General features: G+C 43.0%; 59 protein-coding genes, 7 pseudogenes, 1 riboswitch and 1 other annotated feature (2 of these 68 cut by a window edge). Of the genes and pseudogenes, 12 read left to right on the top strand and 54 right to left on the bottom strand.

Translation table 11 applies throughout. From position 1 onward, the window contains the following. The 29 genes and pseudogenes from trpD to FZ941_RS05685 form a co-directional block, all read right to left on the bottom strand. Positions 1 to 227 carry the 5' end (the start) of an anthranilate phosphoribosyltransferase gene (trpD, locus tag FZ941_RS05825; RefSeq protein ID WP_148887185.1) on the bottom strand. Its footprint begins 778 nt before the window's first position, so 227 of the gene's 1005 nt are visible here — the first part of the coding sequence; its start codon is at positions 225 to 227; its stop codon lies off the left edge, out of view. 10 nt (positions 228 to 237) lie between these two features. Beyond that, positions 238 to 801, bottom strand: a complete 564-nt coding sequence (locus FZ941_RS05820) for an aminodeoxychorismate/anthranilate synthase component II (RefSeq protein WP_148887184.1) — start codon at positions 799 to 801, stop codon at positions 238 to 240. Then, complete coding sequence (trpE, locus tag FZ941_RS05815; RefSeq protein ID WP_148887183.1) at positions 798 to 2156, bottom strand: anthranilate synthase component I; 1359 nt, start codon at positions 2154 to 2156, stop codon at positions 798 to 800. Before trpE ends, FZ941_RS05820 begins: the two co-directional genes overlap by 4 nt. 402 nt (positions 2157 to 2558) lie before the next feature. Continuing rightward, positions 2559 to 3740, bottom strand: coding sequence for a tryptophan synthase subunit beta (trpB, locus tag FZ941_RS05810; RefSeq protein ID WP_148887182.1), 1182 nt, complete (start codon positions 3738 to 3740; stop codon positions 2559 to 2561). A gap of 61 nt (positions 3741 to 3801) precedes the next feature. Beyond that, positions 3802 to 4039, bottom strand: a binding site (T-box leader). 112 nt (positions 4040 to 4151) lie between these two features. Beyond that, positions 4152 to 4667, bottom strand: coding sequence for a VanZ family protein (locus FZ941_RS05805; RefSeq protein ID WP_148887181.1), 516 nt, complete (start codon positions 4665 to 4667; stop codon positions 4152 to 4154). Continuing rightward, a complete protein-coding gene (rlmN, locus tag FZ941_RS05800) occupies positions 4654 to 5742 on the bottom strand; it encodes a 23S rRNA (adenine(2503)-C(2))-methyltransferase RlmN (protein ID WP_148887180.1) in 1089 nt (362 codons plus the stop codon). Before rlmN ends, FZ941_RS05805 begins: the two co-directional genes overlap by 14 nt. 9 nt (positions 5743 to 5751) lie before the next feature. Beyond that, entirely contained in the window at positions 5752 to 6315 is a 564-nt protein-coding gene (locus FZ941_RS05795) for a YutD family protein (protein ID WP_125382354.1), read from the bottom strand. Between the two features lie 162 nt (positions 6316 to 6477). Further along, positions 6478 to 7575, bottom strand: a complete 1098-nt coding sequence (locus FZ941_RS05790; RefSeq protein ID WP_398587557.1) for a SepM family pheromone-processing serine protease — start codon at positions 7573 to 7575, stop codon at positions 6478 to 6480. Continuing rightward, positions 7568 to 8053: a pantetheine-phosphate adenylyltransferase gene (gene coaD, locus FZ941_RS05785; protein ID WP_148887179.1), complete on the bottom strand. Its 486-nt coding sequence runs from the start codon at positions 8051 to 8053 to the stop codon at positions 7568 to 7570. Before coaD ends, FZ941_RS05790 begins: the two co-directional genes overlap by 8 nt. Next, positions 8043 to 8582, bottom strand: a complete 540-nt coding sequence (rsmD, locus tag FZ941_RS05780; protein ID WP_148887178.1) for a 16S rRNA (guanine(966)-N(2))-methyltransferase RsmD — start codon at positions 8580 to 8582, stop codon at positions 8043 to 8045. The genes coaD and rsmD overlap by 11 nt, the downstream gene beginning before the upstream one ends. A gap of 93 nt (positions 8583 to 8675) precedes the next feature. After that, positions 8676 to 9369 (bottom strand): annotated as a pseudogene (locus FZ941_RS05775) (IS30 family transposase). A 117-nt stretch (positions 9370 to 9486) separates the two neighbouring features. Further along, positions 9487 to 9744, bottom strand: a complete 258-nt coding sequence (yidD, locus tag FZ941_RS05770; RefSeq protein ID WP_148887223.1) for a membrane protein insertion efficiency factor YidD — start codon at positions 9742 to 9744, stop codon at positions 9487 to 9489. Continuing rightward, positions 9744 to 10475, bottom strand: a complete 732-nt coding sequence (locus FZ941_RS05765; protein ID WP_005592340.1) for a pseudouridine synthase — start codon at positions 10473 to 10475, stop codon at positions 9744 to 9746. Before FZ941_RS05765 ends, yidD begins: the two co-directional genes overlap by 1 nt. 133 nt (positions 10476 to 10608) lie before the next feature. Continuing rightward, complete coding sequence (gene scpB, locus FZ941_RS05760) at positions 10609 to 11154, bottom strand: SMC-Scp complex subunit ScpB (protein ID WP_148887177.1); 546 nt, start codon at positions 11152 to 11154, stop codon at positions 10609 to 10611. Continuing rightward, on the bottom strand, positions 11147 to 11857 hold the full coding sequence (locus FZ941_RS05755; RefSeq protein WP_148887176.1) for a segregation/condensation protein A: 711 nt from the start codon (positions 11855 to 11857) through the stop codon (positions 11147 to 11149). The genes scpB and FZ941_RS05755 overlap by 8 nt, the downstream gene beginning before the upstream one ends. 2 nt (positions 11858 to 11859) lie before the next feature. Further along, complete coding sequence (gene xerD / locus FZ941_RS05750) at positions 11860 to 12591, bottom strand: site-specific tyrosine recombinase XerD (RefSeq protein ID WP_148887175.1); 732 nt, start codon at positions 12589 to 12591, stop codon at positions 11860 to 11862. Beyond that, positions 12588 to 13049: a cyclic-di-AMP-binding protein CbpB gene (cbpB, locus tag FZ941_RS05745; protein WP_148887174.1), complete on the bottom strand. Its 462-nt coding sequence runs from the start codon at positions 13047 to 13049 to the stop codon at positions 12588 to 12590. The genes xerD and cbpB overlap by 4 nt, the downstream gene beginning before the upstream one ends. Beyond that, the gene (locus tag FZ941_RS05740) at positions 13046 to 13567 is read right to left on the bottom strand and encodes a metallophosphoesterase (RefSeq protein ID WP_148887173.1); all 522 of its coding nucleotides are present in this window, start codon (positions 13565 to 13567) and stop codon (positions 13046 to 13048) included. The genes cbpB and FZ941_RS05740 overlap by 4 nt, the downstream gene beginning before the upstream one ends. After that, on the bottom strand, positions 13543 to 14520 hold the full coding sequence (locus tag FZ941_RS05735; RefSeq protein WP_062006163.1) for a nucleoside-triphosphate diphosphatase: 978 nt from the start codon (positions 14518 to 14520) through the stop codon (positions 13543 to 13545). Before FZ941_RS05735 ends, FZ941_RS05740 begins: the two co-directional genes overlap by 25 nt. Next, the gene (racE, locus tag FZ941_RS05730; protein WP_125371384.1) at positions 14517 to 15311 is read right to left on the bottom strand and encodes a glutamate racemase; all 795 of its coding nucleotides are present in this window, start codon (positions 15309 to 15311) and stop codon (positions 14517 to 14519) included. The genes FZ941_RS05735 and racE overlap by 4 nt, the downstream gene beginning before the upstream one ends. 99 nt (positions 15312 to 15410) lie before the next feature. Further along, a complete protein-coding gene (locus FZ941_RS05725; protein ID WP_015605536.1) occupies positions 15411 to 15659 on the bottom strand; it encodes a YneF family protein in 249 nt (82 codons plus the stop codon). Between the two features lie 57 nt (positions 15660 to 15716). Beyond that, the gene (locus FZ941_RS05720) at positions 15717 to 16967 is read right to left on the bottom strand and encodes a diaminopimelate decarboxylase (protein WP_148887172.1); all 1251 of its coding nucleotides are present in this window, start codon (positions 16965 to 16967) and stop codon (positions 15717 to 15719) included. 161 nt (positions 16968 to 17128) lie between these two features. Further along, on the bottom strand, positions 17129 to 18199 hold the full coding sequence (locus FZ941_RS05715; protein ID WP_148887171.1) for a hypothetical protein: 1071 nt from the start codon (positions 18197 to 18199) through the stop codon (positions 17129 to 17131). A gap of 72 nt (positions 18200 to 18271) precedes the next feature. Next, the gene (locus FZ941_RS05710) at positions 18272 to 20923 is read right to left on the bottom strand and encodes a valine--tRNA ligase (protein WP_148887170.1); all 2652 of its coding nucleotides are present in this window, start codon (positions 20921 to 20923) and stop codon (positions 18272 to 18274) included. 173 nt (positions 20924 to 21096) lie between these two features. Then, complete coding sequence (locus tag FZ941_RS05705; RefSeq protein WP_148887169.1) at positions 21097 to 22224, bottom strand: hypothetical protein; 1128 nt, start codon at positions 22222 to 22224, stop codon at positions 21097 to 21099. Between the two features lie 67 nt (positions 22225 to 22291). Further along, positions 22292 to 22869 (bottom strand): annotated as a pseudogene (locus FZ941_RS05700) (GNAT family N-acetyltransferase). 267 nt (positions 22870 to 23136) lie between these two features. Continuing rightward, a complete protein-coding gene (locus tag FZ941_RS05695) occupies positions 23137 to 23391 on the bottom strand; it encodes a DUF1912 family protein (protein ID WP_148887168.1) in 255 nt (84 codons plus the stop codon). A gap of 26 nt (positions 23392 to 23417) precedes the next feature. Continuing rightward, positions 23418 to 24779 carry a DUF438 domain-containing protein gene (locus FZ941_RS05690; protein ID WP_148887167.1) on the bottom strand — a complete coding sequence of 454 codons (1362 nt, stop codon included), beginning with the start codon at positions 24777 to 24779 and terminating at the stop codon, positions 23418 to 23420. Between the two features lie 2 nt (positions 24780 to 24781). Then, positions 24782 to 25012 (bottom strand): DUF1858 domain-containing protein, encoded by a 231-nt coding sequence (locus tag FZ941_RS05685; protein ID WP_148887166.1) that lies wholly within the window; start codon positions 25010 to 25012, stop codon positions 24782 to 24784. Between the two features lie 292 nt (positions 25013 to 25304). Here FZ941_RS05685 and FZ941_RS05680 point away from each other — a divergent pair, with 292 nt between their 5' ends. Further along, positions 25305 to 26237, top strand: coding sequence for a nitronate monooxygenase (locus FZ941_RS05680; RefSeq protein ID WP_148887165.1), 933 nt, complete (start codon positions 25305 to 25307; stop codon positions 26235 to 26237). A 191-nt stretch (positions 26238 to 26428) separates the two neighbouring features. Here the strand turns inward: FZ941_RS05680 and FZ941_RS05675 are convergent, their stop codons facing one another. Next, positions 26429 to 26767, bottom strand: a complete 339-nt coding sequence (locus tag FZ941_RS05675; protein ID WP_262366276.1) for an ATP-binding cassette domain-containing protein — start codon at positions 26765 to 26767, stop codon at positions 26429 to 26431. 40 nt (positions 26768 to 26807) lie between these two features. Beyond that, complete coding sequence (locus tag FZ941_RS05670; protein WP_111694577.1) at positions 26808 to 26972, bottom strand: hypothetical protein; 165 nt, start codon at positions 26970 to 26972, stop codon at positions 26808 to 26810. A 147-nt stretch (positions 26973 to 27119) separates the two neighbouring features. Between FZ941_RS05670 and FZ941_RS05665 the strand changes: the two genes are divergently transcribed. Beyond that, positions 27120 to 27971: a helix-turn-helix domain-containing protein gene (locus FZ941_RS05665; protein ID WP_148887164.1), complete on the top strand. Its 852-nt coding sequence runs from the start codon at positions 27120 to 27122 to the stop codon at positions 27969 to 27971. A gap of 9 nt (positions 27972 to 27980) precedes the next feature. On the opposite strand, the pseudogene FZ941_RS10890 reads toward FZ941_RS05665, so the two are convergent. The 3 genes and pseudogenes from FZ941_RS10890 to rlmD all read right to left on the bottom strand — a co-directional run. After that, positions 27981 to 28271, bottom strand: a pseudogene (locus FZ941_RS10890) (replication initiator protein); the annotation flags it as partial. After that, positions 28267 to 28440 carry a hypothetical protein gene (locus FZ941_RS05660; protein WP_148887163.1) on the bottom strand — a complete coding sequence of 58 codons (174 nt, stop codon included), beginning with the start codon at positions 28438 to 28440 and terminating at the stop codon, positions 28267 to 28269. The gene FZ941_RS05660 and the pseudogene FZ941_RS10890, both read right to left, overlap by 5 nt. 119 nt (positions 28441 to 28559) lie before the next feature. Next, entirely contained in the window at positions 28560 to 29918 is a 1359-nt protein-coding gene (gene rlmD / locus FZ941_RS05655; protein WP_148887162.1) for a 23S rRNA (uracil(1939)-C(5))-methyltransferase RlmD, read from the bottom strand. A 55-nt stretch (positions 29919 to 29973) separates the two neighbouring features. Between rlmD and FZ941_RS05650 the strand changes: the two genes are divergently transcribed. From FZ941_RS05650 to FZ941_RS05635, 4 genes are all read left to right on the top strand, one after another. Continuing rightward, the gene (locus FZ941_RS05650) at positions 29974 to 30750 is read left to right on the top strand and encodes an aminoglycoside 3'-phosphotransferase (protein WP_148887161.1); all 777 of its coding nucleotides are present in this window, start codon (positions 29974 to 29976) and stop codon (positions 30748 to 30750) included. A gap of 26 nt (positions 30751 to 30776) precedes the next feature. Then, positions 30777 to 31553, top strand: coding sequence for a recombination regulator RecX (gene recX, locus FZ941_RS05645; RefSeq protein WP_148887160.1), 777 nt, complete (start codon positions 30777 to 30779; stop codon positions 31551 to 31553). 86 nt (positions 31554 to 31639) lie between these two features. After that, positions 31640 to 32173 (top strand): DUF402 domain-containing protein, encoded by a 534-nt coding sequence (locus FZ941_RS05640; protein WP_005590859.1) that lies wholly within the window; start codon positions 31640 to 31642, stop codon positions 32171 to 32173. Positions 32174 to 32359: 186 nt separating this feature from the next. Further along, a complete protein-coding gene (locus tag FZ941_RS05635; protein ID WP_015605549.1) occupies positions 32360 to 32677 on the top strand; it encodes a DUF960 domain-containing protein in 318 nt (105 codons plus the stop codon). Between the two features lie 56 nt (positions 32678 to 32733). On the opposite strand, the gene FZ941_RS05630 is transcribed toward FZ941_RS05635, so the two are convergent. Continuing rightward, a complete protein-coding gene (locus FZ941_RS05630; RefSeq protein ID WP_148887159.1) occupies positions 32734 to 33168 on the bottom strand; it encodes a GNAT family N-acetyltransferase in 435 nt (144 codons plus the stop codon). A gap of 62 nt (positions 33169 to 33230) precedes the next feature. On the opposite strand from FZ941_RS05630, the gene FZ941_RS05625 reads away from it, so the two are divergent. After that, entirely contained in the window at positions 33231 to 33656 is a 426-nt protein-coding gene (locus tag FZ941_RS05625; RefSeq protein WP_148887158.1) for a MarR family winged helix-turn-helix transcriptional regulator, read from the top strand. A 121-nt stretch (positions 33657 to 33777) separates the two neighbouring features. On the opposite strand, the gene FZ941_RS05620 is transcribed toward FZ941_RS05625, so the two are convergent. The 4 genes from FZ941_RS05620 to FZ941_RS05605 all read right to left on the bottom strand — a co-directional run bounded on the left by FZ941_RS05620 (position 33778) and on the right by FZ941_RS05605 (position 37571). Then, on the bottom strand, positions 33778 to 35319 hold the full coding sequence (locus FZ941_RS05620) for an ABC-F family ATP-binding cassette domain-containing protein (protein WP_125373563.1): 1542 nt from the start codon (positions 35317 to 35319) through the stop codon (positions 33778 to 33780). Positions 35320 to 35413: 94 nt separating this feature from the next. After that, a complete protein-coding gene (locus tag FZ941_RS05615; RefSeq protein WP_048763750.1) occupies positions 35414 to 36070 on the bottom strand; it encodes a CBS domain-containing protein in 657 nt (218 codons plus the stop codon). 273 nt (positions 36071 to 36343) lie between these two features. Next, positions 36344 to 37201 carry a bifunctional methylenetetrahydrofolate dehydrogenase/methenyltetrahydrofolate cyclohydrolase gene (locus FZ941_RS05610; protein WP_148887157.1) on the bottom strand — a complete coding sequence of 286 codons (858 nt, stop codon included), beginning with the start codon at positions 37199 to 37201 and terminating at the stop codon, positions 36344 to 36346. Between the two features lie 139 nt (positions 37202 to 37340). Beyond that, entirely contained in the window at positions 37341 to 37571 is a 231-nt protein-coding gene (locus tag FZ941_RS05605; RefSeq protein WP_005592360.1) for a DUF1797 family protein, read from the bottom strand. 241 nt (positions 37572 to 37812) lie between these two features. On the opposite strand from FZ941_RS05605, the gene FZ941_RS05600 reads away from it, so the two are divergent. Further along, positions 37813 to 40086: an ATP-dependent Clp protease ATP-binding subunit gene (locus tag FZ941_RS05600; protein WP_148887156.1), complete on the top strand. Its 2274-nt coding sequence runs from the start codon at positions 37813 to 37815 to the stop codon at positions 40084 to 40086. Positions 40087 to 40269: 183 nt separating this feature from the next. Here the strand turns inward: FZ941_RS05600 and FZ941_RS05595 are convergent, their stop codons facing one another. The 8 genes from FZ941_RS05595 to FZ941_RS05555 all read right to left on the bottom strand — a co-directional run bounded on the left by FZ941_RS05595 (position 40270) and on the right by FZ941_RS05555 (position 46900). Further along, positions 40270 to 42324: a sodium:proton antiporter gene (locus FZ941_RS05595; RefSeq protein ID WP_148887155.1), complete on the bottom strand. Its 2055-nt coding sequence runs from the start codon at positions 42322 to 42324 to the stop codon at positions 40270 to 40272. A gap of 12 nt (positions 42325 to 42336) precedes the next feature. After that, positions 42337 to 42591 (bottom strand): hypothetical protein, encoded by a 255-nt coding sequence (locus FZ941_RS05590; protein ID WP_061911291.1) that lies wholly within the window; start codon positions 42589 to 42591, stop codon positions 42337 to 42339. A 48-nt stretch (positions 42592 to 42639) separates the two neighbouring features. Then, positions 42640 to 43188, bottom strand: a complete 549-nt coding sequence (locus tag FZ941_RS05585; RefSeq protein ID WP_148887154.1) for a class I SAM-dependent methyltransferase — start codon at positions 43186 to 43188, stop codon at positions 42640 to 42642. Beyond that, positions 43182 to 44129 carry a TIGR01212 family radical SAM protein gene (locus tag FZ941_RS05580; protein ID WP_148887153.1) on the bottom strand — a complete coding sequence of 316 codons (948 nt, stop codon included), beginning with the start codon at positions 44127 to 44129 and terminating at the stop codon, positions 43182 to 43184. The genes FZ941_RS05585 and FZ941_RS05580 overlap by 7 nt, the downstream gene beginning before the upstream one ends. 59 nt (positions 44130 to 44188) lie before the next feature. After that, positions 44189 to 44497 carry an MGMT family protein gene (locus tag FZ941_RS05575; protein ID WP_148887152.1) on the bottom strand — a complete coding sequence of 103 codons (309 nt, stop codon included), beginning with the start codon at positions 44495 to 44497 and terminating at the stop codon, positions 44189 to 44191. A gap of 252 nt (positions 44498 to 44749) precedes the next feature. Further along, positions 44750 to 45400: a phosphatase PAP2 family protein gene (locus FZ941_RS05565; protein WP_148887151.1), complete on the bottom strand. Its 651-nt coding sequence runs from the start codon at positions 45398 to 45400 to the stop codon at positions 44750 to 44752. Continuing rightward, complete coding sequence (locus FZ941_RS05560; protein WP_148887150.1) at positions 45390 to 45947, bottom strand: ECF transporter S component; 558 nt, start codon at positions 45945 to 45947, stop codon at positions 45390 to 45392. Before FZ941_RS05560 ends, FZ941_RS05565 begins: the two co-directional genes overlap by 11 nt. Positions 45948 to 46091: 144 nt before the next feature. Continuing rightward, a riboswitch (FMN riboswitch) is annotated at positions 46092 to 46310 on the bottom strand. Positions 46311 to 46390: 80 nt separating this feature from the next. Beyond that, positions 46391 to 46900 carry a tRNA (cytidine(34)-2'-O)-methyltransferase gene (locus FZ941_RS05555; RefSeq protein ID WP_187418388.1) on the bottom strand — a complete coding sequence of 170 codons (510 nt, stop codon included), beginning with the start codon at positions 46898 to 46900 and terminating at the stop codon, positions 46391 to 46393. 305 nt (positions 46901 to 47205) lie between these two features. On the opposite strand from FZ941_RS05555, the gene trkA reads away from it, so the two are divergent. Further along, positions 47206 to 48555 (top strand): Trk system potassium transporter TrkA, encoded by a 1350-nt coding sequence (gene trkA / locus FZ941_RS05550; RefSeq protein WP_148887148.1) that lies wholly within the window; start codon positions 47206 to 47208, stop codon positions 48553 to 48555. Between the two features lie 4 nt (positions 48556 to 48559). Next, positions 48560 to 49999, top strand: a complete 1440-nt coding sequence (locus tag FZ941_RS05545; RefSeq protein WP_148887147.1) for a TrkH family potassium uptake protein — start codon at positions 48560 to 48562, stop codon at positions 49997 to 49999. Between the two features lie 48 nt (positions 50000 to 50047). Here the strand turns inward: FZ941_RS05545 and tnpA are convergent. Together tnpA and FZ941_RS05535 are read right to left on the bottom strand one after the other, a co-directional pair. Further along, positions 50048 to 50427: pseudogene (tnpA, locus tag FZ941_RS05540) on the bottom strand (IS200/IS605 family transposase). A 219-nt stretch (positions 50428 to 50646) separates the two neighbouring features. Next, a pseudogene (locus FZ941_RS05535) lies at positions 50647 to 50838 on the bottom strand (AI-2E family transporter); the annotation flags it as partial. 142 nt (positions 50839 to 50980) lie between these two features. Between FZ941_RS05535 and FZ941_RS05530 the strand changes: the two are divergent. Next, the gene (locus FZ941_RS05530; RefSeq protein WP_148887146.1) at positions 50981 to 51775 is read left to right on the top strand and encodes an ABC transporter ATP-binding protein; all 795 of its coding nucleotides are present in this window, start codon (positions 50981 to 50983) and stop codon (positions 51773 to 51775) included. 50 nt (positions 51776 to 51825) lie between these two features. Beyond that, positions 51826 to 52015: pseudogene (locus tag FZ941_RS05525) on the top strand (beta-carotene 15,15'-monooxygenase); the annotation flags it as partial. A gap of 301 nt (positions 52016 to 52316) precedes the next feature. Here FZ941_RS05525 and FZ941_RS05520 read toward each other — a convergent pair. The 5 genes and pseudogenes from FZ941_RS05520 to FZ941_RS05500 all read right to left on the bottom strand — a co-directional run. Continuing rightward, positions 52317 to 53093: an ABC transporter permease gene (locus FZ941_RS05520; RefSeq protein WP_148887145.1), complete on the bottom strand. Its 777-nt coding sequence runs from the start codon at positions 53091 to 53093 to the stop codon at positions 52317 to 52319. After that, positions 53080 to 54033 carry an ABC transporter ATP-binding protein gene (locus FZ941_RS05515; protein WP_148887144.1) on the bottom strand — a complete coding sequence of 318 codons (954 nt, stop codon included), beginning with the start codon at positions 54031 to 54033 and terminating at the stop codon, positions 53080 to 53082. The genes FZ941_RS05520 and FZ941_RS05515 overlap by 14 nt, the downstream gene beginning before the upstream one ends. After that, the gene (locus FZ941_RS05510) at positions 54033 to 54629 is read right to left on the bottom strand and encodes a TetR/AcrR family transcriptional regulator (RefSeq protein ID WP_148887143.1); all 597 of its coding nucleotides are present in this window, start codon (positions 54627 to 54629) and stop codon (positions 54033 to 54035) included. Before FZ941_RS05510 ends, FZ941_RS05515 begins: the two co-directional genes overlap by 1 nt. A gap of 239 nt (positions 54630 to 54868) precedes the next feature. Next, positions 54869 to 54985, bottom strand: a pseudogene (locus FZ941_RS05505) (SAM-dependent methyltransferase); the annotation flags it as partial. A gap of 92 nt (positions 54986 to 55077) precedes the next feature. Beyond that, positions 55078 to 56144 carry the 3' portion of a ribonuclease Y gene (locus FZ941_RS05500; RefSeq protein ID WP_148887142.1) on the bottom strand. The gene runs 547 nt beyond the window's last position, so only the last 1067 of its 1614 coding nucleotides appear in the window; its start codon lies off the right edge, out of view; the stop codon is at positions 55078 to 55080.

The raw sequence follows: 56144 nt of genomic DNA, 5'->3' as shown, positions 1-56144 counted from the left end.
TCCATGGCTGTGCGGATTGTAGTAGGGATCTGCGGAGTATGGCCTCGCATAGCCTGAGCTAAAGCCGTCCGTTCCTCTACTGTTTCCCCTTTCATCTTGAGAGCTAGCAAAAAGGCCGCAATTTGTGTTTCCGTTACTCTTCTAGTAACGATGCGCTCTAGCACATCTGACACTTCCGAGCTACTTAAATCCTTAAAATCAGCTAGTTTTGCAATAATTTCTTTCATAATTCTTCCCCTATTTTACTAAGTCGATGAAATTTTTGATGGACGACAAGCCGTCTGGCGTGCCAATACTTTCTGGATGATACTGAAAACCATAAATGGGCAGGCGCTTATGCTGAATAGCCATGATCGAGTTGTCATCAACTGCCCGAGCCGTCACTTCAAAGTCCTCTGGCATCTCCTCAATCAAAATCGAATGATAACGCATGACTGGCCGTCCATCTTCTATCCCTTGATAGATAGGAGATTTTTCCTCAAAGCGCAGAATACTTTGCTTGCCGTGCATGACTTTGGGAGCCAAACCTAGCTTTCCGCCAAATACTTCTGCAATGGCTTGGTGCCCCAAGCAAATCCCCAAAATCGGCTTCTTACCAGCAAAATCGCGAATAAGTTCTTCCATCCGTCCTGCATCTGCTGGCCAACCTGGACCCGGAGACAGCACCAAGGCATCCGCTTCTTCTGCCGCTTGATAAAGCCCTGCATCATCATTTCTCAAAACCTTGACTTCTGCGAAATTGCCGATATACTGGGCTAGATTGTAAGTAAAAGAATCATAATTATCAATCAATAAAATCATTGCATCTCTCCTATCTTGGTCATTGATTTGGCCTTATTGATGGTTTCTTGGTATTCATTAGTAGGGATCGAATCATAAACAATACCCGCTCCAGCTTGAACGTAAGCTTTGCCATTTTTCAAAATCATGGTCCGGATAGCAATGGCAAAATCCATATCCCCTGTCACAGACAGATAGCCGATAGCCCCCGCATAAACGCCACGTTTTTCCTGCTCCAGCTCATAAATGCGTTTCATAGCTCGAATCTTAGGCGCGCCCGAGACGGTACCAGCCGGCAAGGTTGACTTGAGCGCATCCATAGCTGTCAGTTGGGGCAGAAGCTGACCACGAACTACACTGGTCAGGTGCATGACATAGCGGAAATACTCCACTTCCATGTACTTAGTGACTTCCACGCTGTTATTTTGAGCAATTTTACCGATATCATTACGCCCCAAATCAACTAACATGCGGTGCTCCGCCACTTCCTTCTCGTCAGCCAGTAACTCCTCTGCCAAGGCTTTATCTTCTCTTTCATCCTTCCCGCGCGGTCTGGTCCCAGCGATAGGATTGGTCGTGACCTGACCCTGCTTGACAGACACCAGACTTTCCGGGCTGGCTCCGATAATCTGATAATCCCCGAAATCATAAAAGTAGAGATAGTTGGAAGGGTTGGTCACGCGCAGATTGCGATAGTAATCCAGCGGTCTACCAGAATACTCTGCTGAAAAACGCTGACTGAGTACACATTGGAACATGTCGCCCTGCCGAATCAAGCTACGCGCTTCTTCCACCATTTTTTCAAAAGCTGTCTGCTCGATATGACTCTGGAAGTTCAAACTGGACAGTTCCAGCGGTGAAAATTCATCTGCCGCTGGCTGCGCCAGCTCAGTCATGATACGCTCCAGACTAGCAGCCAAATCAGCTTCGCTTCTATCACTGTAGAGTGCCTCCTCAAGGATATAGACCTTGTCTTTTTTATGGTCAAAAACCATGTAACTCTCATAGACGAAAAAGTGCATATCCGGCGTCCCAATCACATCAGCTGGAATCTGGCCAATCTCCTCATAGAGGGAAATCATATCATAACCGACAAAACCGATGGCTCCACCGCCAAAAGGCAGGTCTGAATGATGATCTTTTTTTACTGCCAACTCATGCAGATAGTCCAATGGATCTGCCTCAATTACTTGCCCATTCTTTGTTAGCTGGCCATTTTCATAGCGAACTTCAAAGACTGGATTATAAGCTAGGATAGAAAAGCGGGCTGTCTCGCTATCTCTCGGAATACTTTCCAAAATCACCTTGTGGTCGCCCTGAATCCGCATATAAGCCAGAATCGGCGATAAAATATCAGCTGGTAAAATCTTTTGCATAATGTTTCTTTCTATTTAATTGGAAGCGTTTAAAGAGGAGCGATCTGCTAGCCATGACCGCATTTCACAAGAACAGATAGCACCTGTCCACGGTCATAACTTGCTCTAAAACTACAGAAAACGCCCACACAGTTCATCCTGTGAGGGCGTGTCATCGCGGTGCCACCTCAGTTATGGAGTTTTCATGCTCCACATCTCATTTACTTATTTACAGTCATTTAGATCCCTTTTAGTAGAAGACAGCATACTGGCTTATGGCAAAGTAAACTAACAAAGTGATAAAAGTTCAACTAAAGGACTAAATGTTGACTCCAGCAGCCCATTTCATAACTTCTCCTGCCTGTTTACAGCAACCACAGACTCTCTGAAAGGAGGGATGTTACTACTCTTCTGCTGGGTATTTTATTTTCGTTTTTCTAGATAGTCGGCAACGGCTGCCACATCCTTGTCTCCACGACCGGATACGTTGATAACAATGATTTGGTCAGATGACAATTTTGGAGCTCTCTTAATCGCTTCAGCAATGGCATGAGAGCTTTCGATTGCCGGCAAAATTCCTTCCTTTTGTGTCAAGAGAAGCAAGGCATCCACAGCTTCATCATCTATCGCGGCTACGTATTCTACTCGGCCAGAATCTTTAAAGAAAGCATGTTCGGGACCAACTCCAGGATAGTCCAAGCCTGCCGAAATGGAGTAAACCGGTGCCACCTGACCATCTTCAGCAAAGACAGCGTAGGTCTTCATACCATCCACTACTCCGACGCTTCCCTTGGTCATGGTCGCCGCATGCTGGTCTGTGTCAAGACCCCGTCCAGCCGCTTCAACACCAACCAACTTGACTTCTTCATCCGCCACATACTGGGAGAAGGCACCGATAGCATTGGAGCCACCGCCTACGCAGGCAATAACATAGTCCGGCAAGCGGCCTTCCTTGTCCAAAATCTGACGGCGTGATTCTTCACTGATCACCTTTTGGAACTCATGGACAATGGTCGGATAAGGGTGAGGACCGACAGCAGAACCCAAAACATAGAATGCTTCCAAATCATTCATCCAAGCCCCAAAGGCCGCATCCACAGCATCTTTGAGTGTTTTGGTTCCTGTTTCCACAGCGTGAACAGTCGCACCCATCATTTCCATACGGAAAACATTGAGCCGCTGGCGTTCTACATCCTCTGCACCCATGTAGACATCGCACTTCATACCAAACTTAGCTGCGGCTGCCGCAGTTGCCACACCATGCTGGCCAGCTCCAGTTTCAGCGATGACTCGGGTCTTGCCCATGCGCTTAGCTAGAAGAATCTGCCCCAAAACATTGTTGAGCTTATGCGAGCCCAGATGATTAAGATCTTCCCGCTTCAGATAAATCTTAGCTCCACCCAGATGCTGGGTCAGACTTTCTGCAAAGTAGAGCGGAGTTTCCCGTCCTGAATAATCTGCCAAATAATGTCGGTATTCCTTTAAAAATTCTGGGTCATCCTTGTACTTCTCAAAAGTCGCTTCCAATTCATCCAGCAAGGCCTGGATAGGCTCTGGTACAAAGGAGCCGCCGAATTGTCCAAAATATCCTTTAGTTTCTGTCATCTTAATTGCCTCATTTCTTTATTTTCAAGCAAAACAAAAGCCCACACACAGAAAAACTCTGTGTGAGGGCGTAAAATCGCGGTGCCACCTCAATTATGGAAAAAGTATAGACTGCCTCCATATCTCTGCCTTGTCTAACAACAAGTCGCACTGTAAGGTGTGCTCACCGAATTTTTATTGTTTCAAATTCATTTTTTTGCATCAGCCCACTTCATAACCTTCCACTACCTGTTTCCACCAACCACAGGCTCCCTGAAAGTAGAAAAATTATTACTTTTCTGATGATTGTCTAAAATTATAAAGCTTCTAAAGTCTTTTGTCAAGAGAAAAAACAGAAAAAGAATCATTTTTTATAAAAAATTCCATAAAATCCGAACATTTCCTTGGCTAATCCATCTTGAAAGCGTCCTCTTAATGATTTTTCCAGATTTTCTGACCAAGCTGAAATGCCCGCCAAGCTAGATAACCACCCAAAGTATTGGTCCAGAGATCATCAATCTCAAAGACTCGGTTGGCGTTGATAAGAAGATCCAGCAGAATCTGAGTCATTTCGATGGACAAGCTCATCCCAAAGCTCAGCCAGACAACTTTCTTGGTACTCCGCAGTTTAGGAAAGAGCCAAAGCAATTGAAAAATCAATGGAGATAGCAAAAAGATATTGGCCAAATTTTGGACAAAAACCTTGACCAGCTGGATCCAAGAAGTAATTTCACCAATATTGACAAAGGAGTTAAAAGGAACCAAGAGAACTACTACTCGGCCAAAGTACTGGATTCCCGGCGTTTCCATTCCTGGCTCTGGAACCTGAGGAATAAAGCACAGAACGCAAAGCATCAAGAAATAGAGCCAGCTTCCCCCTACCAGCAATTTCCGCCCTTTGGCTGTTAGCTCACCGTCTGAAGTCAGATAGTTCTTAAGGCTGAACATTTTCTACCAATGCTTTCTCGCGATCACGCTTCATAGTATTAGAACGCAGCTGGCCGCAGGCTGCATCAATATCTGTACCATGTTCCTGACGAACCACACAGTTGACTCCATTTTTCTTGAGGGTATCGTAGAAGGCCATCACGCGCTCTTTGGGACTGCGGCTATATTGGTCGTGCTCGCTAACGGGGTTGTAAGGAATGAGATTGACATAAGACAGTTTCTTAATGTTCTTGAGCAACTCAGCCAGTTCCTTGGCCTGCTCTACCCCGTCATTGACTTCATTGAGCATGATGTATTCAAAGGTCACCCGGCGGTTGGTGGTTTCGATATAATATTCAATGGCTGCAAAGAGCTTCTCAATCGGAAAGGCACGGTTGATTTTCATGATACTAGAACGTAGTTCATTGTTAGGTGCGTGCAGTGAAACAGCCAGATTGACCTGCACGCCTTCATTGGCAAAGTCGCGAATCTTATGAGCCAGACCTGAAGTTGAAACCGTGATATGGCGGGCACCGATGGCCAGACCTTTATCATCATTGACCGTCCGGACAAACTTCAAGACATTCTTATAATTATCGAAAGGCTCGCCGATTCCCATAACCACGATGTGGCTGACCCGCTCGTCCTGACCACGCTCGTCAAAATACTTCTGCACCAGCATAATCTGCGCAACAATCTCACCATTATTAAGGTCGCGTTGCTTTTTTATCAAGCCAGAAGCACAGAAGGTACAGCCAATATTGCAGCCAACTTGGGTGGTCACACAGACAGAAAGTCCATAGTGCTGGCGCATGAGTACGGTCTCAATCAGCATACCATCCGGCAGCTCAAAGAGGTACTTGACCGTACCGTCAGCAGACTCTTGGACAATACGCTGTTTAAGCGGATTAACAACAAACTGATCATTGAGCTTGGCAATCAGTTCCTTGGACAGGTTGGTCATCTCCTCAAACGACTGGACACGCTTGCGGTAGAGCCACTCCCAAATCTGGCTAGCACGGAATTTCTTTTCTCCCTGAGCTTCCGCCCATTCAATCATTTCTTCTCGCGTTAAGCTATAAATCGATGGTTTCATGTTTCTCCTTTATTTCTGACGAATGACAAAATGGCGCTGCGATTGGCTAGATGCTACTTGCTTTGCCTGTTTGCCTTGTTTCTGTTGTTTGTTCTTATTTGCCTTTGGACGATGTTTTTGCTGATCGTCCTTCGTTTTTTTAGAGCCACGTTCCCTAGAAATTTCTGGATGTTTTTTGCCATCCGATTTTCTCTTATGGTGGGATTTTTTGTCAAAGGCGGCCCGTCTTGGCTGAGCATTTTCCAAAACAAAATAGGCGCAGCCATAATTACAATACTCTAGCAAATAGTCTTGCAAACGGCTGATTTTCTCTGCATTTTCCTTGGCTTTCTCATCCCGATAAAAACCGCGCAATCGCAACTGTTCATTACCCCAATCGCCGACAATATAGTCAAATTTATTCAGAATTTCTGAAAAGCGTTGGTGAAAGGCCGTCAAGTCAAAGGCCTCTTTATAATTCTCCACCAATTCAAACTCAAATTTTTCTGCAACTATCTTGCTGCCCATTTGCTTAAATTCTGGGCCGGGGAATTTATTGTAATTATACAACTCAGGTGAAATCTCTTTACGCATACCTATCCTTTGTCATTCATCTATCTTACTTCATATTATTTTATCACAAAAAAAGGGGAATTTATATTTTTTCAGAAGAAAAAGATCTTTCTGTAAAAAGTCAGACGATTTAATAAACAACACCCTTCGTTCGTCTCTAAAAGACAAAAATCTTAGCCGAAACTAAGATTTTTTGGTTTTTTCTAAATAATCAATTGCGTCCTGAAGGGTTTTAACCGGCACGATTTTCATATCCGTTTTGATTCCCTTGGCTGCTTCAAGCGCCGTTTCATAGTTGGTCTTGGCTTTAGGATTAGCCTTTTTTTCTTCCTCGCTGACAGGATTATCAGGAGCAAAGAAAATTGTCGCTCCGATCTTGGCCGCAGAGACGACTTTTTTGTCAATCCCACCAATATCTCCAACCTTGCCTTCTCTGTCAATGCTACCCGTCCCCGCAATTACGCGGCCGTCTCGCAGGTCTGGATTGGCCAGCTGAGTATAGATGGCTAGGCTAAACATGAGGCCAGCACTGGGACCACCGATGCCTTCGGTCGAAAATTCAATCGGAACACTGCTGTTGACTTCCGTGCGGTCAATCAAACTAATGCCAATTCCGTTTTTGCCATTTTCCAGCTTGATGATTTTCCCCGTCGCCGTCTTGGTCTTTCCATCTTCCTCGTAGGTCACTTTGACACTATCGCCCAGAGCCTGAGAATTGACATATTTGACCAAGTCTTCCGAGCTTTCAAAGGTCTTGTCATTGACTCCCGTCACCGTATCCGCAATATTCAAAATCCCTTTAAAGGTCGAATTCGGAGCTACTTTCAGAACATACACACCCAGATAGTTCATCTTGATGTCTTTTCCTGCGGCTTTGAGACCTTGGTATTTGGCCATATTCTGCGACGTTTCCATATAAAATTGGTTGATGCGCATATACTCAGCATCACTCGAGCCACCTGTCATATCCTGAGCCGAATAAATATCCGTAAAAGGCGTCAGCCAAGCGTAGACCAGATGGGCAAAGGTCGCATGCTGGATCCCAACAGTTACAAAATTGTAGGAACCCGGTGCCTGATCTTCTTTTCCATCTACAATTAGAACCTTCCGAATGTCTTCTGCGCCTCCAGGCACCTCAATGTAGTAAGGCAGGGGAACAATGAAAGAGAAAAGGAAGAGCACGACCACAATAATAGAAGCTAGTCCAGCACAACCAACTACTTTTAAACCACGTTTATCTTCCTTCGTCATCGTTTTTGGATTTGTCATGTCATTATTCATCTTTTTTCTCTAACTCCTCAATCACACTCGCTGGTACATAGGCAGAAAGATTCTGCTGGAAAGCAATCAATTCCCGCATCGCTGAAGAACTGATGTATCGGTAGGCCGGCTGACTCAGCAGAAATATGGTCTCCAAGTTAGGTGCTAAGTCCTTATTGAAAAAATGCAGGCTAGCTTCATAGTCCAAGTCCTGACCGTTGCGTAGGCCGCGGACAAGAGCGGTCACACCCAGCCTTTTTGCCACATCAACCGCCAATTCATCATGCGAAGTGATGACTTCCACATTTTCCAAATGCGCCAAAGCCGCTAGAACCATTCTTTTTTTCACATGGATGCTAAAAAATCCTTCTTTGTGAGGATTGTAGAAGATGCCCACATACAAGCGATCAAACAACCGACTGGCACGCTCAATCAAGTCCACATGTCCATTGGTAATGGGATCAAATGACCCTGTAAAGAGCCCGATTTTATCTGACATAGACCGTCACCTTTGAAATTCCATATATTTTTTGCTTCCAAATACCCAAGTCTGTGATTTCTTCTGGCAAATCAACCGACTTGTCCGTCTCGCACACAACCATGATATCCTCGCTCAAGAGCTTGCGCTCCGCCATTTTTTCAATATCCGCAATAATCTGCTCCTTGGCATAGGGCGGATCCAGCAGAACCAGATCAAACTGGCCGGTCAACTGCTCCAAGGCTCGACTCGACTCCATCTTGAGTAGTTCAAAGCGCGCCGCTTCCTTGGTCATGGCAATATTTTCCGCCACGATAGCTTGTGCTCGCCGATCTTTTTCAACCAAAACAGCGGAATCCATGCCACGAGATACCGCCTCAATCCCCAGACTACCGCTACCTGCATAGAGATCCAGCACCCGACCGCCATCAAAATATGGCCCAATCATATTAAAAATCGCACCCTTGACCTTATCTGTCGTAGGTCGCGTTGTCTTACCATCTAATGTCTTGAGGGGTCTGCCCCCGTACTTCCCTGAAACAACTCTCATAAAAAACATTATAACAAAAATATTGAAAAGCTGATAGTAATTGCTAAGGCTAGACTTTATTCTCTAGATAATTTGCAAGAATAAGTGCAACATTTACTTGAACTCATCCACTACTAGAGCTTCACAAGCAGTTCTGTAAGCTAAACATTTTCGTGGTCGGTGATTGATATCATATAAAGCCTTGTTCAAATCCTCATCAGAGATAGTGGCTAAATCTGTTTTCTTAAAGAAAAAGGAAATTCCTAAGTTTTCTACCATAGGATAGCAGGCAAACTCTTTTTCCCTGTCTGAAGTGAAGGTTTTAAGAGCCTCTTTTGGAAATAGCCTACAAAATCGTTCGATGGCTGAAAACATGGCTTTGGCTGTCCTGTCTGGTATCTTGAAAGCTAAGTAAAAGCCCGTTTTTCGCTCCAGAAAGGTAGCCAAACACCCCTTGCTTTTGCCTCTGGAAGACACCACAGTATCAAGCTCCCAGTGGCCAAAAGTTTCACGATTCCGGACCTCTTTAGGACGTTCTGTTCAGGAACCAGGAGGATTTTAAGCCGTTCTCAATTTCCTTTTTCAACTTTGGTGTCAAACGAGACTTCCGACCTTTTTGCTTAGCCCTGTGGTCGTACTCTTCCTGTGCTAAGGCTGCAGAATAACCATTTTGGCATCGTCTTAACTCTCTTGAAATGGTAGACTTATGGACGCCAAGTTTACTTGCAATTTGGCAAGGTTTCAAACCTAATTCCAAGTAGGTTTCTATCTTTATTCGGTCGGTTATGGTAAGATGGGAGTAGCTCATAGTTTTTCCTCGGGTTCTGTTTGTGTGGTTACTTACAGTTTACACTAATGAAACGCTATGAGTTTTTTTGTTGCACTATATTTTACAATTTATCTCTAGCAAAAAACGGAAACAAGGCTATTTCCGTTCGAAGTCTGTTTTAGAGTCATTTCGCCGAAGACTAAAATGGTCTGGCACTGGATCGTCCCCTTCCTTAGACCAAGGATGGCAGCGACCAATTCTGGCCAAGCCCATCAGCACCCCCTTGGCTCCGTGTTTTTCGATGGCTTCAATCATGTAATTGGAACAGGTCGGCCGAAAACGGCAGGAAGGCGGAAAGGCAGGGGAAATAAAGCGCTGGTAAAATCGAACCGGCGCTATCAAGATTTTCTTAATCATTTTTTCTTAGTCTTGGTCACAGCCAAATTATGCAACTGGCTGACTTCCTTTTTACTCAATCGACGTGCTTCACCTGGCTTGAGGCCAGTCAAATCCAGATGTCCAAACTGAGTCCGTGAAAGCTTGTCCACTGGCAGCCCCACCGCTTCAAACATCTTCTTGACCTGATGATTACGCCCTTCGTGGATGGTCAACTGAACAACCGAGCGATTCTTTACGGGATCGACCTTGAGGATCTCATAGACAGCTGGCTTGGTTTTCTTGCCCTCAATGACCAGACCGCGGGTCAGCGGACGCAGAACTTCCTTATTGGCCACACCCTTGACACGCGCTACATAGACCTTGTCAATTTCATTTCGCGGGTGAATCATTTCATCCGTGAAGTCACCGTCATTGGTCAAAATCAAGGCACCAGAAGTATCCCAGTCTAGTCGGCCAACGGGATAAATCCGCTCCTTAACCTGCGGCAGCAAATCAACGACTGTTTTGCGCCCCTTGTCATCGGTCACGCTGGAAATCACCCCGCGCGGTTTGTTGAGCAGGTAGTAGACCTTTTCCTCATTGTAAATGGGCTGGCCTTCCACTTCTACTCGGTCGCCCGACTTGATGGTAGTCGCTAGCTCACGCACCACCTGCCCATTTACGGTCACTAGCCCCTGCTTGATCAGCTCCTCAGCCTTTCTCCGGCTGGCAATTCCCGCATGGGCAATGTATTTATTGATTCTCATCGATATTGTCCTTTCACAAGATACAAAGACCATTTTCACAACTTTAACAGCTGGAAAAATGGCAAATAGGGGAAGCAGTGCCTCCCTCAAGGCTTGGGATCGTTCAGAAAACGTCCCTTATAGGATGAACTTGTCACTCTCCGAAAAGTTGACTTTCCTCAGCAATGAGCTCCGCTTCGTCCACAATCGGCAATTCATCCAAATGGTTGATACCCATATAGTCCAGAAAATAATCCGTCGTCACATAGAGATTGGGGCGTCCGATGACTTCCTTCTTGCCATCTTCCCGAATCAGCTCAAAGGCTAATAACTTCGAAATCGCTCCGCTGGAATTGACCCCACGAATATCATCGATCTCCACCCTTGTAATGGGCTGCTTGTAAGCAATGATCGACAAGGTTTCCAGTGCAGCACGGGATAAGCTCTGGTTAATCGGCGCCCGCGAATACTCTCGTAAAATCTCAGCAAATTCAGGCTTAGTGACCAACTTATAGGTCTTTGACGTTTCCAGCAAGGTCAAGCTGGAGTCGGGATTTACTTGATAGTTCTCCGCTAATTTTTCCAAACTCTGGATGACACCAGTCGGCGGCAAGGAAAGGGTTTCTGATAGCTGATGGACTTTCAGACCGTCTTCCCCCGCCACAAAAAGCAGGGCTTCAATCTCTGCTAATTTACTCATTCTTTCTTCCTACTAAATAAATATTTCCAAAGTTTTCCTCCTGAATGACCTGTACTTCTTGCACCTTGACTAACTCCAAGGTTGCTAAAAAGAGCGTAATCACTTCATTCATGTCTTTGGTTTCTGCAAAAATATCCTGCAGGGCAAGGCGTTTTTGAGCCTGACAGCGCTGGCGCACTACTTCCATCATGTCCTCGATCTTATACTCATCTCGCACAATGGTTGTGTGACTCTTAGAAAACTCCTCCTGCTTCTTGGTCATCACCTTGGAAAAAGCTAAATAGAGATCAACAGCTGTCTTGTCGTGCAAAAGTTCAGCGTCTTCATAGACCAATTCCAGCTTGGGTTTGGAGTAGTAAAGAGCCCGGTCCTCATGCTGGAGGGACAGCTTTTGGCCCAGTAGCTTAAACTTCCGATATTCCTCAATCTGACTCAGCAAGTCCTGCTCCAGATCGTCCTCTAGATCCACCTGATCTACCACCTTGGGCAAGAGCTTGCGACTCTTGATCAACATGAGCTGACTGGCCATGACCATGTATTCCCCTGTCACTTCCAGCCGCATGGCCTGCAGAGTAGACACATAAGCCAGATATTGCTCGATGACCTCGGTAATGGGCACATCGTAAATATCCATCTGATACTTGGATACGAGGTGGAGCAGCAAGTCCAGCGGCCCCTCAAAATCTTTTAACTTGATATCCATTCTTATCTGTATTTTTCTAATGTAATGACTGTCTTCAAGCCCAGATCACGAGCAATATCATAGATGCCGACACCCTTTTCCCGCTGGCGCAGGATAAATTGCTCACGCAGGCTTTGGGCTGACAAGCTGGCCTGTCCCTGCTCGATCAAGAAAGCCTCCAGCTGGCGAAAGCCCCATTGGCGTGAATAGGACTTGCCATTCTTTTCAAATAAATAAGTCCCTGTCAAATAGTCACCTAACTCATCCGTCAGACTTTCAGGGATTTTTATTATTCGCTTCTGCCCAGCCTTCTCGATCCGCAAAACCTGAAAATCAAGATTGACATCTTCAACCTTGACCTGCAGGATTTCACTTGGCAAGAGACCCATTTCCAAAATCATGAGCGCTATCAGCCGGCCTTGTGGTACCGCAGAAGTTTCCCAAAAGGCTGACAAGTCCATCAGCTCGCTTTCCATTTCCTTGGAAATAGCGACCTTGGGCAGGGTCAAGCGGTGAAATTCCCCAATCAACTTGTTCTCATAAAGATAGTAGAGAAATTGATTGACCGCTGATAGCTTCCGCTTCTGGACAGTCGCCTTGAAATCCTTGATAGAGGCTTGATAGATCCGCAAATTGGTCTCCGTCACCTTGTTGTGGATTTCATTGACGAATTGCTCCAAATCGTAAGAATAGGCTAATTTTGAATTTTCTGAGATATTTTTTTGTTCTAAAAAAGGAGTGATTTGTTCTTTCATTTTTTGGAAATCTCATACTGACTCGTGAAGGTATGCATCAACGAGTTAACAGCTTTTAAAATCGACTTTCTAGTAATGATGCCATAAAAATGTTGTTCTTTATCCACAACAGGCAGGAAAGACTCATCCACCAGCTTGTGCAAAACGTCCGCAATCTTGTAATCTGGCTCGACCGTTAGACCATCCTTTCGTGTCATATGGACAATGTCCATAGACATAAACTCTTCCTCTGCCAGCTCATGCTGCATCCGATAAGCCATGATGTCCGTCAGAGAAATAGTGCCAACGAACCTTTTCTCCGCAGTCACCACTGGAATGCGTGAATAAGTCATCTGACTAAGCAAGAGAATGGCATGATCCACATTGTGCGTGTCAATCATGACCGCTAGATTCTCCCCAGGTGTCAAAAAAGTGTCTTCATGTTGCAGCAGATAATCTTCAAATTCCTTAGCAATCATCGGGCAAACTCCTTGGACAAGCTTGGGTAGAGTTCATGATTTCGCGTATAGAAATCAATTTTAAAACTGTCATCGTCAATCTCTACCTTAGCGTAAAGACGTTCGTTGATTGAGCCACGAGGCTGGCTAATGGAGCCCGGATTGAGAAAGAGAGTCTTCCCTTGCATCCAAGCATCTGGAACATGTAAATGGCCATAGAGACAGATATCTGCTCCTACTTCTTGAGCCCACAGATCCAGTTTTTGGAAGCTAAAATTGATATTGAAAAGGTGCCCGTGGGTCTGGGCAATAATGGTCCCATCCAAATCTGTCACCAGCCGCTCTGGATAGCCAGGATAAAAGTCCATATTACCCGCTACGACATGAATCCCTTCCCAGACTTCATCCTCAAAAGGTAACTCTGAGTCTCCATCATGGAAAATAGCATCGACTTTTCCTAGATAATGATGTTTCATTTCTTCGACAATGGCACGGTCCCCATGGGAATCGCTCATTACGATGATTGTTTGCTTTGCCATGCTGGAAATACCTCCATTAATTTTTGCACCGCTTGTGCACGATGGGACTGGGCATTTTTCTCTTCGATCGTTAGCTCAGCTGATGTTTTTCCTGTCTCTCCGACCAAGAACAAAGGATCATAGCCAAAGCCATTTTCGCCTTTGGGTTCATGTGCAATATAGCCCGGCCAATCCGCTTCGACCACCAAGGATTCCTTATCTGGGCTTGCGACCACCAGAGTCGTGTGGAAATGAGCAGAGCGGTCTTTAATATCAAAGACCATGGCCAGCTCATGCAGGAGCTTGATATTGTTTTCGTCATCTGTCGCACCAACGCCAGCAAAACGAGCCGACCAGACACCTGGTAGACCACCCAAGATATCCACTTGCAGGCCTGAATCATCTGCCAAAACCATTTTGCCAGTCAACTGGCTGATCGTTTCAGCCTTGAGACGGGCATTTTCTTCAAAGGTCATGCCTGTTTCAGCTACTTCTGGCAAATCAGGATAGTCATTCAGATTTTCCACCTCGTAGCCCAACTTCCCAAAAAGCTTACGAAATTCTGCTGTCTTACCCTCATTGCGCGTCGCAATCAAGAGGGTGTCTTTGACATCTTTTGCTCCCAGAAAGGCTTGTAAATCCACACCAGTCTGCGGCAGATGGACATAGAGGAGTTTCCCTCCTTCAACCAAGAGAAGGGCTCCCTGTCGCTGTAACAATTCCAACTTTCGATCCGTTTCTTGGTTTAAAATATCCAGCAAGAAGGTCAAAAAGCGAAAGGCTGAGCCATAGCGAATGACCGTGATATTTAAGGGCAGGCCTAGCTCTTCTTCTGCCAAAACACTCTCTAAGCGGTCTAAAATCTCAGAAGCTTCGGCTGGCACTCGCTCAAATTCACTGTAAGAGGCACTCTGTCCCCACTCAGCTACATACCAGTCAGAGGCATCTTTGTATTCATAAATGTTTTTTGTCATAAGGTCACATGCTCCACATTGACTTTCAGATTCAGCCAGTTTTCAGCGATTTCCGCAAATCTCTTAGCATTGGCTGTAGTATAAAAACGATGGTTCAGTTCGTGCTTTTCGCGGCTACGATTGATTTCAAAATAATTGAGCAGGACAGAAATATCCCGTACACACTCGGCCCCGCTGTCAATCAACTTGACGCTCGGCCCCATCATATTTTGAATAATCGGCCGGAGCAAAGGATAATGGGTACAGCCCAAGACAAGAGTATCCACCTTGCCCGCTAGAGGATGAAGGGTCTCATAGACAACCTTTTTAGTCAGGCTGGACTGGAGCTCATTTGACTCTACCAGCGGGACAAACTTAGGACAAGCCAAGCTCTGCACCTCCATCTCGGGAGATAGAGCCTCAATCTTTTTTCGGTAAATGTCGGACTGGACCGTCATAGGAGTCCCGATGACGCCAATCTTGCCACCAGTTGTAGACTTGATGGCAGCACTAGCTCCGGGCAAAATCACACCGAGGACAGGAATGTCCAACTTAGCCTTGACTTCCTCCCAGACAACAGCTGTGGCAGTATTGCAGGCAATAACAATCATCTTGACATCCTTGGTCAAGAGAAAGTTGACCAACTGCCAAGTATAGTCCCGAATCTGCTCCGCCGGCCTAGGACCATATGGAGCCCGAGCCGAATCACCTATATAAACCACTTCCTCGTGGGGGAGTTGCCGCATCAATTCACGGACAACAGTTAGACCGCCCACCCCAGAGTCTAAAAATCCAATCGGTCGGTTATCCATACAGTCTTCTTTCTAAAACAAGGGATTGGAAGCCTAGCCCAAATCCCCATTTTTTATATAGAAATCTCCGTCTGCCACCAAAGGGTAGCTGAGAGAAGCTTATTTTTTGTTTTTATTTTTAGCAACTGCTGCTTTTTGTTGGTTGATGATTTGACGGTAAACTTGTTGAACGCGTGCTTCACTTGGTTTTTGACCATTGGCACTGAGCAACATCCGCACTGCTTCTACATTGAGACGTGGATTTTCCGCAAATTCCTTTTCGACCTGACGGCGAAGCAAGTACATACCCAGCAAAATCCCACCAAAGAAAGCCAGCATAATCAATAAAATTGCTAACAATGTATTCATAATAATCCGAACTCCTGTTTCATTTTTTACATTACTCTTTATTATACCAAATTATCTCTATTTTTCAAAATCAAAGCCATAGAGAGTGGCGAAATAATCCTCTGGCCTCTCTGCCCGACGAATCATACGAGCCTGACCATTTTCCTCTAGGAGAATCTCGCTAGAGCGCAACTTGGCATTGTATTGATAGCCCATGGAGAAGCCGTGGGCACCAGTATCGTGAATGACCAGTGTATCGCCAATCTGACTGACAGGCAGCTCCCGCTGGATGGCAAATTTATCGTTGTTTTCACAGAGGCTGCCGACCACATCGACAATCTCCGTCGGTCCTTCTAGCCGATCCATATTGGTAATATGGTGATAAGCTCCATACATAGCAGGACGCAGGAGATTAACCGCAGAAGCATCCACTCCCAGATAGGTCCGATAGGTCTGCTTTTTGTGAGTCACCTTGGTCACCAAAAGACCGAAAGGCGCCAGCATAAAACGTCCTAGCTCCGTAAAAATCTTGACCTGCCCCAGACCAGCTGGTGTCAGGATTTCCTCATAGGCCTGACGAACTCCTTGACCGATGACCGCAATGTCATTTTCCTCGCCTTCAGGCTGATAGTTGACCCCGACACCGCCAGACAGATTGATAAAGTCCAACTCAACCCCCGTCGCTTCCACGACCTCTACTGCCAACTCAAACAGCTGCCGAGCCAGTGCTGGATAGTAGTCATTGCTTACAGTATTGGAGGCCAAGAGAGCATGAATGCCGAATTTCTCTGTTCCCAGTTCCTTGAGTTCTTTGAAGGCCTGAATCAGCTGCGCCCTAGTCATACCAAACTTGGCTTCCTCTGGATGATCCATAATGCTGGTACCCAGCTCAAAGACACCACCGGGATTGTAGCGGCAAGAGATCACCTTGGGAATCCCAGCTACTTCTTTCAAGAAAGCCACGTCCTCATAGGCATCTAGGTTGATGGTCGCTCCTAGCTCCCGCGCAAGACGAAATTCTTCAGCTGGCGTATTATTGGACGAAAACATGATCTCGTCCCCAGCAAAGCCCAGCTTTTGGCTCATGAGCAGCTCAACATAGCTAGCACAGTCCACCCCACAGCCCTCTTCCTTGAGGATTTTTAAAATAGCAGGATTTGGTGTCGCCTTGACGGCAAAATATTCCTTAAAACCAGCATTCCAAGCAAAAGCCTCATGCAAGGCACGCGCTCTTTCCCGAATCCCCTTCTCATCATACAGATGAAAAGGCGTTGGAAACTGCGCTGTCAGCTCCGCCAAGCGCTCACGACTGATAAATGGAGTTTTCATACACGCTCCTACTTTCTCTTTTACTGACAATATTATAACACAAGTGTGAGTTTGGGAGGAGAAAAAAGAAGCCACGAGGGCTTCTTCTTAACGTTTCTGAACTATGAAATTTAGTATAAGAATACTAGATAAACCTAAGATTTAAACGAAGTGCTAAGCATCTAATTTAAATTATATTCAGTCTTTATCCTGTCAATACTATTAAGCAACTCCGGTTTCCTTAACTTCACTTCTTCAAAATTACTAGATTCTATTTTTTCATCATGTAAATAATGATATAACTCATCTTTATAAGGAGATACTAATCTATATTTTGAAAACTGTATCTCAATCAAATCACTAGAAAAATTGCTTAACATTTTTTTATTTCTAAATAATTTTACATTGTATTTTATAGAGCACGGAGCATCTATAAGAATATTAAATCTCAATGTATTATCGCCTTTTACTAAACGTTGATTGATAGAGAAATTAAAACAATCTTGACTATAAGGAGATATCAATTCAATAATTGGTGTTAAAGTTCTATCAGGCTTCCCTGCTCCACCTAAATTTCTAACAAAACGTTTCTCCGAGGATAGATATGCTATCTCAGTCTCACTTTCAATTTCTTGATTTTCCTTATTCACTAATTCAATTCTAATTGATTGTTTATAATCAGGCAAGCTATTAGAAAAGAATTTAACAATACTGTGATCTGTTAATTTCTTTGAAAACAATGTTTTAATATCACCCCCACTTAAATTACCGCTCTCCACCTCTGTTTTAAAGATTGTTTTATCTTTTTCATTTTCCTTATTTAAATAGTGGATTTTAACTTGATAATTTTTTAACGAGCTTTCCTTGTTCCCATTGTTAAAAATAACGAAATCTAGATTTTGGGTGAGCATATCGAAACCATTTTGTATCACAATATCTTCGTAAAAATAATCACTAACACTAATATTATCAACTACTAAGTTTTGAATTAATAAATCATCTTTTGAATTTTCAATAACTAATTCATTCTCAATATAATTTTTATATGCTCCATCATACTGAAAAAGAGCTAACTCAACTCCATTAAATCGTTTTGGAACATTTCTAACATCAATTCTTTTAATTTTTACTTTCTTAAATTTTGATAAAAATATTCTGTTAAATAACCAACCAATGCCCCCAACTATTATTAGGAATAGCCAAAAAACAAAATCAGAAATAAAATTGATAAATACATCATTAAAATCAAACAATTTTTATCTCCTAAAATCTTTTTTATTCCTCATTATACCAAAAAAACACGGCATTCCACCGTGTTTCTACGTTTATTTAACGAGTTTCCTCATCTCATCAATACGTGCTACGGTCGCGTCGTATTTCGCTTGGTAGTCGGCTTGTTTGTCGCGTTCTTTTTGGACGACTTCTGGTTTGGCATTGGCTACGAAGCGTTCGTTAGAGAGCTTCTTACCAACCATATCCAGTTCTTTTTGCCATTTAGCGAGTTCCTTGTCGAGACGAGCCAGCTCTTCTTCGACATTGAGGAGGTCTGCCAGTGGCAAGTAGATTTCTGCTCCTGTAATGACGCTTGACATAGCAAGTTCAGGTGCAGGGATGTTTGATGCGATTTCCAAGTGTTCTGGATTTGTGAAGCGTTTGATGTAGTTAACATTGCTGTTAAAGAAGGCTTCCAAGTCGCTATCGCTTGTCTTAACAAGGATGGTGATTGGCTTGCTTGGTGCTACGTTTACTTCGGCACGCGCATTACGTACAGCACGGATCAAGTCTTTGAGGCTTTCTACACCAGTGTGAGCAGCAAGGTCTTCAAAGGCTGGGTTGACAGCTGGGTATTCCGCTGTGACGATAGAGCCTTCTGAGATTTGTCCAAAGATTTCCTCTGTTACGAATGGCATGATTGGGTGAAGGAGACGAAGGATCTTGTCCAAGGTATAAAGGAGAACAGAGCGTGTGATAACCTTCTCTTCTTCGTTGTCGCTATAAAGGACTTCCTTGGTCAACTCAACATACCAGTCCGCAAATTCGTCCCAGATGAAGTTGTAGAGGATATAGCCAGCTACACCAAACTCAAACTTGTCAAAGTTTTCAGTAACTTTACCGATTGTTTCATTGAGGTTGTGGAGAATCCAGCGATCTGTGACATTTCCAGCTTCTTTGTTGGCAACTTTTTCAACATTGGCAGTTGCTTGCTCAAGAGTCAATCCTTCATTGTTCATGAGGATGTAGCGAGAGATATTCCAAATCTTGTTAATGAAGTTCCATGAAGCATCCATTTTCTCGTAAGAGAAGCGAACGTCTTGTCCTGGTGCAGAACCGTTTGAAAGGAACCAACGCAGGGCATCGGCACCATATTTCTCGATGACATCCATCGGGTCAATCCCGTTACCAAGAGATTTAGACATCTTGCGTCCTTGCTCATCACGAATGAGACCGTGGATAAGGACATTTTGGAATGGCTGACGACCAGTGAATTCCAGAGATTGGAAAATCATACGAGACACCCAGAAGAAGATGATGTCGTAACCTGTTACCAAGGTTGAAGTTGGGAAGTAACGTTTGAAGTCTTCTGAGTCGACATCAGGCCAGCCCATGGTTGAGAATGGCCAGAGGGCGGAACTGAACCAAGTATCCAAGACATCTTCGTCCTGAGTCCATCCGTCACCTTCTGGAGCTTCTTCGCCGACGTACATTTCACCCTCAGCATTGTACCAAGCAGGGATTTGGTGACCCCACCAGAGCTGACGAGAGATAACCCAGTCGTGGACATTTTCCATCCATTGGAGGAAGGTATCGTTGAAACGAGGTGGGTAGAATTCAACCTTATCCTCTGTATCTTGATTGGCAATAGCATTCTTAGCCAATTGGTCCATCTTGACAAACCATTGCGTAGACAAGCGTGGCTCAACCACAACGCCAGTCCGCTCTGAGTGACCAACACTGTGGACACGTTTTTCGATTTTAACAAGGGCACCGATTTCTTCCAACTTAGCAACGACTGCTTTCCGAGCTTCGAAACGGTCCATGCCTGCAAATTCAAAGGCCAAATCGTTCATGGTTCCGTCGTCATTCATGACGTTAACTTGTGGCAAGTTATGGCGTTGACCAACTAAGAAGTCGTTTGGATCGTGGGCAGGTGTGATTTTCACGACACCCGTACCAAATTCAGGATCTGCGTGTTCATCCCCAACGATTGGAATCAATTTATTAGCGATTGGAAGGATGACATTTTTACCAATCAAATCCTTGTAGCGTGGATCTTCTGGATTGACCGCAACGGCAACGTCCCCAAACATCGTCTCAGGACGAGTTGTCGCAACTTCAAGGGCGCGTGAACCGTCTTCCAGCATGTAGTTCATGTGGTAGAAGGCACCTTCCACGTCCTTGTGAATCACCTCGATATCAGAAAGAGCTGTGCGAGCTGCTGGGTCCCAGTTGATGATAAACTCACCACGGTAGATCCAGCCTTTCTTATAAAGCTCGACAAAGACCTTACGGACGGCTTTTGACAAACCTTCGTCAAGAGTGAAACGCTCGCGAGAGTAGTCTACAGAGAGCCCCATCTTGCCCCATTGTTCCTTGATGGTTGTCGCATATTCGTCTTTCCATTCCCAGACTTTATCGAGGAATTTTTCACGACCGAGGTCATAACGGCTAATGCCCTCACCACGCAAGCGCTCCTCAACCTTAGCCTGAGTGGCAATTCCCGCGTGGTCCATACCAGGAAGCCAAAGCGTGTCAAAACCTTGCATGCGTTTCTGACGGATGATAATATCCTGCAAAGTCGTATCCCAAGCGTGCCCAAGATGGAGTTTCCCAGTTACGTTTGGTGGTGGAATCACGATCGAATAAGGCTTAGCCTTTTGATCTCCTGAAGGCTTGAAAACATCGGCATCAAGCCATTTTTGATAACGACCAGCCTCAACCTCGGCTGGATTATATTTAGGTGAAAGTTGTTTTGACATGTGTTTGTCCTTTCTTTTTTACGACATATGTTATATTTGTTTAAAAACCAATAACTAAATCTTTTTAAAATAGTTATATAATGGATAGCTTTACACTTAAAGTAATCTTAAATGGTTTTAAAAAACTGTTTGAAAATAATATGGAAACTCTTCTAAAACTATACTTCAAAAACTTATATTTTATCTTTTAAGTATTTATCCAAATAAGTAATCTCTTTTTTATACGAACTCTTTTTCCATAAGTTTTCTTTTTGTAAATCACTTATAACTTTTTTCCATTCTTCTTCCAATACCATCTTCTCTAATTTTCTTGGATTTTTTTTAGCTAAAGACTTTTGAAAGCGACGAATATATTGATTTTTCCTAAGACAAGATGATTCATCTTCATTTTCAATTGCATTATTGATTTTCAACAGATTCTCAAAAATATCAGCGTTTTCCACATCTCGAATTTCCTCTATGTATTGGCTTTTTTCATCGTCTATACTAAATAGCAAGAATAATATTTCTAAAATAAATAACGCTCCATAAGTAATAAATATGAACTTATCCTTATTAATATTTTCTAGAAAAGATATATGAGAGAGTGCTTTGATAGCATTCTCATTATATCGTTGAATAATTCCAAAGAATGGTAGTAAATAAAAGATTATAAATAAAATCATAAGAAATGAATTTCCATTTCTAAAAGACAATCTCACAGAATCTCTTAAAAAATAGAATATAAAAAATGAAGTTAAACACAAGCCTATACATATTAACGGTATCCAATGTGAAACAATATTTTCATTCACATCACGCCAATTGGGTTTAATAAACCAAATTACTGATAGCACAGTACCTAACACTAAAGATATAAAAACAAACGTCTCAAAGACTTTATATCTTACTTTTTTTCTACTGGAACTCAATTCATAATCTAATAGTAATTCCGAATAAGAAACTAATTTATCAATTAACTCCTTAGGTACTTTACCATTATTCTTTAGTTCACTCTCAATCTTATTTATCAGTATCCAAATATGACTATCCTTTAAATAAGTTGAATAACCACCAACCTCTCTTACTCTCTTTCCTTTTGCATCCAATAACAACTTTAATTCATTCAATGATTTTTGAAGATCGTTAAACGAATACAAATCTTTTATAATTGTCCTTAAGTTGTTTCGATAATATAAGTGTTCCTCGCTCATATACTCTATACTACGTGACTTATTATTGGAGACAAAAACTAAAATCGCACTTAATATCGCCCCTAATCCTGCACCACTAAGCAGAGTAATAATCTGGCTTGCTTCCAATTTTTCTCACCTCACTTTTGAAAATCAATAAATTCTAACTGTTCGAAATTTTCGAATAGTTCAACTACTAATCTCTAACTTCCCACTCACTCCTCAGCAACCTATAAGCCAACTCTGCACAGCGATTGCCTTGGGCATCTTTGCGGTCTCGGATGTGAGCTTCAAGAGTGAAACCAAGTTTCTCAGCGACTCGCTGACTTTGTTTATTGTAATCAAAACATCGAATTTCAACCTTATGGAGTTTAAGAATGGTAAAAGCAACTTCTATCAAAGCACTGACGGCTTCTGGTACATAACCCTTCCCCAATAATCTGGATGCAGGAGGTAGCCAATTTCAAAGACATCATCTTCATGGCGATGATTGAAGTCACAAGAGCCAATGACTCGGTCATCCCCCTTAACTGTAATACCATAGCCAGACGGAAGTTCCTTCTTTTCTAGATTTTCAAAATAGCGATTTTCAAAATAGTCACGCTCTGCTTCCAAGCTATCTACAGGAGGAAATCCAGCTGGATAACAGACTTCAGGCAGACCAGCATAAGCAAACATATCCTCCACATCATCTGCCGTTCGCTGACGCAACATCAAACACTCAGTTTCCAACTTTGGCAACTCTTTGCCATTATAAGATTCAAGAAGTTTCATTCAAACCTCCTTTCCGCAACATAAAAATAATCCCTTCCTAGTCAGACTAGAAAGGGACGAATGTGTTTATCCGCGGTACCACCCAATTTCGGGCAAGGCCCGCAACTTTCGTCTTTGAAGTAAATACAAAGACACTTTTATTTCATTTTTAACCATCAGCAACCAGTTTTGATACATTTGTGGACTTCTCAGCGCCGCCACTTTCTGTAAAATGCTTGACTCAAAACACCTCTGATGAACTTATTCTATCACCTTTCCAGCGAAAAATCAATAATTTCTCTCGCTAAAAAGTCCATCTGGCAGGTCGTGAAATCCTTTGCCCGCCTGATAGTTGGCGAATTTTCCTAAAAGGAACTGGTAGGCATCAAGACGACTCTCATAGCGAATGGCCGCTTCCTTGGCCCTCTCGTCCTGGTCTGCCTCGTAGACTGCCTGACTCTCCTTGAGGGCCATCTCGTTAATCATGACCTGGGTCTTGACCCAAGCTTCAAACTCCTGTAAAAATTCCTGTTCGTAACTCATGTTTCTCACTTTCTAACTGCAAATACCTAGTCCAAATCTCGGTAAAAATCACTGTCAATATCACGGAAAGGCTGAATGTCCTGCACATACTCCAGCACCCCCTGAAATTCACCAGCCTCATCTCGCACCGCCGCATAGGTCACATGGACAAACTTGCCCCGTGATTCCGACTTGAACCACATCTCAAACTTGTCTCGCTCTCCCTTACGCAACGCCTTGAAAATCTTCCGCACCTTATCCAAAAACTTGGGCGGGTGACAGAGCTCGACATTGCGCCCTATCTGGGACGGCGTCCGCTTAAAAATCATCTCGTCTGCCGGCACACTGTCATTATAATACTGGAAAATATCGTCCTTATTGACAAAAGTAATCTCTATGGGCAGATGGTCCAAAATCAGATTGGCCTCCGCCACTGACAGATAGCCATGGCCAAAAGGCTGCTGGGAGTCCCGATTAAAGGCTTGCTCCTTCTTTTCCTTAGGCTTAAAGGAAATGGTGACCTGACCATCCGGCGTATCAATGACTTGATGAAACCTGCCATCACTAGTCTGTTCTCTACTGGCTGGCGCTTCGCTTCCTTCATCAGCAGCATCCCCAGCTTCCTCCTCCGAGAATGACTGCCGCGCAGGAATCCATTTCTCCGTTGGCTTGATGATAGCATAACCATAAGCATCGCTCTCCTCAGCAATCTTGAGCCAGTCATCCTGATGAAAGGATTCAAGGAGAATCATGAGAAGGATGGACTCTTCCTTGAAAATCATAGCTTCAAACTCAGCAGCAAAAGTCTCAAACTTGTCCTTGACTTCTTGAATCGAAGTATCAGGCAGCTGCTCTGCAGCAATCTTAGCCTCTTGGAAAAGGTCACGAATCTGGTCATCTACCCCCCACATGACCTTGGGCGGCGAATCGTGGCCGTAGCTCTCCATGATAGGAAACATGAGCTCTTCCTTACGCTGATAGTGAATATCAAACTGACCTACCAAACCCAGCTGGCGCTGGAGTCCCTTGCGGATTTCTGGAAGAAGGTCCTCATCTTCTGTGCTTTCATAGGTAGATAGGAGCCTGCGAACCCGCATGAGGGCAGCCCGCAAGGCTAAATTTTCCTGCTTGAAGATCTGAACCGGATGGCCTGGATGGTCGGTATCAGCCACCTCCACATCCTGAATGGCACCTTTAAAGAGGTTGGCATGGACATTGCAGAGAGACATGACATCTTCGAAAGTCACTCCCGTATCCGAGTTCATCAGCTCATGTTCCATCAGGCTGATTTCGATAGCGGACACACCAGCAAAATGCTCATTGAAGAGCTCCTGAACAGACTCCGCCGAAGCTCCGTTATGTAGGTCCAGCAAGATAGACTTGAGGACTTCAATGCGTTCAGTAGCCATGCCTAAATCCCCACCACTTCATAGCCGTTTAATTCCAGAGTTTGCTTGATTTTATCAAGGTCAATTCCATTCATGTTGGCTCCTTTTTTGATCGAAACTACGCGCCCGACTGTATTGCGCATGACAGGATTGGCCAGAGGCTTAAAGCCCAACTCGACCAAAACATCCAAAACCTCGGGCTGCTTCTCAATCACTTCTGCCACTGGGATAGACAAATCAATCACATTATCCATATGCCCTACCTCCGTGTATTTTTTATTATTATATCACAAAAGATGCGTCCAATAAAAATCCTTTCCACGCTTGCTCAAATCCAAGCTTGGAGTATATAACAAATTCTAATAGGCTATAAATTATTGTTATAAGGACACTGATAAATTTAGTTTCACAAGGAAAAGCCAGTTCTATCAAGAATTTCTGAGATTTCTTTCACAAACTCCTATCTTTTGCCAGATTACAGCTTCATTGAAAACGCTTTATTATAGTGATATAATGATTTAAAATACAGAATAAAGGAGATGCCCTATGTCTATTACAAAATTGTTGAACATCAAGTACCCTATTTTCCAAGGAGCTATGGCTCAGATTTCCCACTACCAACTGGCGGCAGCTGTTTCAGAAGCTGGTGGGCTGGGAATCATCGCTTCAGGAGGAATGACGGGTGAGCAGTTGCGCGAAGAAATCCGTGAACTGCGTAAATTGACTGACAAGCCATTCGCTGTCAATGTTATGCTCATGATGAAAAATATCAAGGATATTGTGACAGTCATCATTGAAGAAAAAGTTCCTGTCGTAACGACTGGGGCTGGTACGCCAAAATTCATCATGCCTTATCTGAAAGAGGCTGGTATCAAGGTTATCCCTGTTATTGCCAGTGTCAAACACGCGCAAAAAATGCAAGAGCTCGGAGTTGATGCCGTGATTGCTGAAGGTTCTGAAGCTGGTGGCCATATCGGTGAAACCAATACCATGGCTCTCACTCCTCAGATTGTTGACTCCGTTGATATTCCCGTTATCGCTGCAGGTGGGGTTGCCGATGGTCGTGGTCTCGCTGCCGCTTTTGTCCTTGGTGCACAAGGGGTTCAGATGGGAACGATCTTCCTAGCTTCAGAAGAATGCCCAATTTCAGCAGGCTACAAGGATGCCATTGTCGCAGCCAATGACACTGCTACTGCCGTTACTGGTCGTATTGCTGGTGCGCCGGTTCGTTGTATCCGCAATGAAATGACTGACCACTATATCGAACTAGAAAACAAAGGCACCAATCGTGACGAACTCGAAGAAATCACCATCGGTTCTCTTTCTAAAGCTGTTTACGAAGGAGATACTGTGCATGGCTCTATGATGAGTGGCCAAATCGCAGGCTTAGTCAAGGAAATTCGTCCATGTCAAGAAATCCTCGACACGATCGTTGCCGATGCTCAGAAGGTTCTCCAAAACACTGAAATCAAGCTATAATCCTCTAACTCAAAAACCTGCAGACTTCTGCAGGTTTTTGCTGTTCATTTAGGCTTGTTTCTAAAAAAATCGCTCTTTTACTTAACTTTTTTGACCAATTTCACGACTGCTTCGGTTCGTGTTGTCTTTCCCTTGAGAATAACATCTTTTAATCCTACCATTGATAGATATTCATTAAGCTTTTCGATATCTTAACTAAGCACTTTCATATTTGCTATTAACTTCATATTTGCTATTAACTTCATATTTTTATAAGCATCAAGATGACCATAAAATGAAGGTCCCAAAACTAATCCTATCTTAGATAATATATTTTCGGAATTCTGTTCTACGGTTTGATTAAAAATAGTTATTTCCCCAGAATCTGGTTTTAAAATCCCTAGAATCATTTTGATAATTGTAGTTTTTCCAGCTCCATTTGGTCCGACAAAACCATATACTTTTCCCTTCTTTAAATAAAATGAAGTGTTATGAATAACTTCAGTATCTCTAAAGCTTTTTGTTAGATTAATAATTTCAACTATAGACATCTCTACTCCCTAGTTTACAGCAAAAAATTATGCTTAATTCTTATCGTTTTTTGTAAAAAATCAGCGAACCCAATAATATTCCATTCAACAATCCTAAAGAAATACCATATTCAATTGGAAAATCTAAAAAAATTGCAAACACTATTCCAATCATCACCCCTAGTGAGGCTGCTGTTGAAATCACATCTTCATTTTCTTTCTTCATTTTCTTTACACCTCATTTCCTTTTTGTATATAAGTTGTAGTACTCTCCACCAATAGCCATTTTCATATTTAGACTTCCTTTCAGTTTTTATTTATTGTACAATAAATAAAAATCAATTACTTTTTTTGTTGGGAAAATGGGAAAATTATGAAATCAAAACTTGGCATCACACTCAGAAAAGTTCGTAAAGGAAAGCAAATCAGTTTATGTTCTGTAGCAGATGAACACCTTTCAAAATCACAAATATCTCGTTTTGAACGTGGCGAATCAGAGATATCTTGTATTCGACTAATCAATATTTTAGATAAATTACATATTACTTTGGACGAATTTCTTATTTTACATGATAAAGACTACTCCAATACCGAATCATTTGCTAACTTAGTACAGTACATTCGAAAGCAATACTCATCACAAAATATCAATAATATAAAATGTCTACTTTCTGACTCCTCAAATTACACCTTAAATTCCTTTGAAAAAACCATGGTAAAATCCATTCTACACACAATGGATTCGACTATCATTCCATCAGATGAAGAATTACTTCAATTAATAGACTATCTTTTCAAAGTCGAAAAATGGGGTTACTATGAGATGGTTCTATTTGGTAACTGTGTACGAACAATTAACTACAATTCCTACTTCTTATTGACAAAGGAACTGCTAAAGAATTATCTCTACTCTTCTCTGAATAAAACCAATAAACGAATGGTCGCTCAACTTGCTATAAATTGTTTAATTCTTAGTATAGATGAGGAAAAATTTTCTAATTGTTGCTATTTAATTAGTGAGATAAAAACATTATTAGATAATGAATTGAACTTCTATGAACAGACAGTTTTTCTCTATGCAACTGGCTACTATGAATTTAAACGCCAATTAAGTAGTGGAATTGAAAAAATGAAACAGGCCATACAAGTATTCGATATTTTAAGAGAAGACAAGTTAAAATTACACTATACTGACCATTTTAATAAACTAGTAAACAAAAAATAAATGAAATCATTGTCTCAACTGGTCGTGAACCAATCCCCAAATATAATCTCTGTCGTATCTTGTGAATCGGTCCTCCTTTCGATGAAAATGTTCATTGTCGCTTTTCCTACTTGTTTGACTTTCTTTCTCCTCCTCGTCCTCAATGACAGACTCACTCCCTTTAGTTTCACTTATATCAGTCTCACTAACTTCAGTCTCACTAGTGGCTGAAGTTAAGACCGACCCCGGCTGATTTTGATACCTCCCTAGTGTTTTTTGAACACTACCCCCGTCTGAATTTAAGACGGGGGTAGGTTCATGATTGTCCCTCCAACACTAATAAACCGACATTTCCTAACTCATCAAATTGGATTAGCCCTGACTCTTCCATTTCAGCAATTAACTGAGTTGCTTTCTCAATATTTATTCCCATGATAGCCATGAGATGGCACACTATGATTTGCCGTGATGACTGTTCTTCCTTTTGCATGCTTTTCCTCCTGAAAATAAAAAGGCGAGAACACTTATTAAAATGTTCTCGTTGAGTTAATTTATTACTGATGTATCTATTTTTTGTCTACGCAGTCGACATCAAAACAGACGTTCACATCAATATACTTTTTTGACCAATTTCACCACTGCTTCCGTCCGCGCGGTGTGAGGAAACATGTCAACTGACTGGATGTAGTGGACATCGTAGACCTGACAGAGTTTGACCAAATCCCGAGCCAGAGTTGAGACATTGCAGGAAACGTAAACCATCTTTTCAGGTGCATAGCGGACAATCGTTTCCAACAACTTATCGTCCAGACCTGTTCGCGGCGGATCGACAATCAAGGCATCCGCCCGATAACCTTCAGCGTACCAGCGAGGAATAATCTCCTCTGCCGTTCCAGCTTCGTAGAGTGTATTGTCAAAGCCCATCCGTTTCGCATTGCGCTTGGCGTCTTCAATAGCCTCAGGAATGATGTCCATGCCCCGCAGAGACTTGACCTTTTTTGCAAAGGCAAAGCCAATGGTCCCTACTCCACAATAGGCGTCAATCAAATGGTCTTCAGCCGTCACATCCAATGCCTTGACCGCCTCCCCATAAAGCACCTCTGTCTGCTCAGGGTTGAGCTGATAGAAAGCCCGAGGCGACAGGGAGAACTCATAGTCCAGCACACCTTCTTGGATAGCTTCCTTGCCCCAGATAATCTCTGTCTTATCCCCGTAAATCTCACTGGACTTGCTCGTATGATAATTGACCGCCACTGTCTCCAGCTCTGGAAATTCCGCCACTAGGTCTCGAACGACTGGAGAAAAGTCTAGCTTGCGACCTGTTACAAAAATCATCTGCACCTGACCCGTCTTTCTGGATCTGCGAATCATGACGGTACGCACTCCAGCAGTCTTGCGCTCATCATAGATGGGCAGCCTGTACTTGCCTAAAAGTCGCGCCACCTTATTGACAATAGCCTGCGTCACCTTGTCTTGAACCAAACAGTTTTTAAGCGAGACCAGATAGTGGGAATTCTGGGCATATAGCCCTGCCTTGACCTCATCCTTAAATTTCCGAGTCTGAAACTGCAGTTTTGCCCGATAATAGAGTGGCTCCTGCATACCAATAGTCGGACGAATCTCATAGTTCTCATAGCCAGCTGGCGCAAACTTTTTCAGAGCCTGACGCAGCAAATCTTCCTTAAACTCCAACTGCTTGTCATAGTGGAGGTGCATGATTTGACAGCCTCCGCAGCTTTCATAAATCTCACACGGCGCTTCCACCCGAAATTTCGACCGTTTGTTGATTGTAAGGAGCTTGGCCTCGATAAAATTGCGCTGCACCTTGGTCACCTGACAGTAAACTTCTTCGCCCTTCAAAGCCCCCGGGACAAAGACCAGCGTTTTCTTATAAAATCCAATTCCTTCCCCATTGATTCCCATTTTCTTGATTTTAAGAGGGATTCTTTGCTTCACTTTTACATTCATGCTTCTATTATACCATGCTGCCTCGCATTAGTTGAGAATATGGTACAATAAAAGTATGAAAGCAGAAAAAATATCCCTTCCACTATCCCATTTCCCTGAGCAAATACGAACTTATCTAGTGGGAGCCAACTTTTACGACAGCTCCTCACATTCTGGAGCCAGCGTTTTCTATGCTGATACGGGCTATTATTTGAAAATCGACCAAAAATGCCAGTTAGCCCAAGAAGCCACACTTGCCAAATGGTTTGAAGAGCAAGGACTCGGTGTGCCTATCATTCACTACCAAACAACAGATAAAGACTACCTGCTGACTAAAGAAGCCGAGAGCAAGGACGCCCTAGCCTTTCTCCAACAGCCAGAAGAGCTTTGCAAAACAATGTCTGCCGCACTAAAAAAACTTCACAGCCTCCAACCCCAGCATTTCCCAATCCAGCATCGTCTCCAGCACTATAAAGAAGTAGCAGAGAAAAATTATCGGAAAGGTTGCTTTTATCAAAAAGATTTATTACCTCAATTTCACATCTCAAGTCGTGAGGAAGCATACCAGCTTATTCAAGAACAGGGACACCTACTGACGTCAGACTCCTTGATTCACGGAGATGCCTGCTTGCCTAATTTCATTCTGAAAGACGCAGCAAGCTTTTCCTGCTTCATTGATGTTGGCCTCGCTGGCCTCAGCGATCGCCACCTTGACCTTTACTGGGCCATCTGGTCTCTTACTTATAATTTATCTGACCCTCAATACGCAGAGCTCTTTCTTGACTACTATGGCCGGAAGGATGTTGATACAGACAAACTGCGCTTGATTGCTGCCTTTGAAGCATTTGGCTAAAAGAAAGGATTTTACCAAAATCTCTTATGAAAATCACAAAAATCGAAAAGAAAAAAAGACTCTACCTCTTGGAGTTGGACGACAGCGAAAAGCTCTATATTACAGAAGACACTATTGTCCGCTTCATGCTGTCTAAAGGGATGGAAATCACGGAGCAAGAGTTAAAAGAGATTCAAACTTATGCCCAATTTTCCTATGGAAAAAATCTAGCCCTCTACCATCTCTCCTTCAAGCAAAGAACTGCCAAGGAAGTCAAGGACTACTTAATACAGCACGATATCCAACCAGAAATCATCAGCCAAGTCTTGGACGCTTTGAAAAAAGAAAATTGGATCAACGACAGAAAATATGCTAATTCTTTTATCCAATCCAACCTTCTCACTGGCGACAAGGGCGCTTTTGTTCTCAAGCAAAAACTCAATCAAAAAGGGATTTCTAGCACTATTATCGAAGAAGAGCTAAGACAGTTTGATTTCACTGAAGTAGCCGAGCGAGTTGCTGAGAAACTTTTAAAGAAATACCAGGGAAAACTTCCCAGCAAGGCTTTGCAAGATAAAATCCTCCAGGCCCTGATAAACAAAGGTTTTTCCTATGGACAAGCCAAAGAGGCCTTCCATCATCTAGACATCGAAGAAGACCAGGAAAACCAACAAGAGCTGCTCTATAAAGAGCTAGACAAGCAATACCGCAAGTACTCCAAAAAGTACGAGGGCTACGACTTAAAACAGCGTCTGACCCAAGCTCTGGCCCGAAAAGGCTATGATTTCTCCGACATTGCCAGCGCTCTAAGAGAATATCTTTAAGATTTTCTACGAAAACTTAGGCATTTTTATGAAAATATGTTACAATAAAGAGGATAAACTTATAAATTGTAGAAAGTTGGTAGGTTATGAAACTTCCCAAAGAAGGCGACTTTATTACAATTCAAAGTTATAAGCATGATGGGAATCTTCACCGCACTTGGCGAGATACCATGGTACTAAAGACAACAGAAAATGCCATTATTGGCGTTAATGACCACACACTGGTAACAGAAAGTGATGGCCGGCGCTGGGTAACACGAGAGCCTGCCATTGTCTATTTTCATAAGAAATATTGGTTTAATATCATTGCCATGATTCGTGACAATGGCACTTCATACTACTGCAACCTTGCCAGCCCCTACTATCTGGACAATGAAGCCCTAAAGTACATCGACTATGATTTAGATGTCAAGGTCTTCACAGACGGAGAAAAACGCCTGCTTGATGTGGAAGAATATGAACGTCATAAAAGGCAAATGAACTATTCGGATGATTTGGATTTCATTCTCAAGGAAAACGTTAAGATTCTGGTTGACTGGATCAACAACGAACGCGGTCCCTTCTCCGATGCTTATGTGAAAATTTGGTACAAACGTTATGTTGAACTAAAGAATCGATAAAGTTGTCAAAGAGCGCAAGCTCTTTTTTCTTGCTCTTTTTCTCAAAAGACCTTCGTCTAGCAAAGAAGCAATTTCTTGCAATTCCTACTTATTTCTTGTATGATAGAACCAACAATATTGCTGTGTCAGACTAAATGACTGATATTTGGTCTAGCGCAGCTAGGTTTCCAGAAAGGAGTGAGTCTCATGGCTTTTACCAATACTCGTGGTCGCTATGCCAGCTTTGGCGCTATCACTAGCCTTCCAGATGACGTGATTGACACTTTCTGGTACATTATCGACAACTTCCTTAAAGATGTCTTTCCCCTGAATAACCTGATTCGCTTCGAATTGATCAATAACAAGGGCAAGTTGACCTTCCGCTTCTCTGAGGACCATCTCGATACACTTATCTCCTTTGATTTTACCTATAAGTTTGACCCCTTCTATCCTCGAATGATCTACGTTGTGGACAATGACGGTAGAGAAACAGTCATGCTAGCCGATGAATACTCCATGTTTTAAGAAAACAAAATCCAGTTGAGACACCGTCATTAGAGGCGGTTCATCAACTGGATTTTTCATTTTTTGTAAATCATTTTGATATGAGGCGTTGATTCAAAGATAAAAGACTCTTCCTGAGTTGCTAAACCAAATTTTTCATAAAGCCCCACGACTTGCTCCTGAGCTTCGATTTCAATCATTTTTCTCGGCCACTTTTTCTCACAAAGAAGCAAGATTTCCTCTACCAATCTATTCCCAAAGCCCTTTCCTCTGGCTGACGGGGCAGTCACAAGCCGTCCAAAAATGACTTTTTCATCTTCCTCAAACACGCGGGCATAGGCATCCACTTCCTCTTGCTCATTTACATGGAAAATGTGCACAGCTGTTAGATCTTTCTCATCCAATTCATGATAGATTCGCTCTTGCTCGACAACAAAAGTATCGATCCGCAGTTTTAAAATCTTATAAAACTCCAGTGTGTCCAACTCTTGCAAATATTTTTTATACCACATACTTGTTTCCATCTTTGCTTTATTATATAATCATTGTAAATGCAACTATCAAAGGAGTTCTTATGGATTATCGTCAGTTATTTCGTCAAATGGGGTTCATCTCCCGTCAAGCCATGATGAGAATGAACCAAGAAGCTAGCCAATACGGGCTTGATAATAATCTCTTTCTCATTCTTACTCGCATTGTCGAACACCCTGCCATCCATCAATCTCAGCTGGCAGAGCTGGTTCAGATTGACAAGACTACCCTGAGCCGCTCTCTAAGAAAGCTGGAGGAAAGAGGCTTGATTATCAAAAAGACCAAGCAAGAGAATAAAAAATTCAAGGAGCTCTATCCAACAATTTCTGCTCTAAAAGTATATGACAAGCTGATTGGCTACGAGGATAGATACATCCAGACCAGGCTGCGTCAACTGACATCGTCTGAACTCTTTCAACTGGATCATATCTTACAGAAAATTCAGAACTCCCAACAAGAAGAAGTATAACACAAAATAGTTGTATTTGCAACTATATAACATTTAAAACTAAAGCTATTAAAAACGGCTGCTTGCAAGTGACTAAGTGAATCCTCCTCGTCTCTGCAAGCAAAACCGCCTTAATAGCTTTTTAAGTTAGTTGATTAAAATCCCAGATTTGGTCCATCCAGCCTTCATAAAAATCAGGCTCGTGGCAGACCATGAGAATGCTGCCCTTGTATTCTTTCAGAGCGCGCTTGAGCTCCTCCTTGGCATCTACATCCAGGTGATTGGTCGGTTCGTCCAGAACCAGAACATTATTTTCTCGGTTCATGAGGAGGCAAAGGCGGACCTTGGCCTGCTCCCCACCCGAAAGAACCTGAATCTGGCTCTCGATATGCTTGGAAGTCAAGCCACATCTGGCCAGAGCTGCTCGAACTTCTGCTTGGTTAAGCGCCGGAAAGGCATTCCAGACTGCCTCGAGAGGTGTCTGACGATTGCCACCTTCGACTTCCTGCTCGAAATAACCCAGCTCCAGATAATCCCCCCGCTCAACTTCCCCAGCGATTGGTGGGATAATCCCCAAAAGACTCTTCAAAAGAGTTGTTTTTCCAATCCCATTTGCCCCGATGATGGCCACTTTCTGATTGCGCTCAAAGGTCAGATTAAGAGGCTGGGTCAGTGGACGGTCATACCCGATCTGCAAGTCCTTGGCTTGGAAGATAAAACGGCCAGGTGTACGGGCAGGCTTGAAATCAAAGGAAGGCTTTGGTTTCTCACTTTGCAGCTCAATAATGTCCATCTTATCCAGCTTTTTCTGGCGGGACATGGCCATATTACGGGTCGCTACCCGAGCTTTGTTGCGGGCTACAAAGTCCTTGAGATCCGCTATTTCCTTCTGTTGGCGCTCATAGGCTGCTTCCAGCTGAGATTTTTTCATCTCATAGACCTCTAAGAACTGATAATAATCACCAGAATAGCGGGTCAACTGCTGATTTTCTACATGGTAAACAATATTGATTACATCGTTCAAGAAAGGAATATCGTGGGAAATCAGAACAAAAGCATTTTCATAGTTTTGTAGATAACGCTTGAGCCAGTCAATGTGCTCCGCATCCAAATAGTTGGTCGGCTCGTCCAAAAGCAGGATATCAGGCTTTTCCAGAAGTAGCTTGGCCAAGAGAACCTTGGTCCGCTGTCCACCAGATAGCTCTGTCACATCGCTTTCCATACCGTAGTCCATAACACCTAGAGCCCGTGCGACTTCATCAATCTTAGCATCTAGCGTATAAAAATCCCGACTTTCCAAGCGGTCCTGCAGCTCACCCACTTCTTCCATGAGGGCATCCACATCCGCTCCATCCTCAGCCATGCTCATGTAGATTTCATTGATACGGGCCTCAGTCTTGAACAGCTCGTCAAAGGCTGTCCGCAGCACATCGCGGACAGTTTGGCCCTGCTCCAATACAGCATGCTGGTCCAGATAGCCAGCCGTCACATACTTAGACCACTCAACTTTGCCTTCGTCCGGCAGCATTTTACCCGTCACAATGCTCATAAAGGTTGACTTCCCCTCGCCGTTGGCACCGACTAGGCCAATATGCTCTCCCTTGAGCAGACGGAAGGATACATCCTCAAAAATAGCCCGGTCTCCAAAACCGTGGCTGAGATTTTTCACTTCTAAAATACTCATCTTTTCTCCTCTATCATTGATTGCAGTTCCTTGATTATACCATCTTAGGAAGCCAATTGGCAAGAAAATAAAAGCCTCAACTGAGGCTCTTACTTTATAAAACTTTTGCGCTGGTGCGGGTAATATCTTCTACTTTTATATTGTGTGCTTCAAACTTGGACTTCAAGGAAACCAAGTCAATATCTCCGTCAATTTGTACCTCAATGACAACTTTACCGTCCTTACGAGGAATATTGACCGTGTTTGAAATATTGAGGTTTTCTTCGACAAGTAAGGCGATAATATGCGATAGGACACCAACCTCGTCTTCTGTGACAAAGCGCATCCGAACGCCCTTTTCGCCATAACCAGAAACTTCTAGAAAAGCTTTAAAAATGTCGCGATCCGTAATGATTCCATAGACCTGCTCATTGTCAACAACTGGTAAGATTCCAATTTTATTTTTCAGCATCAAATAAGTCGCATCTTCTAGACTAGCATACTGGGAAATAGTAACGACATCGTGAATCATCACATCTTTTACTTTGGTTTTATTCAGAAGATAGTTCATTTCATAAATAGATAGGCTCGTTGCCTTTGATGGACTTGCTTCTGCGATTGTTCCTTCTGTCACAAGGCCCACCAGCTTATCATTTTCAATCACGGGCAAGCGATGCAATTTTTGGTCGCGCATAATATCTGCCGCATGCGCAATCGTTGTGTCTGGGCTAATGTATACAACCTTGCGTGTCATAAAATCTTTTACTGCCATGAGAAGCCTCCTCTAGTTTCTTTTTCTAATCTTATTATACTGTATTTTCCAACTAATTTCAAACGCTTTCACAATTTTCTCTTATGTTTTCAAAATTTAGAAAAATCAGGCAGGCTAGCTATAAAAAGGCTATATTCTCCTATGAGAAAACGAGGGGGAAAGTTTGACCCAGCCTCGCTTAGCCTATCTCTATAATTTCTTGTCTAACACCTCTAGCGACAAGATTACCAAAAACGATTGAAAGAGAAAATTGATCAGCCAAATGCTACTTCCCTACTCTTTCTCCAAACTTCTGACAAAGGCTTGATAGGTCTGCTCCATCAGCATGGTAATGGTCATCGGTCCGACTCCCTTTGGAACTGGAGTAATGAGACTAGCCACTCCTGCCACTTCGTCAAATTTAACATCGCCAATCAACTTGCCATTTTCATCCCGGTTCATGCCGACATCAATCACGACAGCTCCCTCCTTGACAAAGTCCTTGGTTACAAAGTGTCCTCGTCCGATAGCCACCACTAAAATATCAGCTTTCTTTGCAATTTTTGCTAAGTGATGGGTCCTTGAGTGCGTCAACGTAACGGTCGCATTTTTAGACAACAGAAGCTGAGCCATGGGTTTACCGACAATATTACTACGACCAATCACCACCGCATTCTTGCCTTCCAAGTCCACCTTATATTCGCGGAACATTTCCATGATTCCTGCTGGTGTAGAAGGGATCATCAAGGGATGCCCCGACCAAAGCCGCCCCATATTGGTCGGATGAAAGCCATCTACATCCTTGTCTGGATCAATGGCTAATAAAACCGCTTCATCATCAATGTGAGCTGGCAAAGGAAGCTGGACTAGGATGCCATGCCAAGCTGGATCCTGATTATATCGAGCAATCAAGGCTAGCAATTCTTCCTGAGTCGTTGACTCGGGCAGACGCACAACTTCACTGCGAAAGCCAGCAGCTAGAGCAGACCGCTCTTTATTTCTCACATAAACTTGACTGGCTGGATTGTCACCCACCAAAATCACCACTAAACCAGGTTCCTGACCTGTCTCTGCTTTTAACTTTGCTGTTTTTTCTGCAAGTTTCGCTTGAAGCTTTTCTGCTAAAGCTTTCCCGTCAATAATGTTTGCCATTCTTTTCTCATTTCTTTTTCACTATATTTATTCATTATATCAGAAATCCTTCTGTCCCACTTATACATTTTTCTTATATAAAGTTATAGGAGGAAAGACTGAGCTTGACGAGCAAAATAAAAAAGCAGAACCCTGCTTTTTAGTATAATAATTCATAAATTTCCATGGCAATCAAGTCAATACTATCGAAAGTATAAGTCTCACGCGCTGCCACATCACGCAGCGTAAAAATTGGTCCATTTTCTTCGTCGTAGCTGTACGCCACTTCGGCAACAACCACTCCTTCACGTTCAAAATTACGTTTTAAATTTCCACCATCTTTGGCCATAGCTTCCAAACGATTGATGATTCTAACTAAATGTGATTCCATTTTATTTCTCCTATTTACTTGCTTCTTTCCTATTTTACCACAAAAAGAAACTGAAATACCAGTAAAAGACGATTTTTTTCTCATTTTCGCTCTATAATTTCTCAAAAAATCAATCTCAGGGAGGAATTTGTAGTAAATTCTTGCATTGTGTAAGAATACTGATATAATGAAACTATAATACTTTGACTATTTTTGACCATTTGAAAATAGGTGGATCTACGGCCAAAGAAAGAGGTAGAATATGCTTTGTCAAAATTGTAAAATCAATGAATCAACCATCCATCTCTATACAAATGTAAATGGGAATAAGCAGCAGATTGACCTTTGTCAAAACTGCTATCAAATCATGAAGACAGACCCTAATAATAGTCTTTTTCGAGGACTGACTCAGGCTAACAACCAAGGAATTGACCCTATTGATGATTTCTTTAACAGCCTTGGTAATTTCCAACAACCGCAAGAACCAAATCCAAATATCCCGCCAACTCAATCTGGAGGAGGCTACGGTGGTGGTGGCTATGGTGGTAATTCCAATCATGGTGGCGGAGCACGCCAACAGGCTCCGCAAAAGCCAAAAGGTCTCCTAGAAGAGTTTGGTATCAATGTGACTGAGATCGCCCGTAAAGGAGAAATTGACCCTGTCATTGGTCGGGACGAAGAGATTACTCGTGTCATTGAAATCCTCAATCGCCGCACAAAAAACAATCCTGTCCTCATTGGAGAGCCCGGTGTCGGAAAAACGGCTGTGGTCGAAGGCCTAGCCCAGAAGATTGTGGATGGGGATGTGCCTCATAAACTCCAAGGCAAGGAAGTTATCCGCCTGGACGTTGTCAGCTTAGTACAAGGGACTGGTATCCGTGGTCAATTTGAAGAGCGGATGCAGAAGCTCATGGACGAGATTCGCTCTCGTCAAGATGTCATTCTCTTTATTGATGAAATCCATGAAATTGTCGGAGCGGGTTCTGCTGGCGATGGCAATATGGACGCTGGAAATATCCTCAAACCAGCTCTAGCTCGCGGAGAACTCCAAATGGTTGGGGCTACTACCCTCAATGAATACCGTATTATTGAAAAAGATGCAGCCCTCGAGCGCCGCATGCAGCCGGTCAAGGTAGACGAGCCGACAGTAGAAGAAACGATTACCATCCTCAAAGGGATTCAGAAAAAATACGAAGACTACCATCATGTCAAGTACACAGACGCGGCCATTGAAGCTGCGGCACTTCTCTCCAACCGCTACATCCAAGACCGCTTCCTGCCAGACAAGGCTATTGACCTCTTGGACGAAGCTGGCTCTAAGATGAATCTGACCCTCAAATTTGTTGATCCTAAGGTTATTGACCAGCGGCTGATTGAGGCCGAAAACCTCAAGGCTCAGGCGACTCGTGACGAAGATTTCGAGAAGGCGGCTTACTTCCGTGATCAGATTGCCAAGTACAAGGAACTTCAGAAGACGAGCGTGCTGGATAACGATATCCCAATTATCAGCGAGAAAACGATTGAGCATATCGTGGAGCAAAAGACCAATATCCCAGTCGGCGACCTCAAAGAGAAAGAACAGTCTCAACTGGTCAATCTCGCCAGCGACTTAAAAGCCCACGTCATCGGTCAAGATGATGCCGTGGATAAGATTGCCAAGGCCATCCGCCGCAATCGGGTCGGACTGGGAAGTCCTAATCGTCCAATCGGAAGCTTCCTCTTTGTCGGCCCAACTGGTGTCGGTAAGACAGAGCTTTCTAAGCAACTAGCCATTGAGCTCTTTGGCTCGGCTGACAGTATGATTCGTTTTGACATGAGTGAGTACATGGAAAAACACAGCGTAGCCAAGCTGGTCGGTGCGCCTCCAGGCTACGTCGGCTATGAGGAGGCTGGCCAGTTGACTGAGCGCGTCCGCCGCAATCCCTACTCGCTCATTCTACTGGATGAGGTAGAAAAGGCCCATCCTGATGTTATGCACATGTTCCTGCAGGTTTTGGATGATGGCCGCCTAACCGATGGTCAAGGTCGGACTGTCAGCTTCAAGGACACCATTATCATTATGACATCCAATGCCGGAACGGGCAAAGCTGAAGCCAGCGTTGGCTTCGGGGCAGCTCGTGAAGGCCGCACCAATTCCGTCTTGGGTGAATTGGGCAACTTCTTCAGCCCTGAGTTCATGAACCGCTTTGACGGCATCATCGAATTTAAGCCACTCAGCAAGGACAACCTCATGCAAATCGTCAACCTCATGCTGGACGATGTCAACCAGCGCTTGGCAAGCAACGACATTCATCTGGATGTCACAGAGAAGGTCAAAGAAAAGCTAGTCGATTTGGGCTACGATCCCAAAATGGGTGCTCGCCCACTGCGCCGCACCATCCAGGATCATATCGAAGATGCTATTACTGACTTCTATCTGGAAAATCCAAGCGAAAAAGATCTCAAAGCTATCATGACCAGCAACGGCAAGATTCTCATCAAGTCAGCCAAAAAATCAGAGTCAGAAAAAACCAAGCTCGATGAAAGTCAAAACTAACTGACTTTGGCTCTGCATTTTGATAAACTTTTAAAAACAAGCAAGAAGAGAACGGACAAAGCATGCCGTTCTCTTCTTGTTTTATTTTATTTTTTAGAAGACGTTTCACCAGCAAATATAGAAAACAAGCTAGCCAAGCATTCCTTATCATTTCCTGTGGAGCTCACTGGATGGACTTAGCTTCTAGTGTCCTCTAGCGTAATTAACCATGTCGTAGGGCAGGGTATTAGCTCTTTCTTTCAGTGAGTAATTTTCTAAATTATTGACATTTTGGCACAGGCGTTTTGCATAGCTGCTTGAGATTAATTTATTTTTCTCGTATTCGAAGATGATTTTTCTCTCCAGATAGTAGCCCCACATCATTTCTGAGATGTTGTTAGGCTTGATACGCGTAATAACCCGCTCGATGAAGGCACCGCTGCCGATAATCTCCGTTTCCCTTAGTCGAGATTCCTGCAAGAATGTAATCAGCGAGGGCTTGTAGATTCCTTTTAGGTGTTCCAAACTTTCGATAATGACTTCGGTATTGGACAGGTAAAGCTCTGCTATATCTTCCATGTCCTCGGCAGTCAAGCGCTTAGCTCCCCCTTGCCTCCAAGAGCGCCATCTGGCACCAAGAGTGACGATTTCATGGAGCAACATGCGCAATACACGCAGCGTAACGAGAAACATATAGGTAAAGCTAGAAGCCAGATTGCGATTGATTCCCTGCTCGATATTTTGCAGGTAACGCTGATAGATGTGATAGCTGCGGTCGCTGATTTTTCCTTCCTCAAAAGCTTGCTCCAGACCATCATTTTCGATACTCAAAATCAATAATTTCAGAGCTGCCAAGTCTCGCTGAGTGGCCTTGTCTTCCTGTTCAAGGATTAGATTTTCGATTCGGCCATGGTAATTGTCAATAGCCGCATAGAGAGGTGCCTTAGCCTTAGCTTGCTTGAGGCCTGCTTCCAGCTCACCCACCACTTCATTTAAAATAGCAATGTGCATCAGGTGCTCGGCTTCCTCTTCTCTTTCCTCAGACAGATGAGGAAGAGTGAGTAAACCTGTCAGAAAGCTCAGAAAGGTGACACCTGCAACCAAGAAAAGCAACAAAGGATGATCTTGCTCCAATTGACTCGGAATCAAAAGAATAGTCGCAATGGAGACGGTTCCTTTGACACCTGAAAAGGTCAGCAGCAGCATTTCCTTCAGGTAGTTTCCAACATTCTTGTGCAATCTTCTGATTCGGATGAAGTAAAAAGTGAACAACATGATAAACCGAAGGGCAAAGAGCAGGAAAGTCAAAAGAACAATGCTTACTAACAGCAAGAGATTATCGTAAATCGGGCTCTTTAAGATTGGCTCTGCAATCATTTCCAGTTCCATTCCTAAAATGATAAAGACCGAGCCGTTGAGCATAAAATTAACTGTATTCCAGATGGTTTCCGTGACCGAATCCACCTGGGCTTCCAGAAGCGTTATCCGCTTGAAGCGGCTAGCCTTAAAGATACCTGCAACGACTACTGCGATAATCCCTGAGACATGAATCTCCTCTGCTAAAAAGAAGGTGACCAAGGGTAGGCTCAGCTCCAGCAAGAGCTCACTGGCAATATCTGACACTTGGGCACTCATCAAGAGCTTATGCAGCCAACGATTGAGGCCAGCACTGAGCATCCCGATGGCAAACCCACCAATAATTGAAAGAACTAAGGAAATACTAGCTTTTCCTAGAGAAAAACTTCCTGTGGTCCAGGCCAGAAGGGCGACACGAAAAGTCACCAGACCAGACGCATCATTGAGCAAGCCCTCTCCTTTTAGGATATTTTCCACCCGCTTGGGGAAGGAAAAACGCTCTGAGAGAGAAGCAAAGGCAACCAAGTCTGTCGGCCCCAGAGCTGCTCCTACGGCAACACAGGCCGCCAAGGGCAAGGCAGCCCAGAGAAGATGAGCCAGATAACCCAAGCCAACCGTTGAAATAAAGATAACTGGAAAAATCAAATATAAAACGATTTTCCAATGTTTGAGGATACTGGTAATATTACTTTCCTCAGCCTCCCGAAAGAGCAAGGGCCCGATCACCAAGGCCAAAAACAGCTCTGTATCCAAGTGAAATTTCTCCTGAGGAAGAATAAAACCAAGCGAAATTCCCAGTACAATCTGAACTAAGGGTAAGGGGAGCTGGGGCAGGAAGCGATTGGTCACATTCGATACAACCAACAGAAGCAAAAAAACAATCGTGTAGAGAAGGATTTCCACTTTGAACCTCCTTTATCTTTGCTGGCAGCACTCTTTAAACAATTCTTTTTGCGCTGAAATCTTTTGATCAATTTTGGATAGGTCTCGGTGCTCAATCATCTTTTGGCAGCGCTCCATCTCTAGATTCACCAATTTTTTCTTGATTCGCAGCATTTTTTTATTCATTTTGGCCTCGTCCAAAAAGCCAGCATTCGTTTCTTCCTTGGCAGACTCGACGTATTTGTTTCGTAAGCCAGCCAATTTTTCATGCAAATATTGCTTGTCCATTTTTTCTCCAAATGATTCCTTAGAAAGTTTTTAGCAACCTTGGAATCCTTATTTTTCTTTTAATTTCTCAATCATGACCAAGAAAGGCGGATTGTTAATCTGATTGATGGTCTTGTAGAGGGCAACGGTGAATTCCTGCTGAGGCAGTTGACTGACGAACTCAAGCACCGCATCTTTCTCCACTTCGCCCCCTTCATGACCATAGTAAATCATGATAGCTGCACGGCCGCCTTTTTCCAAGCCTTGGCAGACCTTTTCCAAAGCTTCCAGCGTCGTAGCGGGTCGGGTAATGACAGACTTGTCCGCCGAAGGCAGGTAGCCCAGATTAAAAATAGCGACCTTGAAATGGTCTATGTATTGGTCCAGAGTCTCATGGCCAGCCAAGATTAGCTGGGCATTGTCCAAGCCAGCTTCTGCCAAGCGCTGGCGGGTCTTTTCCACAGCCTGCTCCTGAATGTCAAAAGCGTAGACTTGCTTGGCTAACTTAGCCAGAAAAAGCGTGTCATGCCCATTGCCCATAGTAGCGTCCACTACAACATCTTCCTTGGTCACGACTTCTGCCAAAAATGCATGAGCCATCTGTAAGGGTCTTAACATACGAATTTCTGCTCCTTTGCTTTACAGCCTTGCTTGCTGCCACGACGACGCATTTCTGCCTCGATGGCATTGAGAACTTCCCATTTATTGAGGCTCCACATAGGGCCAATCAGCATATCTCGCGGAGCGTCGCCCGTGATACGGTGGATGACGATATGCTCGGGGATAATCTCCAGCTGGTCGCAGACGATGGAGACATACTCCTCCTGACTGAGCAGCTGCAATCGCCCCTCATGATAATCCCGCTGCATGCGGGTATTGGTCATCAGGTGAAGCAAGTGGAGCTTAATCCCCTGAATGTCATTGTCCGTCACACAGCGGCGGACATTTTCCAGCATCATCTCATGGGTCTCACCCGGCAGACCGTTAATCAAGTGAGAGACAATCTCCGCCTTTGGAGCCAGCTTACGAATTCGCTGGACCGTCTCCACATAGAGCTCATAGGAATGAGCACGGTTGATGAGGTCCGAAGTCTCCTCGTAGGTGGTCTGAAGCCCCAGCTCCACGGTCACATGCATGCGTTCGGACAGGTCAGCCAAGTAGGCGATGGTCTCGTCAGGCAAACAGTCCGGTCGAGTCCCGATATTGAGTCCAACGACACCTGGCTCATTGATGGCCTGCTCATAACGCTCGCGAATCACTTCAAGCTTCTCATGGGTATTGGTGAAGTTCTGGAAATAAACCAGATACTTGCGAACATCTGGCCACTTACGGTGCATAAAGTCAATTTCCTTATAGAACTGCTCGCGAATGGGGGCATCAGGTGCCACAATGGCGTCACCAGAGCCCGAAACAGTACAGAAGGTACATCCCCCATGCGCCACCGTCCCATCCCGATTGGGACAGTCAAATCCCGCATCAATAGGCACCTTAAAAGTCTTTTCTCCAAAAAGTTTTCGATAATAATCATTCAAAGAATTGTAAGATTTCATACCTTCCATTCTACCACAAAAAGGACCCTAGAAACAAAAATTTCCTCTTTCACCTAGAAAGAAGAAAATCATCGCTCCCACTGATAATGCTTAAGATTCACACAGCCATTGGCCTTCAGGTCCACTCCCTCTGCCCAAAGCAAGTGCGCTTGCTCTTCCCAGCCCGGTGCGAGACGCCCTGCTGCATTGACCACCCGATGGCAAGGATGCTTACCGCCATAATGCTCCGACTGACTGAGAATCTTTCCCACCAAGCGGGCGTTTTTAGGCCGTCCAATCAAACGAGCAATCTGCCCATAGGTTGCCACGCACCCAGCAGGAATTTCATCCACAAGAACTAAAACCGACTTTATGATTTCTTGATTTAAAACGGACATGCTAACCTCCCCCATCTCACTTGCTCCTATCTTAAAGAAAGAGACCTCCTTTGTCAAGACAAAAGAGAGTGGGACAGAAATCGGTAATTCGTTAGAATTCGATTTCGTCGTCCCACCTCCGAACAGTTGAGTAGGGCTGTAAAAGCTGATGAAATCAGCATAGTAGAGCCCACTCAACCACTGCGTCTTGCTCGACAATCCAAAGACAATTGAGAGGCTAGGACTTTTGTCCCAGCCTCTTCTCATCTCTATTTATTTCTGCTTTCCCTTGAAGCGCCACTGAAAGCGCAGCTTGTCATAAAAGGGAAATTCGATATTGAGAATGGCAAAGCCCATCAAGGCTCCTCCAATCACATCCGTCGGGTAGTGCACGCCCAGATAGACTCTGGAGGCCATAATGGTCAAGATAAAGAGCAAGAGCAAGCCCTGTACAAGGCGCTTGATTTGTTGATTTTGCATCCGTTGCTGGACGATAATAATCAAAGTCCCCACCACAATGGCTGTCGCCATGGAATGTCCGCTCGGGAAAGAATAGCCACCCTCTTCGACCAAATGTAAGATACTAGGTCGGCTTCTTTGGTAAAGGAGTTTAATCAGCTTAATCAAAATCCCATGTAAGACCAGATTTCCAGCTAGCAAGGCGGCTTCGATCTTCCATTTTTTATAAAGGAAAAAAAGGACTAGGGCAGAAACCCAGATAATAATCCCCAGCGGGTCAATTAAACTAGTGACCAGTTTGAAAAATGTCGTCAAAGCTGTGGGCAAGTCCCCTCGCAGCCAAGTTTGAATTGGGCTATCAAAGGCAACTAGCTGCTCTGGATAAAACTTGACCATGTAGCCTAGTATGACGAAAAGTAAAAGGGCAAAAGAGCCCTTTGTTAGATAAGATTGTTTATTTTTCATAGCGTTTTAGAACGGGCGTCAAAAGCGTGTAAATCAGCCAGAAAGCCACCGCCCAGATCACTCCTTCTAATAGGTTAAAGGGAACAATCATGGTCAGTAGATACTTACTTACACCAATGATCTGACCGATATCAAAGTTTGCAAAACGAGTATAAAGCGGAATGGCATAAAAAGCATTCAGCGCCAGCATACTTGCAGTCAAGGAAAGAATTCCTAGGAAAGATGCAAGCAAATAGCTCATCAAATCTCTCTTCTTTTCCCAGAAAAGAGCAAAGAAGAGGACAAAGACCAGAATCGCCACAATATTAATCGGCAAACCGATTAAGGTTTCCACTCCATGACCATTTAAGGCCAATTTTAAAACAGAGCGGATGAGCAGAACTGCTACAGAACTCTTAAAATCCAAGAGAACCAAGGCTAGTAAAATCGGAATAATCGAAAAATCCAATTTTAGAAACTCGGCTACCAAAGGGATTTGATAGAACATAAGCAGGAAAGATAGTGCAGATAGAGCCGCTACTATCGCCATTTTGCGCGTATTTGTCATAACAGGTTCCTCCAATTTATAAAAATTAGAGAAGCTGGAAGGCTGTCAACACAAGGCCTGAAAAATCCTTTCACAATTTATAAGAGTATATAAAATGCCCCTTAAAATAAGATTAAAACGACCAACCGGCCAGGCAATAACGCCTTTCGTCTTCTCCCATCCAGACTATACTGTCGGTTGTGGAATCGCACCACATCAGCTTTCGCTCGCGGACTTATTTGGCTAAGATATTTTAGATTTATCTAGGCGTCGCAGTCGAAGATAATACTTAAAGTATATCGCGACAAGACAACGACGAGAAAGCTAAAATAGCTAGTCAAAATTACCGCCGGTCGGGAATCTCACCCTGCCCTGAAGACACTCTTATCATAACAAAAAAAGCACGCCAGAGCAAGCTTTTTGATTGATGTAATCAATATTATTTTAACTTAAGTATTTTTCATTTATTTCAACTTATCCGCTTCGTACTCATGTACCAAGTCCAGTCCTGCAAAGTTCTGTTGGCGTAAGGCTTCGTAAACAATCATGCAGACTGTATTAGAGACATTCAGGCTACGGACATGCTGGTCATTCATGGGAATGCGCAAGGCCTTTTCTGGATGCTGACGCATAAAGTCTTCTGGCAAGCCTTTATCCTCACGGCCAAACATAAAATAATGCGAGCCTTCGGCTGTAAAATTCTCCTCGGAGTAGACCTTCTCGGCAAACTTGGATATCAGATAGAGTCGTCCGTCCATCTGCTTCATAAAGTCATCCAGACTCTCATAGAAGCTAATATCCAGCTTATCCCAATAGTCCAGTCCAGCCCGCTTCATTTTACGGTCATCAATGGGAAAGCCCATGGGCTTGATGATATGGAGGGGGGAGTTGGTCGCTGCGCAAGTACGAGCAATATTGCCTGTATTCTGTGGAATTTGTGGTTCAAAAAGGACGATATGATTTTGCTGAGACATGATTTTTTCCTGATTTTCATTAGAATAAAAAAATAGCCACACTGCCCGGAGTCAAGCTCAGCAAACAGCGTGGTTAAGGCATCATTAACTTACATCACAACAGGTTTGATGTAAATCAATGAGGGTACTTTCCTAGTATATCATTTTCTTCCGACAAGTCAATAAAAATGACCTCAAAAAGTGAGATTTTTGTAGGATTTCTTTTGAAACAGCTTACTATTCTGTAAAAAACGACTTTATTGAGATTTATAGATGAAATTTTATATAAAAAAAGGTATGATAGATACATATTCGGGAGGAATAATATGAAAATTATCGTCGTGGGAAGCGGGAAGGTCGGAGCCGCCCTTTGTCGCTCGCTCGTCGCTGAAAAGCATGATGTCGTTTTAATTGAACAAAATGAAGCTGTTCTAAATCATATTACAAAACGTTACGATATTATGGGCATCGTTGGAAATGGTGCGAATTTTAAAATCTTGGAGCAGGCAGATGTTGCCCACTGCGATATCTTTATTGCCATGACTGAGCAGGATGAGGTTAACATGGTTTCAGCCGTTCTCGCAAAGAAAATGGGGGCCAAAGAAACCATTGTCCGTGTGAGAAATCCTGAATACTCAAATGCTTATTTTAAAGAAAAAAATATTCTAGGCTTCTCTCTGATGGTCAACCCTGAACTCCTCGCTGCTCGTTATATTGCGAATATTATTGATTTTCCTAACGCTCTGTCATTGGAGCATTTCGCCAATGGTCGAGTGACCTTGATGGAGTTTAAAATCAAGCCAGAAAGTCATCTCTGCCAAATGAATCTCTCGCAATTCAGGAAGCATTTCCCTCACGTTATCATCTGTGCTATTGAGAGAGAAGGAAAACTCAGCATTCCAGATGGTGATTTCACCTTGCAGCCATCTGATAAAATCTTCCTGACTGGAAATCGTTCAGAAATTGTCCGCTTCCACAATAAAATCCGACCAAGAGTCATCAAGAGCCTCATGATTATTGGGGCAGGTAAGATTGCCTATTATCTCTTAAACATTCTCAAAAATAGCAAGATTGAGCTCAAGGTCGTCGAGATCAATCGCCAGCGTGCAGAGTTCTTCAGCCAAGAATTCCCTGAGCTCTACGTGGTCAATGGAGACGGTACAGCCAAAGATATTCTACTAGAAGAAAGAGCTGCGCATTACGATGCAATAGCTACTTTGACAGGCGTCGATGAAGAAAATATCATCACCTCAATGTTCCTCAACAATCTTGGAGTTCAAAAAAACATCACCAAAGTGAATCGGACTAGTCTGCTTGAGATTATTGATAACCAAGACTTCGCAAGTATTGTTACGCCAAAAGGAATCGCTGTTGATACCATTATGCACTTTATCCGCGGACGGAATAATGCGCAATTCTCCAGCCTAGAAGCCTTGCACCATGTAGCAAATGGCCAAATTGAAACACTCCAATTTCAGATCAACGAAGGGAATAAAATGGTCGAACAGCCTCTTTCTCAGCTTAAGTTGAGGAGCGGGGTGCTGATTGCTGCTATCATTCGTCAAGGCGTAGCCATCTTCCCAAGTGGAGATGACTATTTGGAAGTCGGAGATAAGATCATCGTGACAACCTTGATTCAAAACATCGATAAGATTTACGATTTGTTAGAGAGGTAGCCCCATGAATAGATCTATGATTCGCTTCCTCCTCTCTAAACTCCTGCTAATCGAAGCAGCCCTCTTGTTGGTTCCAACAATCGTTGCCCTTATCTACCGTGAAGATCTTGAGGTCTTCCTTTCTATCGGCGCAACAATGTCCATTTTAGTGATTTTAGGTGGATTAGGTTCAGCCTTTAAGCCCAAGGATGCCCACATTTACACCAAGGAAGGGGTCCTGATTGTTGCCCTTTGCTGGATTCTCTGGTCCTTCTTTGGCGCTCTGCCTTTTGTCTTTTCTGGCCAAATTCCTAATCTAATTGATGCTTTCTTTGAAGTCAGCTCTGGCTTTACCACTACTGGTGCTACGATTTTAAATGATGTATCTGTCCTTTCCCACTCCCTCCTCTTTTGGCGTAGTTTTACCCACTTGATCGGAGGAATGGGGGTGCTGGTCTTTGCCTTAGCTATCATGGACAATGCTAAAAATGGCCACTTAGAGGTCATGAAAGCAGAAGTTCCTGGACCAGTCTTTGGTAAGGTTGTGTCGAAATTAAGAAACACCGCCCAGATTCTTTATATTATCTATCTGGCGCTCTTTGCCCTTTTTGCCTTTCTTTATTTCCTCGCCGGCATGCCACTCTTTGATAGTATCGTCATCGCAATGGGAACGGCTGGTACGGGAGGCTTCACTGTCTTTAACGACGGAATTGCCCACTACAATAGTTCTCTAATCACCTACCTTGTCAGCTTCGGCGTTCTGACCTTTGGGGTAAACTTCAATCTCTACTATTATCTCTTGATTCGAAGATTTAAGGCCTGTTTTCATGACGAGGAGTTAAAAAGCTATCTCTGGATTGTCCTCACTACCACTATTTTGATTAGCTTCAATGTCCTGCATGTTTACGGGGAATTTGCTAAAAGCTTAGAAATTTCATTTTTCCAAGTCTCCAATATCATTACTACGACAGGATTTGGCTATGGCGACACCGTACAATGGCCCCTCTTCTCACAAGTCATTCTGCTGCTGCTCATGTGTCTAGGAGGTTCTGCTGGCTCCACCGCTGGCGGTTTCAAAGTGATCCGTGCCATTATAATCGGTCGCATCGCTAAAAACCAAATCCTTTCCACACTTTCGCCAAACCGCGTTCTAACCATGCATATCAACGGTGCTGTTTTGGATAAAGATACCCAACACAAGGTTCTCAAATATTTGGCTGTTTATATTTTGATTATCGCAGCTTTGATTTTTATCATCAGTCTGGATAATAACAATCTAATGACTGTTACCAGTGCTGTCATCAGCTGTTTCAATAATATCGGACCAATGATTGGGACAACTGAGACCTTCTTTATATATAGTCCATTTTCTAAATTCCTCCTCTCTCTTGCCATGATTGCAGGACGTTTAGAAATCTATCCAATCCTGCTTCTATTCCTACCAAGAACTTGGTCTAACAGATAGCAGGAAAATAGCTATCGTTACTCGACTAATGCCCGTAACAACGGGCTTTTATCTTGTTCTAAAATCGCCATCTAAGAATGCTTTAGCACTTAACCTTTCAAGGACAATTCCATTTTTCTCTTGCTCGCGAACATATTTAGCAACTGCCTTTCCGTCTAGGCCAATGATACTTACATATTTATCAAATATCCCGTGAAATCAAAACTCGAAAGTTTTGGAGGGATCAAGACAAGTATGCGAACATGATCTGGCACATCTGTCTCTCAGTAATTTCCACGCCTTTGTATTGACATAGATGACAAAAAATCTCAATGGGATCTCGTCTTATTTTGTAGTAAATGGTTTTTCTGCGATACTTGGGGAGTAAAGATGATAGGATATTTGCACATCCATTCGGTATGTAATAAACTGCAACTGGTTTTAGCCATTTCTTTTTCCTCCTTTGTCTTACCTGAACAAATAGATTATACCAGGAAAAAGAAATGAAAGCTCAAAGTCTTGGCAGCCACCAGCTAAGCTGGTGGTTTTCTTGTTTTTCTCTACGAGAAAAACTGACTTGAAGACATAATGAAATAAGACGGAAGACCCTTCTTCCGTCTTATTTCTGGTCTCGAAACTCTGGAATCAATCGATTCCCAAACCCATCCTTATTTATTAATAATTCCAAACTCTTCCTTCTTCTGCTGCTGGGTTTCCTTGTGATGATCATAGCGATTAACCAAGAACTTGGCGATTTCTTTGAGGATAGAATAAGTCGGGATTTCCACAATCATCCCCAGCACGCCATGGATATTGCTGGATAAGAACAAGAGCACCATGATGGTAATAGGATGGACCTCATCTAACACCAGATAAAGAAGATAATCATTGGCAAAAGGACCTACACCAGCTGACTTTTATAAAACATCTGCCTCCTCCTATCGGTTATTTTATCCTAAATTTTGTTATAATAAAGAAGATTTAACGAAAGAGAGAGTAAAAATGGAAAAAATTATCGAACTGGAAAATGTAAACTTGGCCAAACAAGGCCGAACTATCTTAAAAGATCTCAACTGGCAGGTGAAAAAGGGGGAACATTGGGCCATCCTCGGTCTCAACGGTTCTGGAAAGTCTACTCTCCTGCGCTTGCTCATGGCTGAACATTGGAAGACTAAGGGCAAGGTGACGGTTCTGGGTACGGAATTTGGTGCCGGCGACATTCCTCAGCTGCGAACTAAGATTGGAGTAGTTGGCTCCTTCATTGCTGAGCGTCTGCCCAGCCATCTCACTGCCGAAGAAATCGTCCTGACAGGCAAGTATAAAAGCAGTATTCTCTACGCTCCTTACGGGCAAACTGAGCTGGACCAAGCTAGGGAAATGCTAGCTTCCATTGGCGGGCAAGAATTGATTGGCCGAAGCTACACCAGTCTGTCTCAAGGGGAAAAGCAGCTCTTGCTGATTGCGCGCAGTCTCATGGAAAAACCAGAACTGCTTATCTTAGACGAAGCGACCAGTGGTCTGGATCTCTTTGCCCGCGAGCGCCTGCTGAATCAAATAGGTAAGATTACGCAGATGGACCAGGCTCCAACCATCCTCTATGTCACCCACCATGTAGAGGAAATCACTGCTGCTATGGACCATGTCCTGCTCCTAAAAGAAGGTGAAATTATAGCCCAAGGTCCTAAAGAAGACATACTTCAAAAAGAGGTCATGGATCGCTTCTATCCTCAGCCAGTCGAGCTGATCGAGCTGGGAGAAGACCGTTATTTCATCAAGGTGGAGAACAGGTCCTTATGAAGTAATTTTCTAACACCATCTTCAAACTGGGCTAGTTTCTGATTCTGACCATGGCTGCGATTGTCTTGCTTTTCCTGTCTGGGCAGAGTCTGCCGTCCCATACTTACATCCCTTTGAGGATTGCTGAGGGCCCAATTCATCAGTAATCCTTGGTATTTCTACCCTATCCCCCTGCTCTTTTTCCTCAACCTCTCTTTAATCCGACCCCTGTTGGAAAAAGTTCATACCAAACATCTTTTTTCGGATTTTGTTCCTCACCTGACTAATGCCATAACAACGGGATTTTACCTTGTTCTAAAACTACCATCTGAGAACGCTTTAACATTTAACTTATCAGGGGCAAGGTCATTTTTTCCCAATCACGTATATTAGAAACTATCTTTTCATTTGGGCCAACGGTACTCACATAGTCCTCTCTCGCCCAAAACTTTCGATTGTCATAATACAACCCCTCTTGTTCTTCAATCTGAACAGGAGGGAGATTTTGAATTGAACTGAATAAGACTTAGCTTCGTGTTATTATCATTCTCATCACTTCATTTTAATCGTAATCAGCATATCTCCACCAAGCTATTGTTGCGATAAGACCTAGAATACTTACCCCAAATAAACTGACAATGCTCCCAAAATTTAATAGCGCTTTTCCTGCAATACCACTTGCGAGTGCAGGAATCGCCCATGGAATGTATTTCCCAAAGTTAAGAGCAGAACCAAGCTGAGAAAAAATAATAGTAAAAATGATAAATGTCAATGGAGACAAATAGCCTCGGCCTAAACAAGCAAAAAAAGCAACTGGAGTAGAGAGTACGATCGTAAGAGTAGTACAAAGAACAAAAGTAAGTATACCTTTGAAAATCACCGTTAAGCTCCCACCCTCAAGTCCAATCAGATTGCCAGCTAATAATCCCAATAAAAGTGCAAAAATTGATAGAATATAGCTCCATAGAGCGATAACGATAAACTTGGATAATACGATTGTATCTCTTTTTATCGGGAGTGCTAATAGATCAATCATCGTTTTATCAGAATATTCTCTACCAAAAACCCAAGATGCTGTAAATCCCAAAATGAGCAATCCCCCAACAGAAATGACTTGTGATATGGTCATTAAGTATGACGACCAGTCTGTTATCCTCATCATCTCCATTTTTGCAGAAATCAAACCAAGATTTTTGAAATTCTCTGGATATTTCATCATAGTTGCAAACAACCCAACAATAAAAGGAACTAAACAGATAGAACAAGCAGTTACGATGGAAAGTTTTGATTTTATTAACTTTCTCCATTCAATTAAAATACAGGAACTAAGCTTTTTCATTCGAAACACCTCTATTATAGTCATTCAATATTCTTAAGAAATAATGTTCTAAATCTTCTTTCTCAACAGCCAACGATTTTAGGGGATAACCTGCATTAACCAGCAATGTAGCAATTTCTTCCGGATATTCCACAGATTTTGTATCAATTAGTTCTAAGAAATTGATATTATTTTCTGTGTCTGATTGGATGTTCACCTGATAGCCATGGTTAGATAATACTTCTTTCATGGCCTTATTATTAGAGCCACTTACTAGTAACTTCTTTTCTAAGTACTGTTCTAATTCATTGCTTTCAACTTCTCTTATAAGTTTTCCCTCATGTATAATGACTATCCTAGTAGCAATTTTAGATATTTCTTCCAGATTATGACTTGAAATAAGAACAGTTGTACCTAGATTATTTGCCAATTCCTTTAACAGCTCTCTTACTTCAATAACTCCAAAAGGGTCTAATCCATTTGTTGGCTCATCAAGAATTAGGATTTTAGGTTTATGAATAATCGCTTTTGCAATTCCTAAACGCGCAACATTTCCTAAAGAAAGATGCTTCTCCTGTTTATATTCATATTGCTTTAGTTTTAATTTTTCAATTACCCAGTCAATATTATCTTTATTAACCCCTCTGAATTTACTAACTATTTCTAAATTTTCTCTCACAGTTAAGTCTGGATAAGAATAAGGTGTCTCAATAATATAACCTATTTCATTTCGAAGTTCTAAATTACTCAGATCTAACTTTTTTCCTTGGATATAACATTCTCCTGATGTAGATTTTATCAATCCTAGCATCATTCTCATCGTCGTTGTTTTCCCTGCACCATTCAGTCCTAAAAAACCTACTATTTCACCACTTTTTATTGATATATTCAAGTTGTTGACAACATTTTTTGTTCTATATCTTTTAGAAAGCTTTACGGTTCTAATTACTTCTTTCACCATTACCTATCCTCCTTAGTAATTTGCTCAACAATTCCTTGTATGACTAACTTCAATGTAGTATCAAATTGTTCTTCACCGATTTCCTCGATGTGTAATATAGTCATAGCAATCGTTCTAAATAAAGCAGAGACGATTTCTACCGATACATTTTCTCTAATGTTGATTCGAGATACAATTTTTTTAACCATCCTATCATCTATCAGATGGTGATTTGTTATCGCCTCTTTTGGTAATTTTCTTACGAGTAATTCCATTTCATGATTTTTAAATATGGTATACATAAATGAATAGCGAAAATCTTGATAAAAATCATAAAGTAACTGTACCAGACGATTTGTATCTATCTTGACTTCCATACCTAATTGTTCTGTCAGGCGATTCATAACATCTATTTGATATTCTTCTAAGACCGTAAAAAATAACATTTCTTTTGAAGAATAAAAATTATAAAAAGAACCTTTGGAAATATCTACCATTGCTGCCATTTGGTCAACGGTGGTTTTCTTAACCCCATATCTTTGAAGGCATTCTTTTGCAACTTTATGTAATTTCTTTCTAATTACTTCTTTCTCTTCAGCAGTAAAAGCAGTAGCCATAACTTCCTCCTAAAAACGCTGTGACGTTTTTTGATTTTACCGTCATAGCTTATCATGTAAACTGAAAAATGTCAAAAGTCTTATATCTTCTTTGTAAGAAAATATAAAGCTTTAAATTAACAAACACCTTAATTCTCTTCTTTTAGATCTACTTATTTGATTTGCACGATTTAAAAAATAAGGATACAGTACTGCAAGCTCCTATTATCTGGCTTTTCTCTCTGTATCCTTATTGTCTATCAAGTTTCTTCTCTCAATTTCTCAATCATGACCAAGAAAGGCGGGTTGTTAATCTGATTGATGGTCTTGTAGAGGGCGACGATGAAATCCTGCTGAGGCAGGTATCTAAGATTATCTGAGCATTGTTAAAGCCAGCTTCTGCCAAACAATAGCGGTTTATTACTTCATTTAAAACAAATAAAAAGGTTGAGACATTGTCCCAACCTTTTTATTTCGCATAATCAACTGCTCGCATTTCGCGAATGACTGTGACCTTGATATTTCCTGGATATTCCAAGTTGTTTTCAATCTTTTCACGCACATCATGCGCCAAGATTGTAATCTTATCATCCTTGATTTTCTCTGGACTGACCATGATCCGGATTTCACGACCTGCTTGAAGGGCAAAGCTTGTCTTAACTCCTTCAAAGCTGTTCGCAATTTCTTCCAAATCATGCAATCGCTTGATATAGCTTTCCAGCGACTCACTACGAGCTCCCGGACGAGCTGCGCTCAAGGCATCCGCTGCTGCAACAATGACTGCAATGACGCTCTCAGGTTCCACATCTCCGTGGTGGCTAGCAATGGTATTGATAACAACCGGATGCTCCTTATACTTGCGAGCCAACTCAGTTCCAATTTCCACGTGGCTGCCTTCTACTTCTCGATCGATGGCCTTGCCAATATCATGGAGGAAACCAGCACGACGAGCCAAGTTAACATTTTCACCCAACTCTCCAGCGATAACTCCAGCCAATTTGGCAACCTCAATCGAGTGGCGAAGAACATTCTGCCCGTAGGAAGTACGGAACTGCAGGCGACCCATGATTTTCATCAAATCAGGATGCAAGTTTGGCGCTCCGATTTCATAGGCTGCGGCTTCACCATACTCTCGAATACGGTTATCAATCTCTAAGCGATTCTTTTCGACCAATTCCTCGATACGAGCTGGATGAATCCGACCATCCTTGAGAAGAGCTTCCATAGTCATCCGAGCAATCTCACGGCGAACTGGATCGAAACCTGAAAGAGTCACCACTTCAGGTGTATCGTCAATGATAACATCAATCCCTGTCAAGCTTTCAAAGGTTCGAATATTACGACCTTCTCGTCCGATAATCCGTCCCTTCATGCTGTCATCAGGCAGATGAACCGTTGAATTGGTCTGCTCAGCCACATAGTCACCAGCAATCCGCTGCATAGCTTGAACCAAGATATCCTTGGCCACCTTGTCCGAGCGCTCTTTGATATCCTGCTCCGCTTCCCGAATACGAGTCGCGATTTCCTTGGACAGCT

The sequence above is a fragment of the Streptococcus sp. Marseille-P6264 genome (assembly GCF_902460355.1).
In the GTDB taxonomy this organism is placed as follows: domain Bacteria; phylum Bacillota; class Bacilli; order Lactobacillales; family Streptococcaceae; genus Streptococcus.
Note: the sequence above shows the minus strand (reverse complement) of the source record. Positions and strands in the feature narration are given on the sequence as shown.

What these genes read in the sequence shown, in the direction of transcription:
- trpE (WP_148887183.1), bottom strand. Translation starts at nt 2,156, where the DNA reads ATGCAAAAGATTTTACCAGCTGATATTTTATCGCCGATTCTGGCTTAT.
- FZ941_RS05565 (WP_148887151.1), bottom strand. Translation starts at nt 45,400, where the DNA reads ATGAAAAATAAACAATCTTATCTAACAAAGGGCTCTTTTGCCCTTTTA.
- FZ941_RS05765 (WP_005592340.1), bottom strand. Translation starts at nt 10,475, where the DNA reads ATGAGAATCAATAAATACATTGCCCATGCGGGAATTGCCAGCCGGAGA.
- FZ941_RS05625 (WP_148887158.1), top strand. Translation starts at nt 33,231, where the DNA reads ATGGATTATCGTCAGTTATTTCGTCAAATGGGGTTCATCTCCCGTCAA.
- FZ941_RS05685 (WP_148887166.1), bottom strand. Translation starts at nt 25,012, where the DNA reads ATGGATAATGTGATTGATTTGTCTATCCCAGTGGCAGAAGTGATTGAG.
- FZ941_RS05650 (WP_148887161.1), top strand. Translation starts at nt 29,974, where the DNA reads ATGAAAGCAGAAAAAATATCCCTTCCACTATCCCATTTCCCTGAGCAA.
- FZ941_RS05615 (WP_048763750.1), bottom strand. Translation starts at nt 36,070, where the DNA reads ATGGCAGTAAAAGATTTTATGACACGCAAGGTTGTATACATTAGCCCA.
- FZ941_RS05585 (WP_148887154.1), bottom strand. Translation starts at nt 43,188, where the DNA reads ATGTTAAGACCCTTACAGATGGCTCATGCATTTTTGGCAGAAGTCGTG.
- FZ941_RS05755 (WP_148887176.1), bottom strand. Translation starts at nt 11,857, where the DNA reads ATGGATATCAAGTTAAAAGATTTTGAGGGGCCGCTGGACTTGCTGCTC.
- FZ941_RS05635 (WP_015605549.1), top strand. Translation starts at nt 32,360, where the DNA reads ATGGCTTTTACCAATACTCGTGGTCGCTATGCCAGCTTTGGCGCTATC.
- FZ941_RS05605 (WP_005592360.1), bottom strand. Translation starts at nt 37,571, where the DNA reads ATGGAATCACATTTAGTTAGAATCATCAATCGTTTGGAAGCTATGGCC.
- FZ941_RS05575 (WP_148887152.1), bottom strand. Translation starts at nt 44,497, where the DNA reads ATGTCCGTTTTAAATCAAGAAATCATAAAGTCGGTTTTAGTTCTTGTG.
- FZ941_RS05610 (WP_148887157.1), bottom strand. Translation starts at nt 37,201, where the DNA reads ATGGCAAACATTATTGACGGGAAAGCTTTAGCAGAAAAGCTTCAAGCG.
- FZ941_RS05660 (WP_148887163.1), bottom strand. Translation starts at nt 28,440, where the DNA reads ATGCAAAAGGAAGAACAGTCATCACGGCAAATCATAGTGTGCCATCTC.
- FZ941_RS05740 (WP_148887173.1), bottom strand. Translation starts at nt 13,567, where the DNA reads ATGGCAAAGCAAACAATCATCGTAATGAGCGATTCCCATGGGGACCGT.
- FZ941_RS05670 (WP_111694577.1), bottom strand. Translation starts at nt 26,972, where the DNA reads ATGAAGAAAGAAAATGAAGATGTGATTTCAACAGCAGCCTCACTAGGG.
- FZ941_RS05520 (WP_148887145.1), bottom strand. Translation starts at nt 53,093, where the DNA reads ATGAAAAAGCTTAGTTCCTGTATTTTAATTGAATGGAGAAAGTTAATA.
- FZ941_RS05790 (WP_398587557.1), bottom strand. Translation starts at nt 7,575, where the DNA reads ATGAATAATGACATGACAAATCCAAAAACGATGACGAAGGAAGATAAA.
- scpB (WP_148887177.1), bottom strand. Translation starts at nt 11,154, where the DNA reads ATGAGTAAATTAGCAGAGATTGAAGCCCTGCTTTTTGTGGCGGGGGAA.
- racE (WP_125371384.1), bottom strand. Translation starts at nt 15,311, where the DNA reads ATGGATAACCGACCGATTGGATTTTTAGACTCTGGGGTGGGCGGTCTA.
- rlmD (WP_148887162.1), bottom strand. Translation starts at nt 29,918, where the DNA reads ATGAATGTAAAAGTGAAGCAAAGAATCCCTCTTAAAATCAAGAAAATG.
- FZ941_RS05695 (WP_148887168.1), bottom strand. Translation starts at nt 23,391, where the DNA reads ATGAGTTACGAACAGGAATTTTTACAGGAGTTTGAAGCTTGGGTCAAG.
- FZ941_RS05805 (WP_148887181.1), bottom strand. Translation starts at nt 4,667, where the DNA reads ATGTTCAGCCTTAAGAACTATCTGACTTCAGACGGTGAGCTAACAGCC.
- FZ941_RS05545 (WP_148887147.1), top strand. Translation starts at nt 48,560, where the DNA reads ATGAATAGATCTATGATTCGCTTCCTCCTCTCTAAACTCCTGCTAATC.
- FZ941_RS05555 (WP_187418388.1), bottom strand. Translation starts at nt 46,900, where the DNA reads ATGTCTCAGCAAAATCATATCGTCCTTTTTGAACCACAAATTCCACAG.
- FZ941_RS05680 (WP_148887165.1), top strand. Translation starts at nt 25,305, where the DNA reads ATGTCTATTACAAAATTGTTGAACATCAAGTACCCTATTTTCCAAGGA.
- rsmD (WP_148887178.1), bottom strand. Translation starts at nt 8,582, where the DNA reads ATGAGAGTTGTTTCAGGGAAGTACGGGGGCAGACCCCTCAAGACATTA.
- FZ941_RS05735 (WP_062006163.1), bottom strand. Translation starts at nt 14,520, where the DNA reads ATGACAAAAAACATTTATGAATACAAAGATGCCTCTGACTGGTATGTA.
- cbpB (WP_148887174.1), bottom strand. Translation starts at nt 13,049, where the DNA reads ATGATTGCTAAGGAATTTGAAGATTATCTGCTGCAACATGAAGACACT.
- FZ941_RS05675 (WP_262366276.1), bottom strand. Translation starts at nt 26,767, where the DNA reads ATGTCTATAGTTGAAATTATTAATCTAACAAAAAGCTTTAGAGATACT.
- FZ941_RS05720 (WP_148887172.1), bottom strand. Translation starts at nt 16,967, where the DNA reads ATGAAAACTCCATTTATCAGTCGTGAGCGCTTGGCGGAGCTGACAGCG.
- FZ941_RS05710 (WP_148887170.1), bottom strand. Translation starts at nt 20,923, where the DNA reads ATGTCAAAACAACTTTCACCTAAATATAATCCAGCCGAGGTTGAGGCT.
- FZ941_RS05725 (WP_015605536.1), bottom strand. Translation starts at nt 15,659, where the DNA reads ATGAATACATTGTTAGCAATTTTATTGATTATGCTGGCTTTCTTTGGT.
- FZ941_RS05530 (WP_148887146.1), top strand. Translation starts at nt 50,981, where the DNA reads ATGGAAAAAATTATCGAACTGGAAAATGTAAACTTGGCCAAACAAGGC.
- FZ941_RS05510 (WP_148887143.1), bottom strand. Translation starts at nt 54,629, where the DNA reads ATGGCTACTGCTTTTACTGCTGAAGAGAAAGAAGTAATTAGAAAGAAA.
- FZ941_RS05580 (WP_148887153.1), bottom strand. Translation starts at nt 44,129, where the DNA reads ATGGAAGGTATGAAATCTTACAATTCTTTGAATGATTATTATCGAAAA.
- FZ941_RS05640 (WP_005590859.1), top strand. Translation starts at nt 31,640, where the DNA reads ATGAAACTTCCCAAAGAAGGCGACTTTATTACAATTCAAAGTTATAAG.
- xerD (WP_148887175.1), bottom strand. Translation starts at nt 12,591, where the DNA reads ATGAAAGAACAAATCACTCCTTTTTTAGAACAAAAAAATATCTCAGAA.
- trpB (WP_148887182.1), bottom strand. Translation starts at nt 3,740, where the DNA reads ATGACAGAAACTAAAGGATATTTTGGACAATTCGGCGGCTCCTTTGTA.
- FZ941_RS05630 (WP_148887159.1), bottom strand. Translation starts at nt 33,168, where the DNA reads ATGTGGTATAAAAAATATTTGCAAGAGTTGGACACACTGGAGTTTTAT.
- FZ941_RS05620 (WP_125373563.1), bottom strand. Translation starts at nt 35,319, where the DNA reads ATGAGTATTTTAGAAGTGAAAAATCTCAGCCACGGTTTTGGAGACCGG.
- FZ941_RS05795 (WP_125382354.1), bottom strand. Translation starts at nt 6,315, where the DNA reads ATGCGTAAAGAGATTTCACCTGAGTTGTATAATTACAATAAATTCCCC.
- coaD (WP_148887179.1), bottom strand. Translation starts at nt 8,053, where the DNA reads ATGTCAGATAAAATCGGGCTCTTTACAGGGTCATTTGATCCCATTACC.
- rlmN (WP_148887180.1), bottom strand. Translation starts at nt 5,742, where the DNA reads ATGAAACCATCGATTTATAGCTTAACGCGAGAAGAAATGATTGAATGG.
- FZ941_RS05665 (WP_148887164.1), top strand. Translation starts at nt 27,120, where the DNA reads ATGAAATCAAAACTTGGCATCACACTCAGAAAAGTTCGTAAAGGAAAG.
- FZ941_RS05560 (WP_148887150.1), bottom strand. Translation starts at nt 45,947, where the DNA reads ATGACAAATACGCGCAAAATGGCGATAGTAGCGGCTCTATCTGCACTA.
- FZ941_RS05590 (WP_061911291.1), bottom strand. Translation starts at nt 42,591, where the DNA reads ATGGACAAGCAATATTTGCATGAAAAATTGGCTGGCTTACGAAACAAA.
- FZ941_RS05820 (WP_148887184.1), bottom strand. Translation starts at nt 801, where the DNA reads ATGATTTTATTGATTGATAATTATGATTCTTTTACTTACAATCTAGCC.
- recX (WP_148887160.1), top strand. Translation starts at nt 30,777, where the DNA reads ATGAAAATCACAAAAATCGAAAAGAAAAAAAGACTCTACCTCTTGGAG.
- FZ941_RS05515 (WP_148887144.1), bottom strand. Translation starts at nt 54,033, where the DNA reads ATGGTGAAAGAAGTAATTAGAACCGTAAAGCTTTCTAAAAGATATAGA.
- trkA (WP_148887148.1), top strand. Translation starts at nt 47,206, where the DNA reads ATGAAAATTATCGTCGTGGGAAGCGGGAAGGTCGGAGCCGCCCTTTGT.
- FZ941_RS05600 (WP_148887156.1), top strand. Translation starts at nt 37,813, where the DNA reads ATGCTTTGTCAAAATTGTAAAATCAATGAATCAACCATCCATCTCTAT.
- FZ941_RS05690 (WP_148887167.1), bottom strand. Translation starts at nt 24,779, where the DNA reads ATGGCTACTGAACGCATTGAAGTCCTCAAGTCTATCTTGCTGGACCTA.